The sequence below is a fragment of the Verrucomicrobiia bacterium genome (genome assembly GCA_036268055.1).
In the GTDB taxonomy this organism is placed as follows: domain Bacteria; phylum Verrucomicrobiota; class Verrucomicrobiia; order Limisphaerales; family Pedosphaeraceae; genus DATAUW01.
In genome coordinates this window covers 1-57671 of sequence record DATAUW010000024.1, presented here as the reverse complement: position 1 = coordinate 57671, position 57671 = coordinate 1, and the positions used below count along the sequence as shown (strand labels likewise).

The 57671-nt window shown below is 54.9% G+C and carries 33 protein-coding genes (1 of these 33 running past the window's edge); 23 read left to right on the top strand and 10 right to left on the bottom strand.

Going from position 1 to position 57671, the window contains the following annotated elements; all coding sequences use genetic code 11:
- Positions 1 to 657: the 3' portion of a response regulator transcription factor gene (locus VH413_15380; GenBank protein HEX3800075.1), read on the top strand. 57 nt of this gene lie to the left of the window's left edge; only the last 657 of its 714 coding nucleotides appear in the window; the start codon falls outside the window, past its left edge; it ends in the stop codon at positions 655 to 657.
- Positions 658 to 843: 186 nt separating this feature from the next.
- A complete protein-coding gene (locus VH413_15375; GenBank protein HEX3800074.1) occupies positions 844 to 3789 on the top strand; it encodes a family 78 glycoside hydrolase catalytic domain in 2946 nt (981 codons plus the stop codon).
- 39 nt (positions 3790 to 3828) lie between these two features.
- Here VH413_15375 and VH413_15370 read toward each other — a convergent pair whose 3' ends face one another.
- On the bottom strand, positions 3829 to 9006 hold the full coding sequence (locus VH413_15370; protein HEX3800073.1) for a family 78 glycoside hydrolase catalytic domain: 5178 nt from the start codon (positions 9004 to 9006) through the stop codon (positions 3829 to 3831).
- A 415-nt stretch (positions 9007 to 9421) separates the two neighbouring features.
- Between VH413_15370 and VH413_15365 the strand changes: the two genes are divergently transcribed.
- From VH413_15365 to VH413_15325, 9 genes are all read left to right on the top strand, one after another.
- The gene (locus VH413_15365; GenBank protein ID HEX3800072.1) at positions 9422 to 12760 is read left to right on the top strand and encodes an ATP-binding protein; all 3339 of its coding nucleotides are present in this window, start codon (positions 9422 to 9424) and stop codon (positions 12758 to 12760) included.
- Between the two features lie 7 nt (positions 12761 to 12767).
- Positions 12768 to 13391, top strand: a complete 624-nt coding sequence (locus tag VH413_15360) for a response regulator transcription factor (protein HEX3800071.1) — start codon at positions 12768 to 12770, stop codon at positions 13389 to 13391.
- 230 nt (positions 13392 to 13621) lie between these two features.
- Complete coding sequence (locus tag VH413_15355; GenBank protein ID HEX3800070.1) at positions 13622 to 14401, top strand: prepilin-type N-terminal cleavage/methylation domain-containing protein; 780 nt, start codon at positions 13622 to 13624, stop codon at positions 14399 to 14401.
- A 42-nt stretch (positions 14402 to 14443) separates the two neighbouring features.
- On the top strand, positions 14444 to 14845 hold the full coding sequence (locus VH413_15350) for a hypothetical protein (GenBank protein ID HEX3800069.1): 402 nt from the start codon (positions 14444 to 14446) through the stop codon (positions 14843 to 14845).
- A gap of 50 nt (positions 14846 to 14895) precedes the next feature.
- Positions 14896 to 15726, top strand: a complete 831-nt coding sequence (locus VH413_15345; protein HEX3800068.1) for a hypothetical protein — start codon at positions 14896 to 14898, stop codon at positions 15724 to 15726.
- A gap of 37 nt (positions 15727 to 15763) precedes the next feature.
- Entirely contained in the window at positions 15764 to 20965 is a 5202-nt protein-coding gene (locus tag VH413_15340) for an immunoglobulin domain-containing protein (protein HEX3800067.1), read from the top strand.
- Between the two features lie 81 nt (positions 20966 to 21046).
- Positions 21047 to 25378 (top strand): glycoside hydrolase N-terminal domain-containing protein, encoded by a 4332-nt coding sequence (locus tag VH413_15335; GenBank protein ID HEX3800066.1) that lies wholly within the window; start codon positions 21047 to 21049, stop codon positions 25376 to 25378.
- A gap of 44 nt (positions 25379 to 25422) precedes the next feature.
- Positions 25423 to 26850 (top strand): Gfo/Idh/MocA family oxidoreductase, encoded by a 1428-nt coding sequence (locus VH413_15330; protein HEX3800065.1) that lies wholly within the window; start codon positions 25423 to 25425, stop codon positions 26848 to 26850.
- A gap of 199 nt (positions 26851 to 27049) precedes the next feature.
- The gene (locus tag VH413_15325) at positions 27050 to 31201 is read left to right on the top strand and encodes an Ig-like domain-containing protein (GenBank protein HEX3800064.1); all 4152 of its coding nucleotides are present in this window, start codon (positions 27050 to 27052) and stop codon (positions 31199 to 31201) included.
- Between the two features lie 70 nt (positions 31202 to 31271).
- Here VH413_15325 and VH413_15320 read toward each other — a convergent pair whose 3' ends face one another.
- From VH413_15320 to VH413_15310, 3 genes are all read right to left on the bottom strand, one after another.
- Positions 31272 to 31697: a response regulator gene (locus VH413_15320; GenBank protein HEX3800063.1), complete on the bottom strand. Its 426-nt coding sequence runs from the start codon at positions 31695 to 31697 to the stop codon at positions 31272 to 31274.
- 38 nt (positions 31698 to 31735) lie between these two features.
- The gene (locus tag VH413_15315; protein ID HEX3800062.1) at positions 31736 to 33088 is read right to left on the bottom strand and encodes a sigma-54 dependent transcriptional regulator; all 1353 of its coding nucleotides are present in this window, start codon (positions 33086 to 33088) and stop codon (positions 31736 to 31738) included.
- A 72-nt stretch (positions 33089 to 33160) separates the two neighbouring features.
- Positions 33161 to 33457 carry a DUF883 family protein gene (locus tag VH413_15310; protein ID HEX3800061.1) on the bottom strand — a complete coding sequence of 99 codons (297 nt, stop codon included), beginning with the start codon at positions 33455 to 33457 and terminating at the stop codon, positions 33161 to 33163.
- A 471-nt stretch (positions 33458 to 33928) separates the two neighbouring features.
- Between VH413_15310 and VH413_15305 the strand changes: the two genes are divergently transcribed.
- Entirely contained in the window at positions 33929 to 36019 is a 2091-nt protein-coding gene (locus tag VH413_15305; protein ID HEX3800060.1) for a hypothetical protein, read from the top strand.
- Positions 36020 to 36114: 95 nt separating this feature from the next.
- Here VH413_15305 and VH413_15300 read toward each other — a convergent pair whose 3' ends face one another.
- The 4 genes from VH413_15300 to VH413_15285 all read right to left on the bottom strand — a co-directional run bounded on the left by VH413_15300 (position 36115) and on the right by VH413_15285 (position 41111).
- Complete coding sequence (locus tag VH413_15300; GenBank protein HEX3800059.1) at positions 36115 to 37140, bottom strand: serine hydrolase domain-containing protein; 1026 nt, start codon at positions 37138 to 37140, stop codon at positions 36115 to 36117.
- A gap of 214 nt (positions 37141 to 37354) precedes the next feature.
- Complete coding sequence (locus tag VH413_15295; protein HEX3800058.1) at positions 37355 to 37783, bottom strand: response regulator; 429 nt, start codon at positions 37781 to 37783, stop codon at positions 37355 to 37357.
- A gap of 68 nt (positions 37784 to 37851) precedes the next feature.
- Positions 37852 to 38964, bottom strand: coding sequence for a hybrid sensor histidine kinase/response regulator (locus VH413_15290; protein ID HEX3800057.1), 1113 nt, complete (start codon positions 38962 to 38964; stop codon positions 37852 to 37854).
- Positions 38961 to 41111, bottom strand: coding sequence for an ATP-binding protein (locus tag VH413_15285; protein HEX3800056.1), 2151 nt, complete (start codon positions 41109 to 41111; stop codon positions 38961 to 38963). The genes VH413_15290 and VH413_15285 overlap by 4 nt, the downstream gene beginning before the upstream one ends.
- Before the next feature lie 521 nt (positions 41112 to 41632).
- Between VH413_15285 and VH413_15280 the strand changes: the two genes are divergently transcribed.
- The 6 genes from VH413_15280 to VH413_15255 all read left to right on the top strand — a co-directional run bounded on the left by VH413_15280 (position 41633) and on the right by VH413_15255 (position 45535).
- Positions 41633 to 42109, top strand: coding sequence for a glycogen-binding domain-containing protein (locus tag VH413_15280; GenBank protein HEX3800055.1), 477 nt, complete (start codon positions 41633 to 41635; stop codon positions 42107 to 42109).
- A gap of 249 nt (positions 42110 to 42358) precedes the next feature.
- Positions 42359 to 43741: a PAS domain S-box protein gene (locus VH413_15275; GenBank protein ID HEX3800054.1), complete on the top strand. Its 1383-nt coding sequence runs from the start codon at positions 42359 to 42361 to the stop codon at positions 43739 to 43741.
- A gap of 217 nt (positions 43742 to 43958) precedes the next feature.
- Positions 43959 to 44162 carry a hypothetical protein gene (locus VH413_15270; GenBank protein ID HEX3800053.1) on the top strand — a complete coding sequence of 68 codons (204 nt, stop codon included), beginning with the start codon at positions 43959 to 43961 and terminating at the stop codon, positions 44160 to 44162.
- A gap of 30 nt (positions 44163 to 44192) precedes the next feature.
- On the top strand, positions 44193 to 44354 hold the full coding sequence (locus tag VH413_15265; protein ID HEX3800052.1) for a DUF1328 domain-containing protein: 162 nt from the start codon (positions 44193 to 44195) through the stop codon (positions 44352 to 44354).
- An 83-nt stretch (positions 44355 to 44437) separates the two neighbouring features.
- Positions 44438 to 44860 (top strand): hypothetical protein, encoded by a 423-nt coding sequence (locus VH413_15260; protein HEX3800051.1) that lies wholly within the window; start codon positions 44438 to 44440, stop codon positions 44858 to 44860.
- Positions 44861 to 45166: 306 nt separating this feature from the next.
- The gene (locus tag VH413_15255) at positions 45167 to 45535 is read left to right on the top strand and encodes a hypothetical protein (protein HEX3800050.1); all 369 of its coding nucleotides are present in this window, start codon (positions 45167 to 45169) and stop codon (positions 45533 to 45535) included.
- 318 nt (positions 45536 to 45853) lie between these two features.
- Here the strand turns inward: VH413_15255 and VH413_15250 are convergent, their stop codons facing one another.
- Complete coding sequence (locus VH413_15250) at positions 45854 to 46150, bottom strand: hypothetical protein (protein HEX3800049.1); 297 nt, start codon at positions 46148 to 46150, stop codon at positions 45854 to 45856.
- 109 nt (positions 46151 to 46259) lie between these two features.
- Between VH413_15250 and VH413_15245 the strand changes: the two genes are divergently transcribed.
- The 3 genes from VH413_15245 (at position 46260) to VH413_15235 (ending at position 54563) form a co-directional block, all read left to right on the top strand.
- Positions 46260 to 52664, top strand: coding sequence for a HAMP domain-containing protein (locus VH413_15245; GenBank protein HEX3800048.1), 6405 nt, complete (start codon positions 46260 to 46262; stop codon positions 52662 to 52664).
- An 11-nt stretch (positions 52665 to 52675) separates the two neighbouring features.
- Positions 52676 to 54067 carry an ATP-binding protein gene (locus VH413_15240; protein ID HEX3800047.1) on the top strand — a complete coding sequence of 464 codons (1392 nt, stop codon included), beginning with the start codon at positions 52676 to 52678 and terminating at the stop codon, positions 54065 to 54067.
- A 70-nt stretch (positions 54068 to 54137) separates the two neighbouring features.
- Positions 54138 to 54563, top strand: a complete 426-nt coding sequence (locus VH413_15235; GenBank protein HEX3800046.1) for a response regulator — start codon at positions 54138 to 54140, stop codon at positions 54561 to 54563.
- 8 nt (positions 54564 to 54571) lie between these two features.
- Here the strand turns inward: VH413_15235 and VH413_15230 are convergent, their stop codons facing one another.
- The gene (locus VH413_15230) at positions 54572 to 55030 is read right to left on the bottom strand and encodes a response regulator (protein ID HEX3800045.1); all 459 of its coding nucleotides are present in this window, start codon (positions 55028 to 55030) and stop codon (positions 54572 to 54574) included.
- Positions 55031 to 55337: 307 nt separating this feature from the next.
- On the opposite strand from VH413_15230, the gene VH413_15225 reads away from it, so the two are divergent.
- Together VH413_15225 and VH413_15220 are read left to right on the top strand one after the other, a co-directional pair.
- Positions 55338 to 56141: a hypothetical protein gene (locus tag VH413_15225; protein ID HEX3800044.1), complete on the top strand. Its 804-nt coding sequence runs from the start codon at positions 55338 to 55340 to the stop codon at positions 56139 to 56141.
- A 142-nt stretch (positions 56142 to 56283) separates the two neighbouring features.
- Positions 56284 to 57366 (top strand): sugar kinase, encoded by a 1083-nt coding sequence (locus VH413_15220; GenBank protein HEX3800043.1) that lies wholly within the window; start codon positions 56284 to 56286, stop codon positions 57364 to 57366.
- Positions 57367 to 57671 lie beyond the last annotated feature (305 nt).

Genomic DNA, 57671 nt, shown 5'->3' with positions numbered 1-57671 from the left:
GCGCCGATCAAAGTCGCGTTGATCGAGGACCAGCCGCAGGTGCGCGAGAGTTGGATGCGGTTGCTGAATTCGTTTCCCGATTTCGTGTGCGTCTGTGACTGCACGAGTGGGGAGGAGGCTTTGCGCATGATTCCCGAAGCGCATCCCGACGTGATCCTGATGGATATTTTTTTGCCGCGCATGTCGGGGATCGAATGCACAGCGCGGCTGAAAACTTTGCTGCCCGAAATACAAATCATCATCCTCACGGCGATGGATGATCAGGAGTTGGTTTTTTTGGCGCTCGAAGCGGGAGCGGATGGTTATCTGTTAAAGCGAACCAAGCCGTCGGACTTGCGGGCCGCGTTGTTGGAAGTGATCGGCGGTGGCGCGCCGATGACGGGGCAAATCGCGCGGCGAGTGATCGAGTCGTTCCGGCGGAAAGCCAAGACGCGCGAGGAGACGATCCGGCTTTCGGTGCGCGAAGAACAGATTTTGGTTTTGCTCTCGCAGGGTTATCCGAACAAGTTGATCGCGGATAAATTGGAGTTGAGCATTGATACGGTTTGCAGCCATTTGAAACATGTGTTTTACAAGCTGCATGTGAGTTCGCGAACGGAGGCGGTGGTTCGTTACATGGCTTCAAAAGCGCAGCAGCATAAACCATCGGATTCGTGAGGGGTTGAAGTGAGGCCGGGAAAAAAATCCGCGGAATGAAAATAAATTGGGTCACCTGTTTCGGTGGTAGGCGGCTCACCGGGTCTGGGTATAGATGCGGTTTAACCGGCGCGGGTAAACTGCCGAGGTGATTATAAAATGCCCTTTGAGTCTTCGAGTTATCTCAAACTTTCCAAGCTATTCTAAATGAAACGATTTCTGTTTATACTTTTGTGCGCGGCGATCCTTCCGCAAATCCGATTTGCCAGCGCGGCCGAAGTAACTCATTTGCGCTGCGAGTATCTCACCGATCCGTTGGGGCTGGGGACGTTGAGCCCGCGCTTGAGTTGGCTGATTACTTCGAGCTTGCGCGGTGAAAAACAGACGGCGTATCAAATTCTCGTCGCGTCGTCTTTGAAATTATTGCAAAGCGATCAAGGCGATTTGTGGGACAGCGGGAAGGTGGCGTCCGGCGAGACTTCGCAAATTAGTTATGCTGGAACGGCGCTGGGATCGCGTCAAAATTGTTTCTGGAAGGTGCGTGCGTGGGATCGTAGCGGGAATGCGTGCGATTGGAGCGCGGTGGCGCATTGGCAGATGGGACTTTTGTCGGCGGCGGACTGGAGCGCGAAATGGATTTCGGCGGGGACACCGCCGGTGCCGATGGTGTCGTCGTTGACAATCCGCCGCGCGATCTATGAAACTGTGGAAAGGAATAGAGGCGCGGATGTCACCACTGCCGTATCGGCGCTCGTGAAACAGAATCATCTCACGATGACGGTAAATAATAAATCGCTGGGCGTTGATCCCGCGCCCAATGTGGTGAAGAGACTCTACATCGAATATGATTTGGACGGAGCGCCTTTCACGAATGAAGTTCAGGAAAATCAGATGCTGACGATTCCGCGGCAGTCACCGGGAGTGCCGTATTTGCGGAAAGCGTTTGAATTAAATTCGCAAGTGGAGCACGCCACTTTATACGCCAGCGCCCTTGGGCTTTATGAGGTTGATATCAACGACCAGCGCGTCGGCGATCATGTGCTCGCTCCGGATTGGACCGACTATCGCAAGCGCGTGCGGTATCAGGCGTTCGATGTCACGCAGTTGGTGAAGCAAGGTCAAAATGCAGTGGGAGCGATACTGGCCAACGGCTGGTACAGCGGTCACATCGGCAACGGCGGCAATCATTTTTTTGGAACCGAGCCCGCCTTTCTCGCGCAGTTGGAAGTCACATTCAAGGATGGCCGCAGTGAACGCATCGCGACCGATGATTCCTGGAAGTCACACGCCAGTCCCATTCTCGACACGGATTTCATGATGGGTGAAGACTACGATGCTCGGCGGGAATTAAGAGGATGGGATGAACCGGGCTTGAACGAGAGCGAATGGATTCCAGTTCATACGCGTGTGGAATCGCAACTTGCGATCGAGTCGCAGGTGATGGAACCTGTCCGCGAAATTTGCGAACTCAAATCCAAAACTGTGACTGAGCCCAAACCCGATTCGTGGGTATTCGATCTTGGGCAGAACATGGTGGGTGTCGTTCGTCTAAAAATTTCGGCTCCGGCGGGCACGGAGATAACGCTGCGTCATGCGGAAATGCTCAATCCCAACGGCACGGTTTATACGGCGAATCTTCGCGGCGCGCCGTCCATTGATCATTACATCTGCAAGGGCGGTGGAACCGAAGTGTGGCAGCCGTGTTTTACGTTTCACGGTTTTCGTTATGTGGAACTCACCGGTCTCGCCAGCAAACCGGAAGCAGATGCGGTCACGGGCATCGTCATTGCTTCCGATAATCCGCGCACGGGAGAATTTTCCTGCTCCGATCCGCGCGTTAATCAACTTCAATCGAACATTCAATGGGGCCAGCGCGGAAATTATCTCAGCGTGCCGACTGATTGTCCGCAACGCGATGAACGTCTTGGCTGGATGGGCGATGCGCAAGTGTTCATCCGCACGGCCACCTACAATGCCGACGTCGCTTCTTTTTTCACCAAGTGGCTGGTGGACGTTGACGACGGCCAATCGTCCAGCGGCTCGTTCAGCGATGTGAATCCTAATACGATGGGCGGCGGCGGCGTGCCCGCGTGGGGCGACGCCGGCGTGATTTGTCCATGGACGATTTATGAGATGTATGGCGACAAGCGAATTTTGGAACAGCATCTTCCGGCGATGACCAAGTGGGTCGAGTATCTTCATCGGCACAGCCGGAATCTGATTCGTGAACGTGATCGTGGCAATGATTATGGCGACTGGCTTTCCATCGGCGCGGACACTCCCAAAGACTTGATCGGGACTGCTTATTTCGCGTACTCGACTTCCCTGCTGGCACGTTCGTATCGCGCCGTGGGCCGCGACGACAACGCGCGGAAATACGAACAATTATTTCAAGATATTAAATCCGCTTTCGACCAGCGTTATGTCGCTAAGGATGGCCGCATCCGTGGCAACACTCAATGCGCTTATGCGATGGCGCTCAAGTTCGACCTGCTGCCGGATGAATTACGCCCCGTCGCCGCCCAATATCTCGAGGACGACATCAAATCCAAAAACGAACATCTCTCGACGGGTTTCGTTGGCGTGAGTTATTTGCTGCCCGTGCTGACGCAGTGGGGCAAATCCAGCACGGCCTATCGGTTATTATTGCAAGACACATTTCCTTCGTGGTTGTTCTCGGTAAAACACGGTGCCACCACCATCTGGGAACGCTGGGATGGATGGACGCCGGAGAAGGGTTTCCAAGACGCGGGCATGAATTCCTTCAATCATTATTCGCTTGGGTCTTGCGGCGAATATTTATTTGGCGGTGTCGGTGGCATCCGTCCCGCAAGTCCGGGATTTAAGACTATTCTGATTCATCCGATCATCGGCGAAGGTTTGAGCTGGGCGAAAACGAGCTTTGATTCCATCAACGGGCGCATCGCAACTTCGTGGAAGCGCGACGGAAATAAACTTGTCCTCGATGTCATTGTTCCGCCGAACACGACCGCGACCGTTTGGGTTCCGTCCACTGACACGGCGAACATTCGTGAGAGCGGTCAAACAGCAACGCAGGTTGAAGGAGTGAAACTTCTTCGCCGGGAAGCGGGTTGTTCACTGTTTGAAGTCGGTTCGGGCACTTACAAATTTACATCCGAGATGACATTGTAAAAAATGCAGGCTCGCCATTTTCCGTGATGCCGGCCGATTTCACGGCGTGGAGATTCGATAAAACTGCTGCGTGTTCGTGGCGGGCAAGTTAGTAAATGCAAACCTGCCGCTGGCATCCGACATATTGGTTAGCAGGGGAATCCACACCGTCGGAGGAATCAGATTTGAGGCTTGGGTCAGCACATAAGGTTGCGAAGCTTTGCCAAAACCTCCCAGAAAAAGCGTTCCCGAATTTAAACTCACGGACTGGATCACGGGCGCAAAATTCGTCACCGTCACGGCTACAGTGGTCGAATCGGAGGTGTTCGTGCCGTTGAAAATGACGCGCGCGATCAAGTTGTAAACTGCCGCCCCGACATTGGTCCACGTGAATGAATAAGGAGCATTGGTGATCTGGGCGATGAGGTTGTTCGTGTTGGAGATGAATTGAACGCCCGCAACAAAGTTACTATTGGCGATCACGGTTGCCGAAAGGTTGATAGTGCCCGGCGCAACCAAGCTGGTGTTATTGACTGGACTGGTAAAAGTCACGCGAGGATTAACCGGAGGAATGGGCGGGACAAAGTTTATGTTGTCAATGAAGACCGTGTTGTCGCCCGTCGCCAAATCGGTTCCCACGAATGACAAGGTATGTATCTTCGCCGTCGCCGTGAAACGGGCGGTATAATTGGAGTAACTCGTCGCGGTCGGCCCGGGGTTGTAGTTAGTGATGACCGTGTTATCAATCATCAAATTCCACGACTCGCCGCCATGTTGATTCGCGCCGGATCGCTGCGCTGCCGCAAAGGTGATGGTGTAGGTTGTCCCCGGAGAAAACCCGGGCAAAATTTGTGAGATGCTGCCGTGGCTTTGCACGAACGCGGCCTGAACGCCTTCGGGCGCATCAGGGTTTCCGAAAGCGCTGCCATTGGCGAGAATGCCCGAACCATCTGGGCTGGCTCCAGTAAAAGTCCAAATGGCATTCGCGGGATTGTATTCGTATCCGCCAGCGTTCGGAGTTTCAAAGCCAAAATTTACATTGAGAACCGGCGTGGCGGTTACTTCCGCCGAGTTACTACTCTCACCGTTCGCGCTGATGGCGGAGACGACATAGTAATAAATCCCGCCATTCGTGACGGACATGTCCGTATAGGAGCTGAAATTTCCATTTATCAAGGTGGTGTAGGGCCCGCCCGATTTGGGCGCGCGCTTGACGTTGTAACTCGTCACGCCCGGCACGGCGTTCCACAACAACTTCACTTGCTGATTGCCAACCGAAGCAGCCAGACCGCGCGGCGCTTGAGCAACCACCTGCCACGAGAATTGGTAACTTCCCGACGCAACCGTCCATGCTAAATAATCCTGCGGCGAAGTGCCTTCGTAATGACTGAACGCGACGCCCGGATCATTCGAGGTCGCCGCGCCGTTTTGCGAGATTGTCTTTCCCGATTCGAGGATAGTGACGTTAGTAATTGCAGTGCCGAGCAGGGGAAGATAAACGAGGCCGGTGGCATTGGGCGGAATGGTTAGATTCATCGTCACCGATTTCCCGTTGATCTGCCACGCGTTCGAGATCATGCCGTACGGCGAGTCGTGCGTGGCTTGCGCGGACGCAAGTGCGTTCATTACCTCCGGTTTGATAATGACAGTTTGATAGCCGGGAGCGCCGGGCCGAATACCGGCTACGTATTCAATAAACCAGGCAGAGACATCGCCGAACATGATATGATTGAGTGAATCCTGGCCGCCACTGCCACTCCAGGTTTCCCATAGAGTCGTTGCGCCCGCCAATATCTGATAACCCCAACTTGGATAATTCGTTTGCACCACAAGCGCCCAGGCGGTATCGGAATGGCCATCGTCACACAGTGCTCGCAATAGATATTTGGAACCGAGAATTCCGGTATCAATTTTATTGCCATTTTGTTGAACCGCGACCGCAAGCGCATTTGCAACCGCGGGAATCTGATTGGACGCAGTCAGCCCCTGATAGAGCGCGCACGATTGCGCAGTCTGCGTGCCGCCGGAATATTCATGGGTATTCGTGTCCAGAAAAGATTGGTTGAACGATAGCTTGATTTGAGCGGCGAGGTTGCTGTATTGGAGGGCATCTACTGAGTTACCCATCATCGAAGCCGTTTGCGCGACGATCAAAGCGTCTTCATAATAATAACCCGTGTCCGTCACCGACGCCGGTGTTACTGTGCCCGCAGGTTCCCAATCGCCGAGTCCATAGGAAACAATATTTCCGGAAGCGACGCTCGTGGCGTAATCTACATACGCCTTCATGCCGCCATAATTCGTCATCAGGATTCGCACATCGCCGCAGTGCTGATAGACAAACCAGGGGACCAGCAGATAGGCGGATTCCCACGCCGGACCTTCGCCGTAACCCCAGTTCGCATTGGGGAAGACACCAGAAAGTTCGCCGTTGGAAAGTTGGGCTGGGCCGAATTCCCTGATCCACCGCGTGTAAGCCGCCTCGCTATGGAAATGGATCAAACCCATCTCACAGGCGAGTTGAGCGTCGCCGGTCCAGCCATTTTTTTCGCGCGTCGGGCAATCGGTCGGGATGCCGACAAAGTTTCCCATGTAAGACCAAATAGTATTCGTCTCAATGCGATTGAGCAGATCGTTGGAACAAAGAAAACTTCCGGCGGGATCGAAGGCCGTTCGCACGACACGCGCGAGGAGCGTGTTGGTGGTGGGCGCGTCGGGTAAGCCCGTAACCTGGGCATAACGAAAACCGTGATAAGTGAAACTAGGCTCCCAGGTTTCAGCGCCGCCGCCTTTGAGAGTATAGCTCTCGGTTTGAAAATATTGCTGAAGTGAAACGAGGTAGTTGATATTGCTCTGGTCCACCGAACCGTCGCTGTTGGTTTTTTCGCCATAGACCATTCGCACGGTTGTTCCCGCCGGGCCAGTGACATTCAGCCTGCCCCAACCGGCGAGATTTTGTCCGAAATCAAAAGTATAAACGCCCGGCTGGCCGGATACGGGAATAATTTTTTTGGGAGCTACCAACTGCATCGCTTTGACGGGTTCGGCATCCGGGGCAAAAAGCGAACCGGCAATTCCTTCGCGCAAAATGGCATTGGTCCAGCTCGAATCGTTGTACGATCCGGTGGACCAACCCGATTTTTCGAGGCGCGCGTCATAGGTTTCGCCCAGCCGGGTTGCATCCAAAAGAATCGGACCTGTCGAGGCTTTCCACGACGCGTCGCTGATGATGGTGTTCGCAGTGCCGTCGCTGTATTGGACGACCAGTTGCAGAATCATTTGCGGAAGCGCGCGCCAGGGAGCGGTCGCGGTGTTCCACGCGTCGCTGCTCCACTGATTGTAAAAGCCATTGGCTAATTGCACACCGACGGCGTTGGTTCCTGAGATGAGATTAGTGGTGACATCATAAGTCACGTAATACGCGTGATAATCATAACGCGTCCAGGAAGGATCCATGATGTGATCGCCTACTTTCGCGCCATTGAGTTGAAGTTCATAATATCCCAGGCCGCAGATATAAGCGGTAGCGCGAGTCACGGTTTTGTTGATCGCAAAAGTTTTTCGCAACATGGGGCTCGGCGCGGCGGGCGTGAGATTGGGATCGGTTGTCATGCCAATCCATTTCGCTGTCCAGTCCGATGGATTGAGCAACCCCATGCTCCATGTCGCGGGCGCGCTCCAATCCGATGGATTACCGCTGGCATCCCATATCCGCACTTGCCAATAATAGACTTGGCCCGAAGCCAGCGGCTGCCCGGCATATTCCACGAGTACCGATTGGCTGGACGGAACTTTGCCGCTATTCCAGACATCGCCTTGGCCTTGCGTGAGATTTGTCAACGAACTGGCAACTAATACTTGATAGGCAGTTTGAAGATCTCCGCGTTGCGACGAATTCATGATCCAACTCAAGCGAGGTTTGGTGACATCAATGCCCAGCGGGTTTGCCAGATGTTCGCAGCGCAAATTCGTGACGGTCGTGGCAGAAGTAATTGTATTAGTACCGTTGATGGTCAGAGGAATCGCGGAACTTGTTGTCGTGCCGTTTGCGTCTGTCACTCGCACACGGAAGTTCATAGTGAAGCCTCCAAGCGTGGAGGTATTGAGCACAAAATTTGAACCGGTGGCTCCCGATATATCTGAATAGCTGGATGGACTGCTGCCATTATCGGTTTGCCATTGATATTGAAGCGGGATGGTGCCAGATGCTGTTTCAGAAAAAGTCACCGATGTGCCCGCAGCGACTGGAGACAAAGGCGAACTGGTGGGCGGATTGGCGACGGGTGGAGCGCCAGTCGGCGAACCGAAGACATCAATCTCTGAATATCCGCAGAATCCATTTTCCGGAGCGGGAGAAGTAAAATCAAATTTCAAGGCCGCGACGTTTTGAACAAACGCCGCACCTGACGAAGATGAAAAAGTAACTCGCGTCGCGGACTGAATGCCGTTGGGATTCGATGGGTTGTAACTCACGCTGGTCAGCGGAATAAAAGTAGTGGGATTGGCAACCGTGGAATAATAAATCGTGTAAGCCTGTTCGTCGCGCCCCGCATCCCCCCATCCGCCATAGACAATGATGTTAGTCAGATCATATCCGGTGGGCGAACCAGCGAGAGTATAAGTAACAAACTGTCCCGCGCCGCTGCCGCAAGTTACTTCCGTACTGCTGCCGCCCACGTTTGGCCAATAATTTAACGAACCGAACGCGCCGTCGGTCAGCGAGGAAACCATGCCCGCGCCGTATTGGCTGAAATTACCCGTTCCGACGCTGTTGGGCGATTGTCGGGCGATAAGACTGTTGGCCGGGACAATCCAGGTGGGAATAAAATTCGTGTTCGCCGCGCCGGGACCGGTCTGGCTGGCGAAGGAGGTAACTATATTTTTCGCGGGAGCCGGCGCGGGATTGATCGTAAGCGCGCTGGCAGCGCTGAAGGTGATTCCCGAACTGTTCGATGCCTGAAGGCGATACGAGGCGGTGTCGGTGAGTTGCAGGTTTGCAAGCGTGAGCGTCGTATTGGTAGCGCCGGGAATATTATTTGTGGCGCCAGCACGAATCACCTGCCACTGGAAGGCGGCTGCGTTTGCATTGGTCAAGGCAACCGTAAAAGTGACACTGCTGCCGACGACGTCCGAGGCGCTCGAAGGAAGCGTGTTGGTAGTGATCACCGGGCCGCCGAAAGCGGAGCCTGCACCCGCCAAAATAAAAAGCAGGCAATTTATAAAACGGCAAATTTTCATTCTGCAAAAAAGTCCGGGATTTGGATGGATGCTCCGCCGAAAACGAATGGGTTGAGGTGGCGCAATGGGCTTTTCTTAATTTATGTTTAAAAATCTTAAACCGAACACAGCGGTTTTCACATCCCCTAAGCTGGTAATGAAAGCATCACCAGAATAGGTGATGCTAAAAGCCTCCTGAAATGCCTAATGATGAACGAGTTTTTACGCAGTTTCCCCCACGTCGCTTTCAACAAAACCGAGCGGGTTCCTGCAATGAACTTTTTCCGGCCTATTTCAAAATCCTGTGGACATTCAAATTGAACTTCACTAAACCTCCATCATGAACACTCCTGACTTCATCCGCGGGCTCCGTGAATGGTGGAGTGAGAGGGCTTCTAAAAATCGAAGCCAGTCCATTGCCTTTTTGGCATGCTTGGTGTCTCTATTCATCGCTTCAATCGCGAACGCCGAACCCGAAACTGTTCCAGCCGCCACGCTGCTGACCGACGCCGTTCAACTCCGCCAACTCGCCGCGCGCGAGGAAATTTCAGGCTGCTCGGTGCGCCTTGAAGGCACTGTGTTGTGGGTAAGTTCTGCGGGCGACCAAATCGTTTTTCAGGACAGTGCGGGTTGCATCATCTTGAAAATATCCGGGCATGGGCAGGCATTATTGCAGCCGGGGCGGCATGTTTTGATCGAAGGTAGTTGCGAGGCTGGACGCGGCGAGGCGGGCTCCATCGCTCTCGTTGATAACGACGGCAATCACATGGTCTTTGAAGGCACTGGTCAAACATTTTTGTCCGCCGGTCTTCACCCCGTGCGGGTTGAATGGTTCAACAACACCGGGGATTTCGCGCTTGAAGTGGATGTCGAAGGGCCTGGCTTGCCGCGACAGCCGGTGCCGAGCGATGAACTTTTTCGCGCTCCGCCCAATCACGATGACACCACCAAACTGAGTCACGGTGTGGATTATCAATGCTACGAAGGCCAATGGGAATCGTTACCCCCTTTCGCGCGATTGTCCGCGGTTAAAAGCGGAGTGGCGACTAATTTCGATATTGGCGTTCGCACGCGGGATCCAGGTGTTGGATTGGTGTTCACCGGTTATTTTTCCGCGCCGCGAGCCGGGCTTTATCGCTTCTGGTCGAAGTCCGATGATGGTTCGCGGCTATTCATCGAGGACGTGCCCTTGCATATCACGATTCTCGGAGATGCGCCCGTGTCCGCACCCGGTCAATTTTTTTCCGGCCAGTTATCCCATGAAGCACAGGAAGGACAGTGGGTTGAGATCGAGGGCGCGGTTTCGCATGTTCGCGGGCAGAGCCGGTCGCCGTGGATTGAACTTTCTTCCGCTGCCGGGCCCGTTTATGTGCGGGTGATGGAGGACCGCGCGCTGCCGTGGAATCTGCTCTCGCATAGCCGGATCAAGTGCGTAGGGCTATATCAAAGCGCGCATGCGGTGGATGGCAAAATGGTCGCGTCATTCGTCGTTCCCGGCGCGGACCAAATTTCCATTCTTGAAATGGACCCCGCGCATTGGAATGAACATCCCGTCGAAAATATCGCAGCCATCCTCAGCACGAACGAAGTCGAAAATTCCGGCGCCATTGTTCATCTCAGCGGAACGGTGGCAACCAATTCGGCAGAAAATATTTTTACGCTCACCGATAGCTCCGGCAAGGTCGAGATAGAATCTTCGCAGCCCAAGCCTTCATCCGGCGATCAGATTGAAGTTCTCGGCTGGCTGGACCGCGCGAATGCCCGGGCGATTATTCATTCGAGTTTTTATCGCAAAATAGTTCCGAGCGTGGACGCCCAGGGCGAAGGTTTGCCGTTGCTCACCACCGCCGTCCAGGTGATGCGCCTGAGCCGCAAGGAAGCTCAACGCGGCTATCCGGTGAAAATCCGCGGCATCATCACCGCGCGAGTCGGCGGGGATTTTTTCATTCAGGACTCAACCTCGTCCATTTACGTTTCTTACGTTGGACCAACGGCATCAGGATTTCCACGGATTGGTGATTACTGGGAAATTGAAGGTATTTCGCACGCCGATTTTGCGCCCGATGTCCAAATCCACCACGCGAGTTATCTCGGTCCGGGCATTCTGCCTGAACCGGTCCGCCCGACATGGGATGAACTTATCAACGGCGCCGTCGCCACCAAATACGTCGAGATTCCCGGCATCGTCATATCGCCACAGACGGACAACATCGTGCTCCTGACGCGCGGTGGAAAAGTGAACATCCAATATCACGATATCGAAGACAATGCTTTCAAGTCAGTCGAAGGCGCATTGGTGCGCGTCCGCGGTGTGAGCAGTCCCGATCGCGATAAAAATCAAATGCTCCTGCCGCGTCTGCGGCTTTTCAACACCACCTTCACCGTGGATGAATTGCCACCTGCGCAGCCTTTCGCGCTCCCGCTCAAGCACGCCTATGATTTGCGTTTGTTCGATGCGCGGGCGGATGCCTTGCGCCGCGTGCGTATTAGCGGACTCGTCTTAGGCGAGCAACACGGCGAATTTTTCGTTATGGACGGCACGAATGGTTTTCACTTCAGGCCGCAAAAATCGGCTGATCTCCGGCCGGGCGATCAGGTTGAAGTCGTCGGTTTTCCGGACATGAACGGCGCGTCTCCCGTGTTGCGCGAGGCGCTTGCGCAAACTATCGGCCAGGCTGATTTGCCGGAACCGCGGCAACTGGCGGGCAACGCCATGCTCAATGGGCTCTTCGATTCAACGCTCGTGTCCGTGACTTCTCGTCTGCTGAATATCAGCGCCGACCGCAATGAACAAATTTTAGAGTTGCAAACGGGCAATCGCAGTTTCGTCGCGCGGCTGGAAAAGCGAAACGGCGTGCTGCCGGATATTTTGCCGGGCAGCCTGCTTGGCTTGACGGGCGTTTATGTGGGGCAGGGCGGCGACCGTTCGGCAAATCGTGAAATTGATTCGTTCGAGCTTTTGCTAAATTCGCCGGCGAGCATCCGCGTGCTGGCGCGGCCTTCATGGTGGACGATGCGCCATGCGCTCACAGTGATGGGCGCGTTATTGCTCGGATTGCTGGCGGCGATGGTGTGGATCACGCTTTTGCGGCGGCAAGTCGAGGAGCGTTCGCAACAACTCACGTCTGAAATCAAAAGCCGCGAACGCGCCGAACGCCAGCATGCGCTCGAGGAAGAGCGCACGCGCATCGCGCGGGATTTGCACGACGACCTTGGCGCAACGCTTACGGAAATCCGTTTTCTCAGCGCCGTGAAAAGCCACGACTCACTGGTGCCGGAAAATACGCGCTATCAGTTGAGCGAAGTCTCCGAGAAATCGCGGCAGTTAGTTTCGTCGCTCGACGAAATCGTATGGGCGGTGAATCCCGCGAATGATTCGTTGCCAAGCCTGGCGTCGTACCTGCGACATGTGGCCGAGGAATTTTTCCGCAACACTTCCGTGCGCTGCCGTCTCGATGTGGAGGAGACCTTGCCCGAAGTGCCGCTGACTTCCGAGGTGCGCCACAACCTTTATCTGGTCATTCGCGAAGCGCTCAACAACATCGCAAAACACGCGCAAGCTTCCGAAGTGTGGCTGCGGATTCGCTGGGCTGAACACACTTTAAGCATCGTGCTCGAAGACAACGGTTGCGGCTTCGCGAACGCCGCCGTCCTCGCGCCGGGCGACGGTTTATTGAACATGCGGAAGCGCTTGGAAAAAATCGGTGGACGTTTTGAATGCGAAAGCCAGCTGGGGTCGGGAACCGCCTGCCGCATTTGGCTGCCGATTTCATAATCCAATTATGCCTATCAACATTGCCATTGTGGAAGACAATCGCAGCTTTCGCACGAAGCTCGCGAACTACTTGAACGAAGCGCCCGGTTATGCCTGCACTTCACTTTGTGATTCCGCGGAAGACGCGTTGAAAATCATCCCGAAACTTCTGCCCGACGTCGTGCTCATGGACATCCATTTGCCAAGCATGTCCGGCGTGGATTGCACGCGGCGGCTAAAGGATATTTGCCCATCGGTGCGCATCCTAATCCTTACGGTATATGAGGATAACGACCGGATTTTTGGCGCGTTGAAAGCGGGGGCGAGCGGGTATTTGTTAAAGCGCGCCGAGCCGGCGGACATCCTTCGCGCGATCCAGGAAGTCAAGGCGGGCGGCGCGCCGATGAGCAGCCAGATCGCGTGCCGCGTGGTGCAATCGTTCCGCGAGCCCGTGCGCGATCCGCTCAAGGACGAAAAACTTTCGCAGCGTGAAATGGAAATTTTGCAGGAGCTTTCCAAGGGTTATTCCAGCAAGGAAATCGCGGAAAACTTTTCCATCAGCGTCACCACCGTGAACACGCATCTCAAGCACATCTACGAAAAACTTCATGTCCGTTCGCGCACCGAGGCAGTGCTGAAATTTTTGAAATAATTTTCGCCGGCCTCCTTCCTCGATCTTTCGTTTTCCCGCGCTGATAGGGAATTCAAAGTCATTCCGCGGCCTAGTTCGATAAATCATTAGAACTGAGGATGCGTTTGAGCCGCGCAACTTCGTAAGCTTCTTTCATCAGCACACCCATGTCTCACAACAACGTGACTCAAAGCAGCCCAGTCACCAGGCGACGCGCCACCAGCATGTCGTCAGCCGGCGATTTCAATTTTATGGTTTCTCATTCTCAAAAAAATTTAGTTCGCCCTTCGCGCGTTCGGGCCACTCGGGCATTCACGCTCATTGAACTTTTGGTAGTCATTGCCATCATCGCCATTCTGGCTGGATTGTTATTGCCGGCACTGGCGCGCGCCAAAGCCAAGGCGGCGCAAATCCAATGTCTCAACAATCTCAAGCAGCTTGGCCTCGGTATGCAACTTTACGCCGACAGCAACGGTGATGTTTATCCCGCCTGCGCTTCGGGGGCTGAATTCGGTTTCAGTATTGATGATTGGATTTATTGGCGTACCAGCTTGGCGGCGTATCCAGTCAGCAAGAGCCCCATTGGAAGTTACATCGGCGGAGTGAACAGCAATTTATTCCGTTGCCCGCTGGACAAATACGACACCGAGCGGCTTCAGCAAACCACTCCCTACCTTTACAGTTACACACTGACCAGCTACAGCCCGGAGAACGGCACCAGTGTTGGCATCGCCTCGATCCACGGCACGTCTCCGTTCATTCCGTTCAAGTCCACCAACATTCGGAATCCCTCGGGCAAGATTGAATTTGGCGAAGAGCAAACCTCAAGCCTCGCAAGCCATCTCGGCGTGGAATGTTCCGAGGTCGGCGGCACGATCGTGAACGACGGACGTTTTGAAGCGGGTTCGGGTGACGTTCTCACCAGCCGCCACAACAAAAAGGGCGATGTCACCTTCGCGGACGATCACGTGCAAGCGGTTCCCTGGACCTTTGCCACCAATTTGAGCAACTCGCGTCCAGACGATTATTGAGCCGATTTTTTCATGCGCGCTAACGAAAAAATAAAATCCCTCATGCTATCCAATCTGGCGCTATTGATTTGTGTCTTGGCGGCGTTGCTGGTTGCGGGCTGTCATAAAGCTGGAACCTCAGCCCAGGCGCCGCAACCGCCGGACGATGCCACCGCTATCACGCCCACAGACGCTTCTTCACCCGCCGCTGCTGCGGCAAATGCGCCGCTGGTTCCAGGTGTTGCCGCTCGCGCGGACAATGCCGTGCATGACTCGGTCAATGGCGAAGTAAATCCGTTTCTCACCCGGCAACTTCGTATTTTTGTGCAACAGACAGGACGGTTGCCCTCGAGTTTCAACGAATTGGCCCGCACACGTCTCGACAGTATTCCGCGCCCGCCCGGCGGTAAAAAATGGGCGATTGATGCCACCACCGGCGAAGTCAAAGCGATGGATTCTCAATAAATTTCATCTCACCCAACGCACGACCAAAAACCCAAGCCTCCAACAACCCTATGAAAACAAAACACCTGTTTAACGCCGGTCTGCTCATCGGTTCCGCGCTGCTGGCGCAACCAGCCTCGGCCCAGTTTCAGTTGATGGATAATTTTAGCACTTACACCGACGGGCCGTTGGCAGGGCAGGGCGGCTGGCAAAGCCCTACCGGAAATGGCGTCACCGTTTCCAGCGGTACGGCAGTTATCGGCGATCCGGGACTGGTCAATCCGACTTACGACGCATTGCCGGTGGCGATTCCGCACAGCAGCACGGCGGCGACGTTTTTCATGCAGTTTAGTTTGAGCGGCGTTACCACGACCGGCAACGGCAACAATTTTAATTTTGAATTGACCCAGCAATCCGCGCCGACTGATTTGTCGGGCAGCGCACAAGTGCAATTTAATTACGATTCCACCAGTTCGCGCCTGCCGGCATTGCGCAACGGCGGCAGCTTCGCGCAGATTTCGATCAACGGCACAAGCGTTTACACTCCGCTGGCGGACGCGATCTACAGTCTGTGGTTCGTCGTCAACAACAGTGCGGGAACGTATCAGGCGTATCTCCAGGGAGGCGACGTGACGACGCAAACGCTTTTGCAATCCACGACCGGAGTGAGCACGTTCACATTCCGCACCGCGACGGCTAATCCGCTGGTCGCATTCAACATGGGCGAGGGTGGAACCGTGGGCAACACCGACCCGCAAACGCTCTATGATCTTTTTGAAGATCCGAATGGCGCGAACCTCACGGATCCTGGTCTCCCAACGCCGGAGCCGGGGACGTTCGCGCTGCTGGTTTTGTCGGTATTGCTGCCCGCTTACAAACTTGGCCGTCGCTTCATCAAATAGAAAATATTCACGCAGTTTCCAATCCGTTTTTTATCGTATGAAAACCAAACTCCTTCGCTTCGCTGTCCTTGCACTCGGACTTGCCGGCCTGGTTCAATCCGCCTCGGCGCAGTTCATCAAGATAGACGACTTCGTGAATTCAACCGTCGGCAATCTCGCCAGCCAAACTTCCGATGGCCCTTCAAATGGCATCTGGCACGCCGTGGGTTCGCTATCCACGATCATCGTTTCCAATTCGCCATCGCTCGGCGTCGGACAGCCGGGTTCCGGCACGCCACTCACGACGAATTCCGCGGTGGCCACTTCGGTTGACGGCGCGGCGTATGTGGCGCTGCCGGTGGCAATCGCCAGCACCAACACCACCGCCACCTTCTTCATGCAGTTTGACATGGGCGACAATCTCGCCACGAACAACGTGAATTGGGATTTGGCGAACGTCGTCAGTGGCGATGCTGGGGGCGCGAATCAGATGATCGAACTGAATGCCAACGCGCCGAATCGCGCGGGCCTCACCATCCGCAACAGCGGCGCATTCGTGGAGATGTCCGCCGATGGCGTGAATGTTTTCACGCCGCTGACGAACACCGTTTATAACATCTGGTTCGTCATCAATAATTCCGCCAAGAGCTTCGTCATCTACATGCAGGACGCCAATACCAACGGCGCCGATCTGCCGAATCTCACGCGCATGCAAATCGCCACCGCCAGTGGAAACACCCCGACGAGTTTCACGACCAATGCGATCGGTTTCCGCAACACTTCTGGCGCGGCATTGACGCAATTCGTGTTCGGCACCGGTGGCGGCGGGAACACCAGCCAATACGTCTATTCGCTTTACGAAGATCCGAATTTCCTGGACCTGACGAATCCCGTGACGGGAGTGGCTCCGGCCACCTTGTCGCCGCCGATCATTTTGGCTGAGCCGCAGCCGCAGCAACTTTTTCCGGGCGCGACCGCGGTCTTCAACGTCGGCGCATCGGGTGGCAATCTGCATTATAAATGGTTATTCAACGGAACACCGTTAACCGATGGCGGCAATATTTCCGGTTCGGGTACGAGTATGCTGACCATTTCAAACATCTCCTCGGCCAGCGTGGCGAATTATTCCTGCGTCATCACGAACGTAAATCCCGGTGCGTATGAATCCACGAACACCTTGCCCGTCGCGCTGTCGCTGGTCACGCCGAGTGGCGCATTTCAGACCGCCGCGGCTACCGATCATCCGCTGCATTATTATGCCTTTGACGATACGGGCGATACATCCGTGGGAACCGAAATTGCACTGGACTACGCTGGTGGTGATAATGGCGTCTATGGCCCGCAGGCACAAAACGGAGCCAATGGCATCAATGGGCCGCGCCCGGTTCCCGATGGCTTGACGGGATTTTCGGCGTCGAATTTTGCGGCAGAGTTTTTCGCGTTCATCGGTGCGTCACATGTCACGGTGAATTCGCCTTGGAACCTGAATACCAATACCGTGACACTCACCGCGTGGATCTTTCCGACGTCATCGCAGGATAATCAATCGGGAATCATCTTCAATCGCGGCAGCGGCAGCGATGTGAATGGATTGAACATCAGCACCAGCGGCAACTCAACGCTGGGCTATACCTGGAACAACGATGCGGGGACGACGAGTTGGGATTCAGGTTTGCAACCGCCGGTGAGTCAGTGGTCGCTCGTTGCGCTCGTGGTTACGCCGACGAACGCGACCATCAGCATGTTCAACACCAGCGGCATTCTTTCGAGTACGCATGTTTTCAATCATGTGGTGGTTCCGTTCTCGGGCACGACGTTGATCGGTGACGACAGCGGCGGGGCAAATGGCGCGCGCGCGTTCATCGGCGCGATTGACGAAGTGGCGGTATTCAACCAGGCGCTTACGTCCGCACAACTGCAAGGGTTGTTCAACGGCGCGGCGGGAACGCTTAGCTTTCCGCCGACAAACAGTGTCGCGCTGATAACGCCTTCGCCAATTTATCCCGGTCAATCGGCACAATTCAGTTCGATTGTTGGCGGATCGGACCCCATCACTTACACATGGCAGATTAATGGAGCGAATGTGACCGACGGGCAAAACAGCATCGGATTTATTTCCGGTTCGACGACACCGGACTTGACGATTTCCAATCTCGCGGTCGCCGATGCCGGACAAACTTACAATGTGACTCTGGTCACTCACAGCGGCGGCATGTCCTATACGAGCGCGGTGCCAGCGATGTTGTCAGTTACCATGCCGAATCCGGCGCAGACCATTTTTACACTTGGTTTTGAAGCGTCCGGCACGGATTGGAATACCGCAACAAATTGGAGCGATAATAATCCCGCTTCGCTCTCGGCGTTTTCCGAGCCGGGCAGCACCTACGAAATTGCGCCGGGAACTTTGGAGCGCACCCCGGCCAGCACGAATGCGGTGTTTCCGGGCAATGTGCTGGTTATCGAAGGCGATGGCGTTTTGATTGACGGCAACCTCGCGGCGTTTGCGACGAATGCGACTACGGGCGAACTTCGCCTGAAACAATCGGGCGCGACGATGATGACAAATCTTGGCCTGGCTTATGTCGAAGGCGGCAGCGTGACGTTCCCGGATTTGCAACTGAACGGCGGACAGCTCGACAACGGCACGTCCAGCAAGGTCACGCTTAATGGCAAGATTGAAGTGCTCGCCAACTCGGCGATCTACGCGGACAGCGGCGCCAATGGGGCAGTGCGCAGCATCCAAATCAACGCCCAACTTACCGGCGCTGGCACGATCACTTACGGGTATCTCTCGACACAAAATGTTTCGAGCAATGACCTCATCGTGTCCGGTGCGAGCAATACATTTTCCGGCCAATGGAATGTTTTGCAGGGAACATTGCTCGGGAATACGCCCGGTTCGCTCGGCACGAACACCATTACGGTCGCTTCATCCGGCGCGCTGGAGACGACTTACAATATCAACAATCCCAAAGGCACGCTGGCGCTCAGTGGGCAAATGTATCTTTATACTGACGACACATTTTTGGCCGCCAGCATTAATGGGCTGAATGTTCCGGCAGGTGTTTATACATTCGCACAGCTGAGGAGTTTGTATCCGACGAATTTCCCGGCAAACTGGACGTTGCAACTCGGTTCAACGACGGGCACGAATACCGGCACGGGCAGTTTGACCATTCTCACAACTCTGCTGCCGCAATTCACGCAACAGCCAACTCCCGCCAGCCTCTCGCTTTACCCAGGCCAGTCGGCGCAATTTACCACTGCGGTGGTGGGCGCGACTTCGTATCAATGGTGGTTCACGAACATGAGTGGAGTCGCGGCGATGCTCAACGACAACAGCACCTTCAGCGGAACAAAAACTACTTCACTCACCATTTCAAGCGTGAGTGCAGGGAACGCGGGAACTTACGCGTTGGTGGCGGAAAATCTGGCCGGCTCAACGGCGAGTGCGGGAGCAACGCTGAGTTTGCTCGCGCCGAGTTCAGCGACGACGATCACGATGTCGGTGGTCGAAACGGCGGGGCAGGATTGGGAAACGGGCGTGAATTGGAGCGACGGCAACCCGGCGTCGGTTTCAGAATTTGCCGAACCCGGCAGCACGTATGAAATTCTTGCGGGCGCGACGTTGCGCACACCGGCGGTCTCCGCGAACACATCATTCCCCGGCAACCAACTTATCGTGGATTCAGGCGCGAGCTTGCTGCTCGAGCATATCGGTGCGCGAAGTATTGCGTTCGCTGATCTTCAACTCAACGGCGCATCGCTCGACAATGGGGCAGACGGCCTGGCGACGATTACGGGACAGATGGATGTCACGGGCGATGTCACGATTTATACGGATACGAATTCGCCGCCGGGTTTGGTGTTGAACTTCGATGTGCCGGGCGGCATCGGCGGAACCAATTACGCGGGTCTCGGCGCATTTCCCGATTCGCCGAACAACACAAATTGGAATCCGATCGTTCAAACTTCCGGCAACGGCACGACTGATCTGGCGACGAATTCGGATGGCGTGACGACGTCGTCGGTCACGCTCAGCTTGAACACTGGTCTCTATCAGGAAGGAAATGTTTATGGGGGTTACGGGCCGTTCGATAATTCCGCGCGCTCAACGCCGAACACACCTGACGCACTCGAAGGCAACTATTTATTCATTGATAACACTTCGGTGCCGGACACGGTGATCAACACGATCACGAGCACGTTGAATAATGTTCCCGCCGGGACTTACAACTTGTATCTCTACGGCAATAACGGAGGCGGCGCGGGCGGCGACGTCGGCCAGCAAAACGATTGGGGAACGATCTTCACCGTGTCGAGTGATTTGACCGCGACGATGACCTTGAGCACGAGCAATCGCGCGGCATCGTTCACGTCGAACGAGTTCATTCTCGGAGCGGATTATGTCGTGTTCTCGAACATCGTCGTTGGTGGCGGCGGCACGATCACGTTCACCTTCACCGCCAATACGAATGCGACCTCGCCGGATTATGCGGGGCCGAATTCGCAAGGCGCGTTCAACGGCTTGCAACTCGTGACCGCGGTGAGTGCCGCGCCGGGACCGCGGCCGTTCGAGGTTGATTCCAAGCTCACGGGCGGCGGGGTCATCACTTACAACGAAGGCGATACTAACTTTATGAGCGCGCTGAAGATCGGCGGCGCGGCGAACACTTACACCGGCCAATGGAATGTGCAACAGGGCGCGTTGCTCGGCGGCGGCGCGAATTCGCTTGGCACCAATTCGATCACGGTCGGGCCAACGGGCGCATTGGAGACGAGTTACAATATCAATGATACGTCGGCGGGATTGGTGCTGAACGGCGCGATGTTCCTGCATCAGAACGACACGTTCCATACCTTGACAGTGAACGGCGTGAATGTTTCACCGGGCACTTATTCGTTTGCCCAGTTGAATCATTCGTTCCCGGCGAGCTTCCCAGCGACGTGGCCGTTGCAAACCGGTTCCAGCATCAACACCGGTTCGGGCGGCATCACCGTGCTCACGGGACCGGCAGCCACGGCGCAGTCCGCGCGCATCACAGGCTCGGTGTTGAGCGGAAATCAACTCACGCTCTCCGGCAACAGTGGCGTGCCGACGGGCAGTTATCATGTGTTGACCTCGACGAACATCACCCTGCCGCAAATGAATTGGTCCGTGGTGACCAACAGCGCGTTCGACGCGAGCGGCAACTTCAACATCGTCGTGCCTTACAGCAGCAGTGATAGACAGCGGTTCTACTCAATCACTTCGCCGTAATTTTTAGTGAAGATGGAGCAGGGGCGCCGGCTTGGCGGCTGGCGCCCCGTTTTTTCGATTGAGTAACCAAATATTAGAAAGATGAATTCGAACCTGCGCGCCGCAGTTTTTTTAGCCGGCCTGGCTATTGTCGTTCCAGCAGCGTGGAGCGCAAATCTGACCACCACAACGGTCGAGGCGTCGGGACAGAATTGGAGTACACCGGCCATCTGGCAGACAAATATTGCCGGAGTGATTTCGGGGCCGATGCTTGCTCCGGTCGCGGGAAATAATTATGCCATGATCGCGAATGGCGTTGGGCTTGGCAACGCGGCGAACAACACGCGCGTGCGAAATCCGTCCGGCGCGTCGTCTACTTTTCCCGGTGATTCGCTTACGCTGGATGTGAATTGCGAGTTGCGCGAAAAGAGCGGCAACAGTGGCGCTGTATTGAATTTTCCCGGCGTGAATGGCAATCCGGGGTTGATTCTCAACGGCGGCCTTATCAACGCAGGCGAGAGCGAACCTTTGCCGTTCGTCATCAATGGGACGATCCTGGTTACGCACCAATCGTATATTTCAGACGCGGCAGGCGGCGCGGGCGGGGGATTCCAGACGGACTCGGGAAACCGGCAATGGAATATCGCCGGGATATTGAGTGGTTCGGCGAACCTGGTTTTGATCAATGACGAAATCTCGACGCCGCAGATCATTTCCAACTCGTCGAATACTTTTTCCGGGCAATGGATTATTCAATGCGGATGGTTGCAAGGCGCGGCGCCGGGTTCGCTGGGAACAAACAGCGTCATCGTGGATCCCGGTTATACGGGTTACACGAATGACATGCCGCAAGCGACCTCGCCGGTTCCCGGCGCGACGACGGCACAAACGGCATTTCCCAATCTAGCGGGCGCAATTTTAGAACCGGGTTATGACTTGAATAGCGCGGGGACACTTACGCTCACCAATGGCGGTGTAATGATGCTGCATCAAAATTGTATTTTCACGGCGGTGAATATCGACGGCGTTCTGCTGAATGCGGGAACGCATAATTATTCCGAATTATTGGTGAGTTTCCCGAGCAATTTTATGGCGGGCGGTTCGGGGACGATCACGGTGCAGCCGTTTGGCCCGCCGCCTTTGCTGGGGCCGGGCATTAATCAGCAACCGGTTTCGCAAAGTTTGAACGTGGGAAGCGCGGCGCAATTAACGGCGGTGGTTTCAGGTGCGCTTCCACTGGTTTATCAATGGCAGAAGGGAACGAACGGAACATTCGCGAACCTGACTGACGTCGGTAATATCTCGGGTTCGCAAACGAACATTTTAAATATTGCGTCGCTCTCCGTGGCTGACGCGGCGGATTATCGGTTGATCGTGACGAATGCGCTTGGCTCCGCGACAAGCCAAGTCGCGACGATCACCGTCGGTGTGGCGTCGGACTTTAATCCGCAACGAACCGGCCTTTCTTACATTTATCCGCTCACGTATAGCGACTGGCGCAATGCCATGCTCTCGGGCAATGGACAAATGGGCATCATGGTTTTTGGCAATCCGCTTAGTGACGCGATTATTTTTGAAGACCGCGGATTTTGCCTGGCGGCGAGTACGAACAGTTTACTTCGTTCGTTTTTGCAAGTCAGCGCGGCGAACCTGGCGACGATCAAAAGCGATTGTGTCGCCGGGGATTATTCGGACGCGGACAATCTTGCGCAATCCGCGCCGAAAGCGATGGCTGGCGGCGAAAATAATCGGCATCCGGGTTTCGAATTGCTGATCAATATTCCGACGAACGGCGTGGTGAGCAATTATTCGCGCAGTTGCAATTTTGAAACCGGTGAAGTGTCGGTGAATTGGAGCGATGCGGGCGGTGACTGGTTGCGGCGGAGTTTCGTTTCGCGGCCCGATAATGTCGTTGTGCAATATCTCACGGCGCCGACCACGGGCACGCTGACATGCTCGCTGCAACTTGCGACCGATCCGGGCATGCACCTGCCGTCAGGAATGGTTTTCACAAATCTCGCGAGCACCGGCTTTCTCAATATGCGCGTGCTCTATCCGGCAAACACTGGCGGGGCAGGGTATGAAGGTGTGATGCGTGTGGTCGTTTCCGGTGGCGAGGCGTCGGTCAATGGAACGGTTTTGAACGTCAGCAATGCGAACTCCGTTTTGCTGCTTTCGCGCACCGCAAAATATTATACCAACGCGGTGCTTCAATGGAGCCAGCAACTTTTGCAAAATCAACTGGCCGCGCTGCCTTCAGATTATAATTCGCTCCTGTCGAATCATGTCGCGGTGCATCAAGCCATTTTTGATCGCGTCAAAATCAACCTGAACGCGGCCACCGCCGACCGCGCGCGCGCGAATGAAACTTTACTGGCGATGCAGACGAATTCATCCACGGCGGTCAAGGCGCTTTGGGAACGAGTGTTTGATGCGGGCCGTTATTATTACCTCGCGAGCAGCAGTTCAAATACACCGCCGGATTTGTACGGCATTTGGACTGGGGACGTGAACGACACGGGATTTTTCGCCTACAACATGGATGCGAATTTGAACCTGCAAATCGGCGGCGGCAATATTGGCGATCTGCCGGAAGCGATGGCCGGTTATTTTGCGATCAATGAAGATTGGGCGAATGATTTCAAGACGAATGCGGCGAAACTTTTGGGCTGCCGAGGCCTGATTTCTTCGGGCAATACACCCGGCACAAATGGGCTCAAGGGTTCCATCAGCACATTTTATCCGTATCAATATGCGACCGGCGAAGTGCCGTGGCTGCTATATCCATTTTGGGAACATTATCTCGTCACCGGTGACACCAATTTTCTTGCGAACACACTTTACCCGCTGTTGCAACCGATGGGGAATTTTTACGAGGATTTTCTCACGCTGACGGATACGAATGGAAATTATATTTTTGCGGGTTCAGTTTCGCCGGAGAACCAGCCGGCGGGATTGGGCATTTCGCTGGTGAACAATTCCACGTTTGATATTTCAGGCGCGAAGTTCGCTTTGTCCGCGTTGATTCAGACCTGCAATTTGCTGGGACTCGAACAAGGCACGGGGCAGGGTGTGGAGCGATGGTCGGCCATCCTGGATAAAATTCCGCCGTACCTAATCAACTCCGATGGCGCGTTGCAGGAATGGGACTGGCCGGGACTCGCGGATAATTATAATCACCGGCATTCGAGCCACCTGCTCACGGTGTGGCCTTACGCCGAAATCACGCCCGAAAAAACACCGGCCTGGTTCAAAGCGGCGGTGATCACGCTGGCGAAAAAAGATGCGTTCAATTATGAGAACGCGGGCCACGGCTGGATTCATAGCGCGCTGATCGCGGCGGGGTTGAAGGACGCGCTGGCGGTGAATCGCAAAATTCTTTTCCTGCTGCAACAGGGTTTTTATTTCAACACGCTGGCGACCTCGCATTACACGAGCCACGGCGCGCCGTTTTGCACGGACACTTGCAATACCATGCCGGATATTATGATGGAAATGCTCATCGCATCGAGCCCGGGCGTTCTTGAGTTATTACCCGCGTTGCCACAAACCCTTGATCAAGGTGCGATCTCCGGCGTGAAAGGGCGCAATCGCGTGACGGTGCAAAACCTCGCCTGGAATATGAATGCCGGCACGGTGAATTGCACGCTGCTATCGGACATTGACCAAAGCCTCACGCTGATTGAACGCAGCGGGATTGGTTCGATGAGCGTCAGCGGCGGCGCGATTGATTCATCGCCGCTGGGACCGGAAGCGCGAGTGATTCAACTGAACGCAGGCGTGAGCACGAGCATTGCGATTACTTTGGGGCAGACGAATTTTGCGTTGAATCAGCCCGTGACCGTTTCGTCAGCGGGCGGAGGCGGCGCGGGCAGCAATGCGGTGGATGGTGTTCGCGGCACGGCGTGGACTTCCGCGAAAACGGCGAATGAATGGATTTATGTTGACCTGGGGACGGTGCAAAATCTGACGGGAGTGAAATTGGTTTGGGGGACGACTTACGGGCAATCGTATAATATCCAGATTTCCGGCGACGCGATGAATTGGACGAATGTTTATGAAACGTCGAGCGGTTTGGGCGGCACGGATCATATCACACTCGCGACGGCGGGGCGTTATGTGCGGATGCAAGGAATACAGAGCGGCGGCGGCACGGGATATACGCTCGCGGAATTCGAGGTTTATGGCAATCCGGCGGCGCCGCCGACGCTGCCGTTGAAGTTGATTCCCACGCCGGGCGCGAATGGAACGATCAATCTGGCGTGGCCGACACCAGACGCCGCATTCATCATGGAGTCCACTACGAATCTAACGCCACCCGTCGTTTGGACACCGATAACGAATACGGTCGTCAATCAAAACAGCACGAATCAAACGACGATCACTCCGGCGGGAAATAATCTCTTCTTTCATTTGAAATTAAAACAACCGTGAGTGAAGCAATAAATTTTCTGAAACCAAATTAAAATAAAAGCCACATGAAAAATTCTCTTAACCGGCGTTCGTTCATCAAACACGCGGCGGTTGCCGCAACGGCAGTTTCCACCGCGCGATTTCTTCCACGCGTGAATGCGCAAGCTTCATCGCATCTGGATAAATTAAATTGCGTGCAGATCGGTTGTGGCGGGCGTGGGACGGCGCACATCGAGGAAGTGATTGGGCGCAAGCATCAGGTTCCCTATGCGTTCGTGGACCCGGACGAACGGCAGCATCGGCTGGTAAAGTTGTGGTTGAAGAAAAACAATCTCGACCCGGAGAAGTCGCAGTTCTTTACCGACTATCGCGAGATGTTCGATAAGATTGGCAAGAATGTGGATGCGGTTTTTATCACCGCGCCCAATCATCATCATGCGACCGCCACAACCATCGCGCTTCAAACTGGCAAAAATGTTTATTGCGAAAAACCATTGTGCCATGACATCGCGGATGCGCGCAGACTTCGCCTGCTTGCGAAAGATAATCCCAAGCTGGCCACGCAGATGGGCAATCAGGGGCATTGCATGGAGGGTTATCGCCGTTTGTGCGAATACATTTGGTCGGGAGCCATCGGACAAGTGACCGAGACGCATAGCTGGACGGACCGCGCGAACGGCGGGGTGGGGCCGCGACCACCAATCTTGCCGGTGCCGGCGGGGATGCACTGGGACGCATGGATCGGGCCGGCGCCGTACCGGGATTTTCATTCCGACTTGCATCCGCATGAGTGGCACGGGTGGTACGATTTCGGGAACGGCTCCATTGGCAACATGGGTTGCCATATATTGGATGGCGTTTTTTGGGCGTTAAAATTGGAGCATCCGCTGAGCATCGAAATGGAGGAGGTGCGCGGCGGAAGCGATGAGCGTTATCCGCTGGGCAGCCGCATCCGGTGGGATTGCCCGGCGCGCGGCGACATGGCGGCGGTGAAAGTTTATTGGTATGAAGGGCTGAACCAGACGACCACGGCGATGCCGCAGGGCTCGAACAAAGCCGCGAAGGGAAGCGCGCGAAATATTCCGCCGCTGCTGGCTGAATTGCAGAAGCAATATCCCGATGAGCAATTCGATACGGACGGGACATTGTACGTTGGCGAGAAGGGGGTCATTTATACAGGGCCGTACGGCGACCGGATGCACATCGTCCCGATGGAAAAAATGCAGTCCGCCGCAGCGGTGGCAAAAACCTTGCCGCGACCCAAGGATATTTTTTCAGACTTCATCAACACATGCCTGGCAGGACGCGCGGACACTTCGGCGCCTTTTGAATATGGCGCGCGGCTGACGGAGTTTTCGCTTTTGGGAAATCTGGCGCAGCACGCGGGACGCGGTCGCAAAGTAGAGTGGGACGCCGCGAACATGAAGGTGGCGAATATTCCCGAGTTGAACGCATGGATTGGACGGGCCATCCGGCAGGGGTGGCGGGTGTAAAAAGAGTTGGCGGAGCAGGGTTAATTTATGGGAGGCGGGTCAGATAAATGCCGCCGGATGGTTTATATAACTGTCCGGCGGATTTTTTATTACTTTGCGAAAACCAAGGGGGCAATCCGATGCGTCTTGATTTTGGGGACGGACGTATATATCTGTGATGAACTTATTTGGCAGGCGATCAACAGGAAATCCTAATTCTATGAACCATTTTATCTATTGCTCGGGTAAGACTTGGGCTGGCTGGAGCAGGCGGGTTGCGCGAGTGTCGGCGCTGGCGATGTTTTTTTGGCTACCGCTGGCTCGGGCGCAGGTGACGAATACGTTTCAGGATGGAGTGAATGGTTATACGAATACATCGGAGGTAGGGATTTCTACGCAGGACGCGGTGGATACGGGCGGCAATGGTTCGACGGAATATCATGATGCGTTCAGTGACGGGGAGTTGTTGATCATATCGCCGTATGTCGTCGGCGATCCGCAACTGGATCATGATTATGAGACGCGGGTGTTATTGCGGTTCGATAGTTTGAATTTGCCGCCGGGCGCGAGTGTGCAGTCGGCGACGTTGCAGATGACGTTCGAGAATTATTCCACGGTGCCGTCGTTGAATGGGTATTACGTGCTGGCGCCTTGGAGCGCGGCATCGGCAGGTTTGCAGAATGGAGTTGGATTTGTGCATCGGGATACGAATGCGGATTGGGCGGTGCCGGGGGCGTTTGGAATGGGAACGGATATTGTGGCGGGAAAAAGTTTTACGCTGACTAATTTCGCGGGCAACGGCGCGGACGTGATGACGGTCGCGCTGGACCCGGCGGTGGTGCAAACGTGGGCGGTGAGCGCGGCGTCGGATCAAGGCGTGCTGCTGGTGAATGAAAATACGAATGTGTACGTGCGGATGTTCGCATCTTGGTACACGAATAATCCGGCGTACCGGCCGAAGTTGACGATTTCGTATGTGCCGGGAGTGCCGCCGGGAATTGCAACGGCGGCTTCGGCCACGCCTAATCCGGTGGCGAGCGGCGTTTCAAATAATCTTTCGGTGTTGGGAAGCGATTCGCATGGCGAAACGAATTTGACTTACACGTGGTCGGCGGCTTCGGAACCGGCGGTCGCGGCATCGCCGACATTTTTGCCGAATGGAAATAACGCGGCGAAGAATTCGACGGCGGTTTATAGCGCGGCGGGAAATTATACGTTGCAGGTGGTGGCGCAGAATGCGGTGGGATTGACGGCGACGAGTTCGGTCGCGGTGGTGGTGAACGGAGTTTATTCGCAAGTCGCAGTTTCGCCGGCGTCGGCCAAAGTGGTGACCAACACGACGCGACAATTTACAGCGGTGGAGGAAGATCAATTTGGGAATGCTTTGGCATCGCAACAGACCATCGCGTGGTCGGTGACAGGCGGCGGGACGATAGATGCGACGGGATTATTTTCGGCGGGCACGACGGCGGGCGGGCCGTTTCAAGTGCGGGCGCAGGCGGGAGCGATTACTGGAACGGCAACGGTGAACGTGGGTTTGCCGAACCAGTTGCCGACGGTGAATTTGACGTCGCCGGGTGCCGGACAAATTTTTGCGCAAGCGGCGGAGGTGACCGTGGCGGCATTGGCAGGCGATTCGGATGGCACGGTGGTGAGTGTGGAATTTTTTGCGGATGGTGGATTGATTGGCGAAGCGGATAATGAGCCTTACTCAGTCTCGGTGACGAATCTTGCGGTTGGTTCGCATACGTTGACGGCTGTGGCGACGGACAATGATGGGGGAAGTTCCACCTCAGCGCCGGTGACGATCATGGTGACGGCACCCGTTCCGCCGAGCCAGTTTACAGATGGACTGACCGGTTCGGGCGGAACGACGCCGACGGAATTTATTACGCCGGTGGTGAGCGATGCGCAGGCGAGTCCGGGCGCGTTGACGCCGTTGTTCAGCGTGGGTGTGCCGAATGCGCAAGTGCCGCGGCTGATGAATTTTGTGCAACCGGCGATTGCGATTCCGTACAACTCGAACATTCGCGAGATCGAAGCTTATTGGAATGGGACGCCGTTGCCGCTGATTGATCCGAGCGGAACGGGGTTGGCGGAGGAGGCGCATGCGTATGGGTCGCCGATTCCGTTTTTCAAGCCGATGTTTTCGGTGGCGGCCATTCCGGCGGGGAGCGGCACGCTGGAGATTCGCGCTTTTGATGGCAGCCATGTGCCGGTGACGAATATTTCCATTCCGAATCTGAGCGTTGTGAAACCGCCAACGCCGGTGGCGGCGAGCACGATTGCAGCGATGCCGCATCCCCGGATTTATTTAAGCCCAGCGCGGTTGGCGACGATTCAAGCCCGGCCCTCGACGGATTTTGCGCGGCAGCGTTATGAGGCGGGTTTGAATTTTTTCCTGGCGGGACTTCAGGAATTTCCCGATGTGCTTTCGGTGGAGTTCGAGGACCAGGTTTATAATCCCGAAGGTTATATCCCGACGCTCGCGCTGGCGTATCAGTTGCACAAAGTAGATGACCCGGCGATGGCGGCGATGGCGGCGGGCGCGGCGCATACGCTGACGACGAACATGGCGATGGGTTATGCGAACGGGTTGCGCAACTTCGACGGGGACGACGGTTATAACATCCGTTACGACCTTGCGGAAATGATGCTGGCGTATGATTGGATGTATGACCAATTCACACCAGCGGAGCGTTCATTGCTCGTGAACGTGGCGACGAATTGGCTGAACTGGTACAACACACCGGGCTTTCCCGACAATGTGACGAACGGAAGTCCGGGGCCGGGATTCGATGTCTCCACGCCGACGGATAATTATTACAGCGGAAATTTGCAGGGACTGACGCTGACGGCGCTGGCGACGGCGGGGGACAATCCGACGGACGATTATCTGCTTGGGATATTGCGCGCGAAATTAACCAACGAAGTGCCGGTGCTCAATGATCGCACGGCAGGCGGCGACTGGCCGGAAGGGGGAAATTACGGGCCTTATACAGTGCTGGAAGAATCGCTGGTCAATACTGCGCTTCGCGAAGTGGGTGAAGATTGGGGAGCGGATTTCGATTGGCTGCAATCACTCCCGCGCGGGATGCTTTATATGACCGCGCCGGATTATAGCCAAACACGTTCGTATGGCGCGTTCACGAGCGATTATGATCACAAAACTTCGCCTTCGATGCTGGCGGTGCTTTCGACGACCACCACCCAAGGGGCGTTTGCCTCGCTGATCTACTCGAACATGAACGCGAATCCGACGCAGGATTTCGGAGCGGAGCAAAATCATTCGAGCGATGCGTTTTACGAAATGATTTTTGCGACGAACGCGACGCCTCCGGCACTGGGCGCGTTGCCGCTTTCGTATTTCAACACGGGCACGGGAAGATTTTTTTCGCGTTCGTCGCTCACAGACCCACAGGGGTATTTTGTTTCGACGGAGAACATGAGTTACGCGGGAGATCATTACGGAGCGGACGACGGTGATGTGCGGCTGTATCACGGGACGAATGTGCTGGTGGCTCCGGCGGCATACGCCGCGCCGGATAATTTTAATGACGACGGTGAATTGGGGACGCCGGCGTTTTCAACTTACCTGGTGAATGGATTGGGCCAGGAACCGGCATTGAGCCGCAATAACCAAAATACTTTCCTGGGCGACAATGGAATTTATTCGGCGATGGTGATGCGTTTTGAATCTTCGTGGCCGACTAACCGGTATGACGATGGCATCGTAGACCCGGCGAATCCGCTGGATTATCTCATCCGCGAAGTGGTGCATCTGCGGCCCGGGACTTTAATTGTGCGCGATCTGCATCGCCGCCGGCATGACACGGACGCGTTGAGCGCGCAATTTCATATCGGGTTGACGAACGCGGTGCAGAACACCACTTACGGGAACCAGATTGGGGCGTTGCATATTTCGACGTTGTATCCAGCGGGAGTGAATGTTTCGTACGGTGAAGATCATGACTTGGGCGGCGACTTGATCGGGACGCTGATGCAATTACAGTTTGCGAGTTCGACCGCGCCAATGGAATTGGTGACGGTTTTTTCGGAGACGGTTTCGGGGATGAGTTACACGAATGGCGTGTTGAAATTGAGCGATGGGACGAGCGTGAGTTTTGGGAGCGATGGCACGCCGACGGTGTCGGGCGTGGCGGCGCCGACGCTTTCGGTCACACGAGTTGGAAATTCACTGAATATCACGTGGCCGGTGGCGTTCAGCGGCTGGCAATTACAGGAGAATTTGGATTTAACGCCCGGGCAATGGGTGAATGTCGTCGGGACCATTCCGAATGATGGGGTGGTGTTTCGCGCGACGGTGCTGATAACACGAGGAACAAGTTTCTTTTATCGGTTGGTGCATTGATAGAAAACGAAGTTGTGAGGGCTATTTAAATTGGGCTCGCGAGTACGCTTCGCCCTCCCCTCGAAAAGAATTAGGGGACGATGTTCAGGCAGAGCCAGTATTTGAGGATGACGCGGACGCCCATGATGAGTTCGACGGGGTCGCCGGTCTTGAGGAGGTAGGAGGTGACGCCGAGTTCGTAGGCGCGGTGAATGTCCTTGGGATGATCGGAGTTGGTGAGCATGATCACGGGCAGGCTCTGAAAGCTGGGTTGCTGGCGCACCCATTCGAGCACTTCATGTCCACCGACGCGGGGCATACGGATGTCGAGGAAGATGAGGTCGGGCAAACGATGTTTGAGGCGGTCGCCGTAATCGCCCTTGCCGGAAAGATATTCAATGGCCTCGGCGCCGTCCGTGAGGTGAACAAGTTCATGGGGAATCTCGGCGCTTTGGCAAGCCTTCTCCATCATGAAGGCATCGTCCGGACTGTCTTCTACGAGAAGGACGGTTTTCATTCAAATAATTCTTGGCGGTGAAATCAATTTGAGTGGAATCAACCCAAGCCCATTTTTTTGCGCTTGCGATAGATCGTGGCCTGGTCAATTCCCAAAACGTGCGCGGCTTCGGTGACGGTGGACGTGCGCTCGAGAACGCGGCGGACGTGGAGTTCCTCGAGTTGTTCGAGAGAAACCAGCGCGCCGGGCTGCAAAGTTTCTTCGCCGTTGTGCGAGGTGCCGTTGAGATCGCCAGGCAGATCTTCGGCGTCCACTTTATTATCCTTGGCGAGAATGACGGCGCGTTCGATGGCGTTGCGCAATTCGCGGAGGTTGCCGGGCCAGGAATAACCGAGCATGCGGCTAGTGGCGGCTTCGGAGAACTCGGGCACGGGACGTCCGCATTGGGCGGAGAAATGTTTGAGATAATGATTGGCGAGGCGGAGCAAATCTCCGTGGCGGGCGCGGAGCGGCGGCATGTCCACCATGATCACGTTAAGGCGAAAATAAAGGTCTTCGCGAAAAAGTCCCTCGGCCATGCGTTTTTTCAAATCGCGATTCGTCGCAGCGATGATGCGGAGGTCGGCCTGGCGGGTGACGTTTTCACCGAGGCGCTCGTATTCCCGTTCCTGGAGGAGGCGCAAAAGTTTTGGTTGGATTTCCAAGGGCAGGTCGCCGATTTCGTCGAGGAACAGCGTTCCGCCGGCGGCGGCTTTCACCTTGCCCCAATGATCCTTGATAGCGCCGGTGAAGGAGCCTTTGACGTGGCCGAAAAGTTCACTCTCGAGAAGTTCCTTGGAAAGGCTCGGACAACTCACGGTGACGAAAGGTTTGTCGGCAAGGTGGCTTTGCTCATGAACGGCGCGGGCGAGGACGCTTTTGCCCGTGCCGCTTTCGCCGGTGATGAGGATGGACGCGGGGGTTTTCGCGGCGCGGACCAGGACGCCCATGATGTCCCGCATGACGGGCGTGGCAAAGTCGAGCAGCAGTTCGGGATTTTGCGAGCGCGTTTCCTTCACTTCCTGTTCGAGGCGCTCGATGTTCTGGCTCATCTGGTTGAAGCGCTGCAAGCGGGCGAGGACGGTGTGCATCTGCTCGCGAGTGAAAGGCTTCTCCAAAAAGTCCATGGCCCCGCGGCGCATGGCTTCGACGGCGGTCTTGACGGTCCCTTGCGCGGTGAACATGACCACGGGAAGGTTCGGATACTGCTTGAGGATTTGATCGAGGACGTCGAGACCTTTCTCGCGGCCAAGATTCACATCAAGCAGCACGGCGTCAAATTTGTCTTCTTTCAGGTTGGCCAGACCAGCTTCGCCGGTGGCGGAGGGCTGGGCGTAATGACCTTCCTCCTCAATGAGAAGGCAGGTGGCGTCGCGAAAAGTTTTGTCGTCGTCTATTACCAGAAAGTCCATAATTATTTACTGGGCGAGGTTGTTTGCCGGAATGATTCACCGGGCGGCTGGCCCGATGAATCGCGAGATTGATTATTTGCTGTTGCGACGGGCGATGAGATAGCCGACCAACGCACCCAGGCCAAAGGCAATACCCATGGCTTGATAGGGTTTTTCGTGGATGGCTTTGTCGGTGGCCTTGGCCGTCTTGATGGCCTTCTTTTGGACGACCATGTACGTGTCCTTGGCGGCGTCGAGCGCGGCGAGGAGGCGATTGCGGGCCTCGACAACTTTTTCTTCGGCGACATCGGCGGTGGCGGCGAGAAGTTCGCGGGTATCGTCGGCGATATTTTGGGTGGCTTCCTTGATGCCGTTGGTATCTTTGCTCATTTTAATATCCTCTATTCTTTGGTTAAACTTTTTCGGTTGCACCAGCCTCGCACCGGGTCAGCACGACGACTGGCATGGACTGAATTTGTCATTGCTGGAATCGTGCCACTGTAAAAGTGCCACTGGCAGAGGTTTTTGAAGAGTTTACAGCCGCATTATGCAAGAATCAAATAGAAGGTGTTGCAAAATGCGAGACTGACTTTTTTGCCACGGATTGAACATAGGGAAAGGAGGATGATTCCGGCGGGAAACCGCTGAAGCGGTTGTGGCGGTGAGGATGTGTTGGGTTCCGTCAACTAAAGATGAGGGTTAATGAGAAGTGGTGGGATGTTTGGATGCTTGGGAACGGGGCTTAAGTTGGAGGAATTTTGTTACAAAGAGCAGGTTGCTTGAAATTGAGCCCCTCAACTGAAATCATTGAAGAAAATGAAATCCGCATTGCTTCGGAGAATAATTTGTTTTAGCTGCGTATTGGTTTGGTTGCCAGCCATGCTTTGTCACGGCAAGAGTGCATTGCCGGCTGGCGTGCCGCTTCTCGACGAGATGGCTGGCAATTGGCTGCTCATGAAGGACGTGGCCAATCCGCCGGACGTGAATAATTTTCATGATATGCTGTTGGTCAACCGAGACCTGACTTCATTTTCCTGCAATCCTGAAGATTGGTTGTGGGCAGGTGGGGATGAAAAATTTCACCTTGGCTATCCGCCGATCACACTGACCGTTGCGGGCAGGGAATATCCGGCGACGGAATGTCGCTGGTATCCCTATTGCGCCTTGCGCCGCAATACGAATTGCGCGGGTCTTGTCGTACAAACGGACACGCGAATGATCAACGAGCAGCGGGCCGTACTAGGTCACATTCAAATCGCCAATCCGGCCACGGCCAAAACGACTGTGGAACTTGTATTGTCGGTTTCAGGAAGTTTGCAGGCCGATGGAATATCCGTGCTTAATACGAGCCAGCGACCGGGCTTCGTGACAGTCATCTATCCCGCGGTCAAACCCGACGCAGTGACGAATGACCACGGCATTATTCACTGGTGCTGGAACATGTCGCTGCCGGCGGGAGGCAGGAAAGAAATTGAATTTGTCGCGGGCGACGGGCACGCCGCCGATGCGCGAAAAGTTCAGGCAGATATGATGCGCTGGAAGGCGGGTTTTTCCGAAGAATTTGATGGATTCAAGCAATGCTGGGAGAAACGCTGGGCTGACGCCTTCACGCCGGGCAATCATCATTTCTCCGGCAGCTTGCCGGTGCTGGTCACGGACAACGCCGCGCTGAAGCGGAATTATTACACGGGCATCCTTACCATGCTGGAATTGGAGCGCACCCAGTTTCCGGTGTCCCCGCGCTCCTTCATCACAAGCGGCGAACGCGCGCCGGGCACGCAGTTTTATTGGGACGCCTCGATGGGAAGCACCGTATGGGCGCTGCTTGAACCCGTGGGCATGAAGGCAACCTTACGCCGCTGGCTGATCCAAAATGTGCGGAATGGCACCACCATTAATCTTTTGCAGACCAACGGCTTCGACTCGACAACATATAGCCACATCAATGGTTACGCCTTCAACGCGTGCAACATTTTTCAAACAACACTCGATTATTTGCGGATCACGGGCGACTTTGGCTTCCTGAACGAAAAACTGGAGAACGGCAAAACCGTGCTTCAGTGCATGGATGAAATGGCCACGGACTGGAAAACTCTCGTCCACACGGACAGCCCTTTGGCGGACTATGGAGAAAACCGGAACCTGCTTGAATGCGCGCCCGCCTATATCGGCCGCGTCGCCTCCTGTAACGCGCAAAATGTCTGGATGATGCGTCAGGATGCCGCCCTGCAGGAACTGAAAGGCAATACCGCCCGTGCCGGGGAACTGCGCGACGATGCGGAAAGACTTTTGCCCGCCGTGCTATCGCTTTACAAACCCGGCGACGGCGTCTGGTATGGTTTGCACAACGACGGACGGCGTGTCGAACTGCGGCATTGCGTTGATTACATCTATGTTGGCAACGCACTTTCCGGCGACCTTGCGCCGGGCATGCGCCGTGAAATGACGGGTTTTGTCGAGCGCGAGCTTCTCATGCGCGATTGGATGCGCGCGATGAGCCTGAAAGACGCCGCCGCCGCCGTTTCCGACCGACCCGACCATGGCCCGATGGGTGCTTATGATGGCTGGCCGGCACTCACGGTGGGGACGATGTGGCGGCTCGGTTTTTCGGGCAACGCATTTGATTTTTATTGCCGTACGGCAGAGGTGACCAAAGAAGGGCCGTTCGCGCAGGCGCGGGAATTTTACGGGCCGCGGCGCGACCAATATGATGCGCCGGTACGAATTGCCGAGCGCGATGGCTGCATGAAGGAGTGCATCAGCGGCGCCGCCTTTGGCGATATTGTCATCAGCACTTTTTTCGGTTTCGCACCGTCAGTGAACGGAAAAACCATTCTGGCTGATCCGCAGACGCCAAGACCGTTTACTGGCAGGTTGCTTCAGGTTTCGTTTCGCGGGGAAAGATTCACTATCAATGCTAATGAAAAGGGCGCTTTGGCCCTCAAGGAATAATTTGGAAAAAGCAACCTTTGAATAAATTGATGAAAATATACGGACCAACTGTCACCACTAGCGTTCAAAAATGCCGCGGACACTCTTGTAAGGTCTTAATGGAATTCATTGATGACAACCTTTAAAATCGAGTTCAGCGCTTTGGGATCGGCATTCGCATTAATCATAATCACCACGCCTTTTCCGGTTTCGACACTGGCCACCAGGACAGCATCAAATCCGGCGTTCCGTCCGGAATGAAGGAATTGTAATGTGTTGCCATTTCCAACGATTGTCGGCCCCAAGCCAAACCTCGCAGCCTGGGGAGTGAGCATCTCGCGGGCAATTTTGAGGGAAAGTATAGAATCAGATTGGGCGGTGAATGATTGCTGGACGCCTATAACAAAGCGGGCGAGATCGGATGGGGTGGTCCAAAGCCCGGCAGCCGCCATTTCGGGATAAAGATGTGCGCCACCAAGAATTGGTTTTCCGCTTTGAGAATGGCCCGTCGCGGCATTTGATAAAAGGGATGGGTGCAACGGCTGATCGAAGGTGCTGGATGACATACCCAGCGGGTGCAAAACCAATGATTGCATCAATTCAGGAAAGGGCCGGTCGAGAACATCCATGAGAAGCTGTTGCAGCACGACGTAGCCACCGCCGGAATATCGGGGATTTGCGCCGGGAATGGCGTCAACGCGGATCGCAGGATTATTGGCGGGTGGCGTGCCGTTGAAAATCTGCTCGAGTGTGGGAATTGGCAGGCCAGCAACATAACCTGAAAAACCGTGGACGGTAATGCCGGCATTGTGGCAAAGCAACCGGCGTAACGTGACCTGCTCCTGTTTGAGGAACTGGTTGGCTGGGATTTTCCATGACTGTAATTTGGAATTCACATCCGCGTCCAGGGAGAGTTGCCCTTGATCCACTAACCGCAACGCCGCCAAAGCGGCGAGACATTTACTGACCGAAGCGGCCTGGAACAACGTAGAGGCGGATACCGGTGATTTTCCGGTTTGATCTGTGAATCCAAAACATAGAGTTTGGGCGATTTTGCCTTCGCCGACGACGGCGAGAGACAGCCCTGAAATAGGGTGCTTTTGCATTTGAGCAGCCACGAAATCTTCCAGGTGATTAGGCATGCCGGGATTTTATCATTTCGGAATTCATCGCGAAAGAACTCAAACGTCTCAAAATTGCAAAATTATCAACTTGTTTAAGCGTCCTAATCAACAACTTTCCTTTCCATTTGCTCTTAGCACAAGACGTGGCAACACCTTGCGGCACGATTACCTATGACCGTGTTCGATCGGTGGCTAAAATCGGGCAGAGTGAAGACGTTGCGCGAGGACGGGCTTAGGTGAGGGCGATGTTCAGCTCAAGCCAGTATTTGAGGATGACGCGGACGCCCTGGCCGAATTCGGCGGGGCCGACGAGTTTGCGCAGGTAGGAGGTGACGCCGAGTTGATAGGCGCGATTGACATCGGACATGTCCAAAGAACTGGTAAGCATGACGACGGGGAGATTTTTCATGCCGGGCTGGGCGCGAATCCATTCGAGGACTTCGTGGCCGTTTTTCTTGGGAAGCTTGATGTCGAGAAAAACCAGATTGGGCAGGGGATGTTTGATGCGGTCTGCGTAAATGCCGTCGCCCGCGAGGTAATGGATGGCGGCATCGCCGTCGTTCACAATCTGAAGAGAATGGGGGATTCCAGTACGTTGGCACGCCATTTTCATGAAAAAAACATCGTCTTCATTATCTTCGACGAGCAGAACGGATTTCATCGCGAGTGGTTATACATTAAAAAATTTTATACTCAACCGATAAATGATTGGCACAGATGAATATAATCTCATCCGGCGTGGGGCAATCGCAAGATGAAAACGGCGCCGTGATCGGGAGCGTTGTTGCAGGTGAGTTCGCCGCCCATGCCGCGAACGAGCTTTTGGGCGATGCTGAGGCCGAGGCCGGTCGAGGGCTCGCCGCCGGTGGGACGCGCGGAGAGGCGGGCGTAGCGGTGAAACATCCGCACTTGATCTTCGGGAGTAAAGCCGGGGCCGTGATCGCGGACTTCGCATTCCACGATGTGCGCGTTCCGGCGGACGGATATGGTGATTTCTTTTTCCGGCGGGGAAAATTTGATGGCGTTGGAGATTAAATTGTCGAGCACTTGGTCGAGCGCGGCGGCGTCGGCGCGGGCGGAAGCGTTTTCGGCGCAGGGTTGGGCGATTAATTTGATGTTTTTGGCCTTGGCGGCATCGGCGTAACGTGCGACGGCACGCGAGGCGGAGGCGGATAGGTTGACGTTTTCCAACTTTAAATGCAAGCCGTGGTCAGCGGCGGCATTGGCCAAGAATGATTTGACGAACGCGCGCATCTGCATACTCGAACTGCGGATGTTTTCCGCCATCAAAAGAATCTTCGAGTCGGAATGGCTTTGGGCGCGGTCGAGCAGGAGTTGGGCACTCATGTTCATGCCAGCCAAGTGGTTCTGAAGATGATGCGAGATCATCCCGATCATTTCTTCCTTGTCCTGCGCGAGCTGTTTCAAATGCTGGCGCGTGGTTTGCAACATCAAGTGCGTGCGAATGCGCGAGATTAACTCGAGTTTGTTGAACGGTTTGGTGATGTAATCCACGCCGCCGCTTTCAAGGGCGCGCACGACAAGATTCTTGTCATCGGAAGCGGAGAGAAAGATTACCGGGATTTCCGCCCAATCGGGATTTTCCTGGATGCGTTTGCAGACTTGAAATCCGTCGAGGCCCGGCATGATGAGATCGAGCAGAATCAAATCGGGCCGGCGGGCGTTGAGGCGTTTGATGGCTTCGTCGGCATTGGTGGCGGGAAGGATTTCAAAACCCATTTTGCCAAGCAAGGAGCCAAGCAACTGGATATTGGCTTCCTGATCGTCAATGACCAGCAGGCAATCGGTCGCGGTCGTATCGGTGATGTCGCGCAGGGTCATTGCAGGCACTCTCTTTGTTCGATCGGCGCGATGAGCAAGGGAAATTCCGCCAGCGTGCGTTCCAAATCTTTTATGGCGTACGTCTCGGCTTCGATGGCCAGCCGGTCGGCGTAGGTTATCAATGGTTGCAACTGCATGGTTTGTCCAATGTGTCTTATTTTTTGCGCAAAAGCGAGTGTTTCATTTATCGCCAACGTGTCGCGCAATCGCGGCCATTTTTCACGGTGCAAGGCCAGCAATTCAGCGGCGGCATCGCGACTATCGGCGCTGGTGACTTGAGCGGAGGGTAATGGCGCTGGCGGCGGTGCGGCGGTTGACGGAGCAAGTTTCGGCTGCCGGGGTGAGCGCGGCAAAAAACGGGCGAGTTGCTGATAGAGCGCCTGCCGTGAAAATGGTTTACGCATGAAGCCGTTGAAGCGCGCGGCCAGATGGGCGTCGTCATCGGCGTGCGTGGACGCGCTGACGGCAATGACCGGGAGCGATGCAAGCTCGGGACGTTTGCGGATGTCCGCCAGCGTCGCGCGGCCGTCAAGCACCGGCATGCGAATGTCCAGGAGGACGAGGTCAGGCCGTTCTTCGGCGATCAGCGCGAGAGCTTCCTGGCCATTTGCCGCGAAGTGCAAACGATGAAGGGAATCGGCAAACAAACCGGAGATGAGTTCGCGGTTCGTTTTGTTATCATCCGCCACGAGAATTTTTGCGGGAGAAAAATCGTTGAAATCAACCTGTGTGCCGGTGGCCAGAACATCCGTTATGGGCACGCGCGAGGAGACGGCAACCTCCGCGAAGCAAAGGCGGAAAATCGCGCCTTCGCCCGGACTGCTTTGCAGCGTGACGTTGCCGCCCATCGCGAGCGTGAGGCGTTTGACGATGCTCAGGCCAAGACCGGTTCCCTGGCTTTGTTGCTGGGTGGCGGCCTGAACGAATGGTTTGAAAACTTCGTTATGTTTTTCGGGCGGGATGCCGATGCCGGTGTCTTCGACTTCAATGTTCAAAGTGCCGCGGCTGCGGTCTTCGGCCAGCGGTTCCCAGCGCGCCCGCAATGCGACGTGGCCCTTGGCGGTGAATTTGATCGCGTTGCCGACCAGGTTGACGAGCACTTGGCGCAGACGCAGGCGATCGAGCAGCAACGCCCGAGGCAAGCCGTCCACCGCGATCCTGAGTTCCAAAGATTTCGCGGCGGCTTGTTGGGCAAACATTGTGCGGATGAACTCGCCGACTTCCCGCAGGTCGGCAGGTTCGAGATGCAATTCCAATTTTCCGGCTTCGAGTTTTGAAAGATCCAGCACATCGTTAATCAACTGCAACAATCCGCTGCCGCTGGAACGAATGGCGTGGACATATTGCGCCTGGCGCGGGGTCAGCTTTTCGCCCTGCAATAATTCGCCGAAGCCGAGGATGGCATTCATCGGCGTGCGCAACTCGTGGCTCAAGTCCGCAAGGTAGGCGGTTTTCTCAGTGGCAATTTTTTCCGCGCGCAATTTTTCCTCCAGCAATCTCCACCGGGCGCGCTCCTGGACAAAACTCACGCGCACAAGATAAAGCGCGAAGATGCCCGCTCCCAAGCCAAGAAAACCGACTGCCTGGCCGATGCGCTGGAGGAGTTCAAGATTTTGGCGGGTGTTGGCCCAGGCGCTGGAGAAAATGTTCTGACGCCGCTCGCGCATCCGCCACATGACTTTGCGGATTTTTTCCGAAGACTCGCGGCCCTTGCCCGCGTTGACTTCAGTAAGAGCCTCTTTCAATCCTTTGTCGTGGCGCAATTTGATCGTCTCATCCAGTTCCGCCATTTTGAGATTCACCAAATCACGCAATGCGGCCAGATCTTTTTCCAAACTGGCGTCCTGATGCGCGGTGTCGGCGAGTTTTTTGAAATCGGCGGAGAGGTTCGCTTTGGTGTCATTGAAAGGTTCGAGGTAACCTTCATTTCCCGTGAGCAGATAACCACGTTGGCTGTCGTCGGCATCCTGCAATGCGCTAGTGAGTTCGCTTAAGGCGTCTTCGAGATAGGTGGCATCCCCCGAAGCATCGAGGCTGCGGGAAAGGCGTTTCCAAACCACCACGCGCACGGCGATTCCCGAAATCGTGAGTAGCAGCCATAGAATGACAACCGGAATGACAATGCGATGCCGAAAACGATGCAGCATAGTGCGTCAGCAAAAACGCGCGCGGCGCGGCCAACGGTAAGGCGAAGTATAGCCGCGAGCGGCAAGTTGTCTAGTGAGTGAGAACTGTCGCGGCGGTTTGTGACCGTCGAATCCTTTGTGACCGCGGGTCCGTGACCCGCAGCAACTGGCGTGAAGATTGCCGTTTTCGATTGGGCAAATGTGTATGGAAATCCCAATTTTGATACGCCGGAAAATTGAGTGTTGTGGTGGATGGAGTCGTGAGCGACTTGGACCGTGTAAACCTTGGCTGCGGGTCATAGACCCGCGGTCCGTCAGGATGAAGTTTTTCCCCGATGGGGTTCGTTTGCAAAACGCAAAAAAAGCAAGGTCATTTTTGCGATTTGCGGCAGGTAAGTTCGCACCTTGCGGTACGAAAAACTTCAATTCGCGAAGGAAAATGAAAATCTCCCATGTGGCACCTTTCCTGCAAAGTCGAAAGCGGCTCTGAATTATTCCGATTCGCAGCCGTTAACATTTATTAATCAACTAATAGTATTTTTATGAATCCGCAAACGATCACGACTCGCGCAAATGCCGAACACTTCGGCCAAACTTCCGCTAACCGCGGTGTCACACCGAAATCTTCCAAAGGTAAATCGGCGGCTGGCAAGCCGGCATCGGACTCCAAGAGCCTCCAAGCTGAAAATAAAATCTCCGGGGGAACGGCGAAGGACGGCGCGAAGGCTGAGGCGCTGGCACAACACGAACAGTCAACCGCCGAACGGGAAATTCAATTTCGTCTTGAAGCTCCAACAGCGCAGGAAGTTTTGCTTGCTGCAGATTTCACGAATTGGGACAAGCAACCCATCAAGTTGATGAAAGGTGGCGGAGGCGTATGGCACGCAAAACTTTCGGTGCCGCCCGGGCGGCATCAATATCGGTTTGTGGTGGATGGCGTCTGGCAGGATGATCCGCATCGCGCCGAGCGCGAACCCAATCCCTACGGCTCGGTAAATTCCGTATTGGAAGTTCATTGAAAAGTAAATTTTTTCGCACAGCTACTGCAGCGGCGCTCTATGAACGCCGTCGCAGTGTTTTTGTAATGAGGCCACGCATTTGAACGGGCGCATTTGACGAATCGAATATCCGGAGTATTTTCAAATCGTAATCGCTGGCCTGTCCGGAAGTGGTGAGAGGAGAGTGATTGTGACCGCGTTAATTTTTTGCATTTTGAATGCGTGGCAAATGTGTACCGTCAGAAAATGTGTAACTGAAAGAAAAATGTTATGAGTAAACGCCTGCAGGTCCTGATTATCGAAGACTCGGAAGATGATACGTTGTTCCTGCTGCGTGAACTCAAACGTGGAGGATTCACTCCTGAGTATGAGCGGGTCGAAACCTTGCCACGGCTTACCGCCGCGCTCGATCGCCAGAATTGGGACCTTATCATTTCCGACCATTCGCTCAACGGTTTCAACAGTCTGCACGCGCTGGAATTGGTGAGCCAGCAGAAGCTCGATATTCCTTTCATCATCGTCTCCGGAATCATCGGCGAGGAAGTGGCCGTCAGGGCGATGAAAGCGGGCGCGCATGACTATGTGATGAAGAATCAGCTCGCGCGGCTTGTGCCATCCATCGAGCGCGAATTGCGTGAAGCGCAGAGCCGCCGCGCGCAACGCAAGGCCGAGGAGGCGCTCCGCCGCAGCGAACAGGAGTTGAATGATTTTTTCGAGCGTGCTTCCGTGGGGCTACAGTGGCTCGGCCCGGATGGCGCGATTTTGCGCGTGAACCAGGCGGAGTTGGACTTGCTCGGTTATGAGCACGAGGAATATGCCGGTCATCTGATCACCGAATTTTACGTGGACACTTATCTGGCGAACGATTTGTTGAAGCGTTTGCACGATGGCGAAGTGTTGAACAATTTTGAAGTGCGCGTTCGCTGCAAAAATGGCGATATCAAACACGTGCTAATCAATGCAAATGTGCTGCGCGAAGACGGCAAGTTCATCCACGCGCGTTGTTTCATGCGTGACATCACCGATCGCAAAGCAGCAGCAGCAGCGGTCTCGTATCTCGCGGCGATCGTGGAAAATTCCGAGGACGCCATCATTGGCACTTCGCTGGTCGGCGAGATACTCACCTGGAATCGCGGCGCGGAATTGATGTACGGTTATACTGCGGAAGAAGTAAAGGGTTGTTCCATTTCAATTCTGGCGCCGCTCTCGCGCCCGGAACATTGGCCACAAATTTATGATCGCATCCGCCACGGCGAAAAGATCGAGCATTTGGAAACCATCCGGCATCGCAAGAATGGCAGTGCTGTCGAAGTCTCACTGACATTTTCGTTGATCAAGGACGGCCGCGGCAATGTGATTGGCATCTCGGCCATCGAACGTGACATCACCTTGCGCAAACGCGAAGAGGAAGAGCGCTCGAAGCTTATTGCGGAATTGACCGATGCTCTCGGCAAAATAAAAACGCTGCGGGGCTTGCTCCCGATTTGCGCCGCGTGCAAAAAAATCCGCGATGACGGCGGTTACTGGCAGAAAATCGAGGCCTATATTTGTGAGCATACCGAGGCGGAATTCACTCACGGTATTTGCCCGGATTGCCTGGTGAAACTCTACCCGCAGTATCCGATAGCGAGCAAATTTCTTCCAGTTACCTGATCTCGCATTTTGCGAATTGTCGGGAGATTTTTTCCCGACAATTTGCGGTAAAAATGCGGTTTACGGTGAGGGTTTTTCTTCTGGGACTTACTCAAATTGCTGGTCTTCAATAAGTTAATTCTTTAATCCCAAAGCTGGCACCATTCCCGCTAATTCTATTTTTGTCAGAAGAGTCAGGTGATGTGAATTGATGTAAATCAAAGTCAGAAGGGCAACTATGAAAAATAATCAGCCAGCGCAAAAGGGGAATCGCAAAGGGTCGCGCAAGATTGGATGCTTCGATTGGCAAGTGGACGAGCTGGCAAAAATAGCGATTCACAAATCGCCGGAAGACCGGGTCATCGTGCATCTGCGGAACGACCACGGGTTCGTGCCCGTCCCGCGCAGGACATTCATGAAACAATTTTTACTTTCGCGTTAATCATCTCAAACCATCAACCAAAGGAAATATATGTTAAGCTGGACCATCACCTTCCTGATCGTGGCGCTGATCGCCGCGCTCTTGGGATTCACAGGCATCGCGGGCACGGCTGCGAGCATCGCGCAAATCCTGTTCGTCGTGTTCCTCGTCATGTTCCTGGTTTCGCTCATAGCGGGACGCCGCCGGGTGTAACGTGCGGAGTTTCTAATAACCCGTGCTGGTTCAAGTCCAGGCGGGTCGTGGAGGAGGGATTAAACCAAAACGAATTTCAAATTATGAAGCTCAACCATTTGATAGCGTTAGTTGCTGCAACGGCCATGTTTGCGGGTTGCAAACCGTCTGAGCCGCCGACGCCTGACGTGAAGACCCAGGTTTCCGACGCGGCCAGCAATGCGAAGGATTCAATGATCCAGACGAAGGATGATTTCGTTGCCGCGTCGCAGAAAAAAATTCACGAGTTGGATGCAAAGATTGATGAACTGTCTGCGAGATCCGCGAATTTAAAAGACGATTCAAAGGTAAAAGAAGAACAGGCGCTGGCGGATCTCAGAGTCCAGCGGGAAAAATTAAACTCCAAGTTCGACGATTTGAAGATGTCCACGCAGGACGGCTGGGACAAAACCAAAACCGCATTTTCCGATGCCTGGGATAAAGTGGAAAAAGCTTACGACGACGCAAAAGCGAAGATCACGCAATAATACAATTTTGTGGTAAAACCGTCTAAGACGCTAGCCTCAAAAATCCCAAGCCCCACACCCCCATTTGGAGCTTGGGACTCTTTTTAAAGCACGACTTTAAATCTGTTCAGTGTGGCGACCAGCTACAGAAACGACATTTATGAAATTTTTTAATATGAATGCAAATTGCGACTGGCGAGCAATTAAAGCCGTCGCAATATGTATTGAAATCCTAAATGCCGCGACTATTGTCACGCAAAAGCTGCTCCTGACTAGAATGTTATAAATGAGATGCCCTGTGGCACATTTCCAGCAATAAACTGAGATATGACAACGTCAAAAAATATCAAGACAGTCATTGGAATCGCCGCAGCGACATCATTGCTGGCCACCGGCTGCGTCATTCGTGAACGCACCTATGTTCCAGGACCGCCGCCTCCGCCGCCGGGAGAGGTATCCATCGGCGGGGAAGTGGACGTGAGTGGCCCTCCGCCAGCGCCATTAGTCGAAGTGCAACCAGTTGCGCCTGATCCGGCATTTATTTGGATTGGCGGCGTTTGGGTTTGGGGTGGGGGCGGTTGGCACTGGGAACACGGTCGTTGGGCAAGACCTCCGCATCGCGGCGCGGTCTGGGTGCAACCGCGTTATGCATACCGGGGTGGCCGCCATGTGTGGGTGCGCGGTGGATGGCGTTGAAAAAGTAACGGAGACTGATCACATGAAAAACAAAATTATATTATTCGTATTATTACTGGTAGGCGGCTTCGCTGCGGGCTGCGAAAGCAGCGAACAACGCGCGTCTTCAGTGGATCGCCAATTCCCGCCAGCCCCGGTCACGCCATTGAATGCTCCAGATAATAATGCCTCAGGAATTCATCAGTAGGATGGTTCGTCAAAGTAGCGTTCGGTAGATACAAACCGGACGCTAAATTAAATAATCAAAGTTAATAATAATAATTAGAATTACTGATTATTATTGCAAATTGCAATCTGCGATTGAGGTTTTTTCGCATATTACGAATAATGTTTTTGCAAATTTCCAAGGAATTCGCATTTTTCCAGATGGCATAATTCTAGCATTGTGTTTTGGGCGATGAACCGTCGGATTCCCGAACGGAGTCTTGATTCGTGTCCGGCAAAGCCGGGACGAACGACGGCGTGGCATAAACATGATGCGTGCGGTAAGTCTTGATTGCCGCCGCTGACGACGAAAGTAGGAAGATTGACGTTTCCTATCAAAATGTCGGCCTGTGCGACCAGCGGTGTTTGGGCATTTCTGCCAGCCAAGGCGGTGTCTCTTCCTTTTTGCATTTCAAATCATCATTGGGTTTCAGCATCATTCGCACTCGCAGGCGGCTCACGGATTGAACTCTTCGCTCGAATCCGCTGTCTTAATTTCTCTTTCTCATTTCCATAACCTATGAAAACCACCAGCAAAACCTTAACGAACGGCAAGACGCATTCAAATGGGAACGCTAATGGCAACGGCAAAGTGGTGAAGAAAAGCGCCACGACTGGCCGCACGCGCCAGGAAGCGGTGGTATCGCTACTGCAACCGCCGATCATCAACGCCGAATTGGATGTGCGGGAATTGGTGACGGCGCTCATCGCCCTCAAGAAAGGGGATTTTTCGGTGCGGCTGCCGCTCGACTGGATTGGAACGGCGGGCAAGATCGCTGATGCCTTCAACGACGTCGTCGAGCGCAACGAAAAGATGGCCAGCGAACTCGAACGCATCAGCCTCGTCGTCGGCAAAGAGGGGAAGATCGGCCAGCGCGCGTCCATCGGCGAAGTCAGCGGCGCCTGGGCCGAGTCCATCGCCTCAGTAAATACCTTGATTTCCGACCTCGTGCATCCGACCAGCGAAACCGCCCGCGTGATCGGCGCTGTGGCCAAAGGCGACCTGGCGCAGACGATGGCCCTCGACATTGAAGGCCGTCCGCTGGAAGGCGAATTTCTTCGCACCGCCAAAACGGTCAATACGATGGTGAATCAGTTGAGTTCATTCGCCTCCGAAGTGACACGTGTGGCCCGCGAAGTGGGAACCGAAGGCAAGCTCGGTGGCCAGGCGAAAGTCAAAGGCGTCGCCGGCACTTGGAAAGACTTGACCGACTCAGTGAATTCGATGGCCGGTAACCTCACCGGCCAGGTGCGTAACATCGCGGCGGTGACGACGGCGGTGGCGAACGGCGACTTGTCCAAGAAGATCACGGTGGACGTCAAAGGCGAAATTCTCGAATTGAAAGACACCATTAATACGATGGTGGATCAGCTTCGCTCGTTTGCTTCGGAAGTGACCCGCGTGGCTCGTGAAGTCGGCACCGAAGGAAAACTCGGCGGTCAGGCCGAAGTGAAAGGTGTCGCTGGAACGTGGAAAGATTTGACGGATAATGTGAATTCGATGGCGCGCAACCTCACCGGCCAGGTGCGTAACATCGCGGCAGTGACGACGGCGGTGGCGAACGGCGATTTGTCCAAGAAGATCACGGTGGATGTGAAGGGCGAAATCCTCGAATTGAAAAACACCATCAATACGATGGTGGATCAACTTTCCTCCTTTGCTTCTGAAGTGACGCGTGTGGCCCGCGAAGTGGGAACTGAAGGAAAACTCGGTGGCCAGGCGGATGTGCGTGGCGTCGCTGGCACATGGAAAGATTTGACGGACTCGGTGAATTCAATGGCCGGTAATTTGACCGGCCAGGTGCGCAATATCGCCGCGGTGACGACGGCAGTCGCGAACGGTGACTTGTCCAAGAAGATTACGGTGGACGTGCGCGGGGAAATTCTCGAATTGAAAGACACCATTAACACGATGGTGGATCAGCTTCGCTCGTTCGCCTCGGAAGTGACGCGTGTAGCCCGCGAAGTCGGCACCGAAGGAAAACTCGGCGGCCAGGCCGATGTGCAAGGCGTCGCCGGCACGTGGAAAGATTTGACGGATAACGTGAACCTCATGGCCGGCAATCTCACTGCGCAAGTGCGCAATATCGCGACCGTGACGACCGCCATTGCGAACGGTGATTTGTCCAAGAAGATCACGGTGGATGTGAAGGGCGAAATCCTGGAAATGAAAAACACGATCAACACTCTGGTTGATCAGCTTTCGTCATTCGCTTCAGAAGTGACCCGCGTGGCGCGCGAAGTCGGTACTGAAGGAAAACTCGGTGGCCAGGCGGAAGTGAAAGGCGTCGCCGGAACGTGGAAGGACTTGACCGACTCGGTGAATTCAATGGCCGGCAATCTAACGGCGCAAGTGCGCAACATCGCCAACGTGACGACGGCGGTGGCGAACGGCGATTTGTCCAAGAAGATCACGGTGGATGTGAAGGGCGAAATCCTCGAATTGAAAAACACCATCAATACGATGGTGGATCAGCTTTCCTCTTTTGCCGCTGAAGTGACCCGTGTGGCACGCGAAGTGGGAACCGAAGGCGAACTCGGTGGCCAGGCGGAAGTGAAAGGCGTCGCCGGAACGTGGAAGGACTTGACCGACTCGGTGAATTCGATGGCCGGCAATCTCACGGCGCAGGTGCGCAACATCGCGGCGGTGACGACGGCGGTGGCGAACGGCGACTTGTCCAAGAAAATCACGGTGGATGTGCGCGGGGAAATTCTCGAATTGAAAGACACCATTAATACGATGGTGGACCAGCTTAACTCTTTCGCCTCGGAAGTGACGCGCGTGGCCCGCGAAGTCGGCACCGAAGGAAAACTCGGTGGCCAGGCTGAGGTGAAAGGTGTCGGCGGCACGTGGAAGGATTTAACGGATAATGTGAATTTCATGGCCGGTAATTTGACTTCGCAAGTGCGCAATATCGCGGCGGTCACGACTGCCGTGGCAAAGGGCGACTTGTCCAAGAAAATCACGGTGGACGTGAAAGGCGAAATTCTCGAATTGAAAAACACCATCAATACGATGGTGGACCAACTTTCCTCCTTCGCCGCCGAAGTGACGCGTGTGGCGCGTGAGGTGGGCACGGAAGGAAAACTCGGCGGTCAGGCGGAAGTGAAAGGCGTCGGCGGCACGTGGAAGGATTTAACGGATAATGTGAATTTCATGGCCGGTAATCTGACTTCGCAAGTGCGCAACATCGCGGCGGTGACGACGGCAGTGGCAAACGGCGATTTGTCTAAGAAGATCACTGTGGATGTGAAAGGCGAAATTCTCGAATTGAAAAACACCATTAACACGATGGTGGATCAACTTTCGTCGTTCGCCTCGGAAGTGACTCGCGTGGCCCGCGAAGTCGGCACAGAAGGAAAACTGGGCGGACAGGCGGAAGTGCGCGGCGTCGCCGGCACGTGGAAAGACCTGACGGACAATGTGAATTTCATGGCCGGTAATTTGACCTCGCAAGTGCGCAACATCGCGGCGGTGACGACGGCGGTGGCGAACGGCGATCTGTCCAAGAAGATCACTGTGGATGTGAAAGGCGAAATTCTCGAATTGAAAGACACCATTAATACAATGGTGGATCAGCTTCGTTCGTTCGCCTCAGAAGTGACTCGCGTGGCCCGCGAAGTCGGCACAGAAGGAAAACTCGGCGGTCAGGCTGACGTGCAAGGCGTCGCCGGCACGTGGAAAGATCTGACGGATAACGTAAATCTGATGGCTGGCAATCTGACGAACCAGGTGCGTGGCATCGCGATTGTCGTGACCGCCGTGGCCAACGGCAACTTGAAACGCAAACTGACGGTTGAAGCGAAAGGCGAAATCGCCGCGCTCGCGGACACGATCAACAACATGACCGATACGCTCGCGACCTTCGCCGATCAGGTGACCTCCGTGGCGCGCGAAGTGGGCGTCGAAGGAAAACTCGGCGGCCAGGCGAGTGTGCCGGGCGCTGCGGGCACATGGAAAGATTTGACGGATAACGTGAATCAGTTGGCCGCGAATTTGACCACGCAAGTGCGCGCGATCGCGGAAGTCGCGACGGCGGTGACGAAAGGCGACCTGACGCGTTCAATCACGGTGGAAGCGCTGGGTGAAGTTGCCGCACTTAAGGAAAACCTGAACGAGATGATCCGCAACCTTAAGGACACCACGCTCAAGAATTCCGAACAGGACTGGCTCAAAACGAACCTCGCAAAATTCTCCCGCATGTTGCAAGGCCAAAAAGATTTGATGACGGTCGGCCGCATGATTCTCTCCGAACTGGCGCCGGTCGTTTCCGCGCAACAGGGCGTTTTCTACACGATGGACATGGCCAAGGAAACCGAGCCCTATCTCAAACTCCTCGCGAGCTACGCGCATCGCGAACGCAAGAACGTGGATAACCGTTTTAAACTCGGCGAAGGTCTCGTCGGCCAATGCGCATTGGAAAAAATCAAGATCCTGCTCACCAATGTGCCGCGCGATTACACCGCGATCGGCTCAGGACTGGGTGAGGCCAATCCGCTCAACGTGCTCGTGTTGCCGGTCGTATTTGAAGGGCAAGTCAAGGCGGTCATTGAACTCGCATCGTTCGACCGGTTCAGCCCGACACATCAAGCGTTCCTTGACCAGTTGACGGAAAGTATCGGCATCGTGCTCAACACGATTGAAGCGAATACGCGAACTGAAGATTTGCTCAAGCAATCCCAGTCGCTGGCGAAAGAGTTGCAAAGCCAGCAACAGGAATTGCAACAAACCAACCAGCAGCTTGGCGAAAAAGCGAAACTGCTGGCCGACCAGAACGTCGAGGTGGAACGCAAGAACGCGGAAGTCGAACAAGCCCGCCAGGCGCTGGAAGAAAAAGCCGAACAGCTTGCGCTCACTTCCAAATACAAATCCGAGTTCCTCGCGAATATGTCCCACGAATTACGCACGCCGCTCAACAGCTTGCTCATCCTGTCCGACGAACTCTCGAAAAACAAAGACCAAAACCTTACGCCCAAACAGGTCGAGTTCTCCAAGACGATTCACGCTTCCGGCAACGACCTGCTGGCGCTCATCAACGACATTCTCGACCTTTCCAAGATCGAGTCCGGCACGGTCATCGTGGACGTCGGCGATGTCGCGTTGCGCGATTTGCAGGATTACGTCGAGCGCACGTTCCGCCACGTGGCCGATGCGCGCAAACTCGAATTCGACCTCGAGCGCGGAAGCGGTTTGCCCAAGTCATTCCAAACCGACGCGAAACGCTTGCAACAGATTCTCAAGAACCTGTTGTCGAACGCGTTCAAGTTCACCGAAAAGGGAAAAGTCTCGCTCTTCATCAATCAAGCTCGCAGCGGCTGGAATTCGGAGAACGAAACGCTCAACCAAGCCAAGTCGGTCATTGCGTTTTCCGTCAGCGACACCGGCATCGGCATTTCGCCAGACAAGCAGCAAATCATCTTCGAGGCATTTCAGCAGGCGGACGGCAGCACGAGCCGCAAATATGGCGGCACCGGCCTCGGCTTAGCCATCAGCCGCGAAATCGCACGCCTGCTCGGCGGCGAAATTCGGTTGGTCAGCGCGCCGGGACAAGGCAGCACGTTCACCTTGTTCCTGCCGCAAAATTACGTACCGGTCCGCACCGCGAAACGCCAATCTTCGAGTGTCGTGGCCCCGACGCAGGACGTTATTACTGTGCCGACGGAGTTAAACTTCATTGCCGACGCACCCAGCAACGATTCCGATCAGTCAATGCAACTGGATGACGATCGGGATAATATTCAAGCGGGCGACAAAGTCCTGTTGATCATCGAGAACGACACCGGTTTCGCGCAATTCCTTTTGGAAACCGCGCGCGAAAATGGTTTCAAGGGATTGATCTCACCGCGCGGCGCAGAAGCGCTGGCCATCGTCGGCCAGCGGCGCATTGATGCGATCACGCTCGACATCAATTTGCACGACATGGACGGCTGGCGCGTGCTGGCTCGTTTGAAAGACGATGCGCATAGCCGGCACATCCCCGTCTATATCATTACGACCGAGGAAGAGCGCGAGCGCGGTTTGCGCATGGGTGCGATTGGTGCGTTGAACAAGCCGCTCAAGTCCAAGGAAGAATTGAAGGAAGTCATCCGCCGCGTGCAAAGCGTCATCGAACCTCACACACGGAAATTACTGGCTGTCAGCAAGGACAAGGAGCAGCGCGACCTGATCATTGAACTTATCAGCGGCGAAGATATTCAGGTCACCTGCGTCGAAACCGGCCAGGAGGCTTTGAACAAATTGCGTGACGATCATTTCGGCGCGGCTGTGATGAATATGGATTTGCCTGACATGACGGGTTTCCAGTTGATCGAGGAAATCAAAAAAGATACGCATCTCCATGAAGTGCCACTGATCGTTCATGTGAACAAAGACCTTTCCAAAAAGGAAGAGGGCAACTTGAAGCGCCTGAGCCAGACAATGAACCTTAAGGAGGTGCGTTCGCCCGAGCGTCTACTCGATGAGGCGGCGTTGTTCCTGCATTGCGACATCGGCAAATTGCCCGAGGCCAAACGTAAAGCGATCCAAAAGTTGCACGAAACCGAAACCGTGCTAAAAGATAAGAAAATATTGATCGTGGATGACGACATCCGGAATATTTTTGCGATGACCAGTTTGCTCGAGCGTTATGAGATGCAAATTCTTTCCGCTGAAACCGGCAAGACCGCGCTGGAAAGATTGCTGGCCACGCCGGACATTGACGTCGTTCTCATGGACATTATGATGCCTGACATGGATGGCTATGATACGATGCGGGCGATCCGAAAATTCGGCAAGTTCCGTGCGCTGCCGGTCATCGCGCTCACTGCGAAAGCGATGAAGGGCGACCGCGAGAAGTGCATTGATGCCGGCGCGTCCGACTACATCGCAAAACCCGTGGAAAGCAATGAACTGCTCTCGATGCTCCGGCTGTGGTTGTACCGGTAAAAAATAAAATCGTGCTAACCGATCATCTAACACCCGAGACGGCGACGAACGGCAGCCTGTCCGACGGCGAGTTCCATTCGCCGCCATCGCTCGTTTCGACCCGCGCGAATATCCTCATCGTGGACGATCGCGATGATAAGCGCATGGCGATGGAAGCCATCGTCGCCGGGCTTGGAGAAAATATCATTATGGCAACGTCGGGCAAGGAAGCCTTGCGCTGCTTGTTGAATTACGATTTTGCGGTGATTCTGCTGGATGTGAACATGCCCGGAATGGACGGCTTTGAAACCGCCCATCTCATTCGCCAAAGAAAAAGTTCCGAACTGACGCCGATCATTTTCGTGACCGGCATCAGCGATACGGAGACACACGTCTCCCGCGGTTATTCGCTGGGCGCGGTGGATTATATTTTGACGCCGGTCTTGCCCGAAGTTTTGCGCACGAAAGTCGTTGTGTTTGTGGAGTTGTTCAAGCGCGGCGTGCAACTGCAACGGCAGGCGGAGCGTTTGCGCATCGCCCACGATGAACTTGAAACCCGCGTTGAAGAGCGCACTCGCCAACTTGCGGCGGCGAATGAATCGTTGCTCGCGGAAGTCGGCGAACGCCAAAGAGTCGAAGAGCAGATCCGCAAGATGAACGCCGAACTTGAACAACGCGTGCTTGATCGGACGGCGGAATTGGCTGAGGCGAACCAGGAATTGGAGGCGTTCACTTATTCCGTCGCGCACGACCTTCAGGCGCCGCTGCGCAACATCCAAAGTTACGCACAAATGCTCGAGGAGGATTACGGCGCGAACATGCCGTCCGACGCGGTGGCGTACTTGCAACGCATCGGCGCACGGGGAAAATACATGGCGCAACTCGTCGCTGATTTGCTGAATCTGTCGCGCATCGCCAAGCAGGATTTGAATCGCCAGGACACCGATCTGCGCGCGCTGGTGGATGAGGGTGTTGCAACTGCGAAAGCTGAAGTGAAAAGTGGTCGCGTGATCGAATGGCAGATTGGCGAATTGCCCGCGGTCGCCTGCGATCCCGGTTTGTTGAAGCAGGTATTTGCCAACCTGCTTTCCAATGCCGTGAAGTACACACAATTTCGTCCAAAAGCCACGATTGAAATCGGCCGCATCCACAAGGACGGGGATTCGCTGATTTACGTGCGCGATAACGGCGTGGGCTTCGACATGCGTTACGCGGACAAGCTGTTCGGGGTTTTCCAGCGGTTGCATCCGCCGGGAGATTTTGAAGGCACCGGCGTCGGGCTGGCGACCGTAGCGCGCATCGTGCGCAAACACGGTGGCACGATCTGGGCGGAAAGCGAGCAGAACAAGGGCGCGACGTTTTATTTTACCCTTGGCAGTCCCATCGTCAAAGAGCGGGTTGAACAGTTGACGAACGTGGAATAAGTGGGCAGGGAACCGGGCCGTTTGCCGCAGGGCAAGGCGAGCTATCCAATGGAAGGGATTTCCGGGAATAATGAAGAAAAAATATTCTGTGTTATTGGTGGATGACTCGGATGACGACCGGCTGTTCATGCGCCGGGTGCTGGACGAGAACCCCAGGTTTGTCATCATTGGCGAAGTGGTTGACGGCGAGGAGGCGATTGAATATTTGCGCGGCGAGAATCGTTTTTGCGACCGCGAAAAATATCCTTTTCCGGATGTGGTATTGCTGGATTTGAAAATGCCGCGTGTCACCGGTCACGAAGTTCTCGGCTGGCTGCAGACGCAAACCTTCGACGACCTTTTCGTGGCCGTCGTCTCGGGCTCATACTTGCCGAACGACATCGAAAAAAGCCTCGAACTGGGCGCGCATGTGCACTACGAAAAAACGGCGCTGCAGGATGAGCAGGAGGGAATGGTTCGCGCGCTGGAACAACTGCTGGGGAAAAAATCGCGTTGACCATAATTTCACAGGTAACGGCCAGGCCGATTGGCTTCGAGTTCGGCCTGAAGTTTTTTTACGACCTCCGCGAGGCCGCGCGTATCAATCGCCTTTGGATAAAAATGCTGAAGCCCAAGTTCGCGCGCCTTGGGACCATACTCGACGCTTGATGAATCAGCGAGCATCGCCACTTTAAGCGCGGGAAAATTTTGCGTCGTGAGCCATTCCAAAACCTGGATGCCGCTCATTCGTGGCATGCGAACATCCATGATCAGCAAGTCGGGCAGGGGATGAATTGTGCGATCGGCATATTCACCGTAACCCCAAAGATAGGAAATCACATCCTCGCCATCTGCCACTTCACCGACGACCTGAAGATTGGGCGCATGCCTCCGAATCGCTTCACGAAGAAAAAGCCGGTCAGCCTCCTGATCATCGGCGATGAGGACGGAAAATTTCCGCAGTCCGGGAGACGTGTTAATCATGGGTACTTAAATGTTTATTGTTCAATGCAGATTGTTCCCGGTCAATCTGCAGTCCAAAAAATCGAACTTGATTTAATGGAGCTTGAAGAATGCCAGCTTCGACCCAAACCACAAATGCTTGCCTCAGAATTAATTGAGATGAAATTCGTTTTTAAGGCTGTCATAATTATTATTACTTTGACCGCGAATTGCGAAAAATGTTGCAGGATGCGGATGAAATCTCGTAGAAAAACTCAAACCTCTCCCGCTGAATTGAAGACATTTTAGGATTCACAATCCCGCGCCGAATAGATATACAGGAATCACGATGAAACCATGCTTGGCCCAACTTCCGCCCTCTTGGAAAGCTTGTTCGGCGATTCTGTTTTCGCTGCTGCTTGCGTTTCGTGCCTCGGCGCAGGACACCTCGCTCACCAATGTGATGGCCGAAGCCGAGGCGCATGAGAAAAAGGGCGAAACGGAATTGGCGCTCAAGGGATATTTGGACGCCGACCGTTTGTCTCCGACCAACTCCGAAATCAACTGCCGCCTCGCGAAGATGTATTGCGATTCGATGATCGGCAAAGACCGCGCGGGCATGAAAGCGATGGCCGAGAAAGCGCTTGAGTCTGCCCTCAACGCTGAGAAGGCGGACCCGAACAGCCCCAAGGCGCACGTGTGCGTGGCGGTATGCTACGCGAAAAATTTTCCCTTCAGCGACAATCAGACCAAGGTGAATTATTCGCGCTCGATCAAGGACGAGGCGGAGAAAGCCATCGCCGCAGATCCGAAATTCGATCTCGCGTATCACATGCTCGGCCGATGGAATTTTGAAGTCTCCAACATGAATTTCTTCGTCAAGAGTCTCGTGCGCATCGCCTATGGCGGATTGCCCAAGGCGAGCAAGGCGATGGCCATTGATAATTTCAAGAAAGCCGTGGAATTGATGCCGGGCCGCGTCGTCAATCATCTCCAGCTTGCGCGCCTCTATCACGTGACCGACAAGGAAACTCTGGTGCCCGACGAATTGAAAAAATGCGTCGCGCTCGACCCGATTGACATGGACGACCGAAACGCCCAGGACGTTGCCCGGAAAATCCTGGCGGGCGGCAAATGGCCCGAGGATTTTTGAGACCGTCCGGCTCTCGGCAAATTCATGACCATCCCAGCGGATTCTCTGAATCAAAGCGATTTCCCCGGCAGTTTTTGTTTCCTTTTTCATAATGTTTCAACCTCAATCACCAACTAACGCAAATTAATTAGAAAGAACTAGCATGAGTCATGGTCTGAAAATTCCGCACGAAGGCGCATTGGATTTTGTATCGCTGGGCGCGATGGTTCATCGCCTCGATCCCGGCATCATCCCGTTTCGCAAAGCGACCGAGTGCCAAATCCATGTCAGCGGCGGAGAATTTAACGTGGCCGCGAACCTGTCCGATTGCTTCCGCCTGAAAACCGGCGTCGCCAGCGCCATGGTGGATTATCCCATCGGCGATTTGATTGCCGAACGCGCGCGCGCGATGGGCGTGAAACCTTTCTACAAACATTTCAAGCATGACGGCGTCAATGGGCCGAACATGGCCACGGTCTATAGTGATCGCGGTCAGGGCCTGCGCGCGCCCGTGGTTTTTTATAATCGCTGCAACGAAGCCGCGGCCCAGCTCAAGCCGGGAGATTTTAATTGGAAACAAATTTTTGCCGGCGGCCTGCGCTGGTTTCACAGTGGCGGAATTTTCGCGGCGCTTTCGCCCACCACCGCCGAACTGATCGTCGAAGCCATGCAAGCCGCCAAGGCCGCCGGCGCGGTCACGTCCTTCGACCTGAATTATCGCGCGAAACTTTGGAATATTTCCGGCGGTCACGACCGCGCGGTCGCCGTGCTCGATCGCATCGTGAAGCACGTGGATGTCATCGTCGGCAACGAGGAAGATTTGCAGTTGGGCCTCGGCATTCCCGGCCCTGAAGTCGCGGCCACCTCCAAGCTCGATCCAAGCGCGTTCATCGGCATGATTGACAAGGTCGTCAAAAAGCATCCGCAAGTGAAAGTCGTGGCCACGACCCTGCGCGAAGTGCATTCCACCAACCGCCACAGTTGGGGTGCGGTGGCATGGGTCAATGGAAAGATCCATCAATCGCCGACCTGCGAATTGGATGTCGTGGACCGCGTAGGCGGCGGCGATGGTTATGCCGCCGGTTTTTTCTATGGCCTCCTCGCGGGCGAAACGCCGGCGGAAGCCGTAAAACTCGGCTGGGCGCACGGCGCGCTGCTGACCACCTTCCCCGGCGATACCACCATGGCCACCGTCGAGCAAGTTCGCGCCTTTGCGCAAGGCGGCTCCGCGCGAATCCAGCGCTAAGTTTAACTGGAGCGGCGGGTCCAAGGCCGCAGTAAACGAAACGCCTTCCGCCGCTCCACCCCTTCCTATAACCTGGCAGGGCTGCGCTGCCGCGCAGCCGTCCCAAGTCCCGCAGGGACGGCAGATCTTAGCCCAGCAATTCATTGCTGGGTTTACCTCCGTCGCAAACCAAGTCCCTTCAGGGACGAAAGAAATCATAGATTCACCAAGTAACTTCCTTCGCCCATCGCCATCGCCCACCCACCGCACTCCATCCCTCTCTCCCCGCGACCGCGCGGGGAGAGAGCCGGAGAGAGGGGCTCCCC

Excerpts from the sequence above, each read along its gene's own strand:
- VH413_15375 (HEX3800074.1), top strand. The coding sequence starts at position 844 with ATGAAACGATTTCTGTTTATACTTTTGTGCGCGGCGATCCTTCCGCAA.
- VH413_15285 (HEX3800056.1), bottom strand. The coding sequence starts at position 41,111 with ATGCTGCATCGTTTTCGGCATCGCATTGTCATTCCGGTTGTCATTCTA.
- VH413_15310 (HEX3800061.1), bottom strand. The coding sequence starts at position 33,457 with ATGAGCAAAGATACCAACGGCATCAAGGAAGCCACCCAAAATATCGCC.
- VH413_15225 (HEX3800044.1), top strand. The coding sequence starts at position 55,338 with ATGAAACCATGCTTGGCCCAACTTCCGCCCTCTTGGAAAGCTTGTTCG.
- VH413_15275 (HEX3800054.1), top strand. The coding sequence starts at position 42,359 with ATGAGTAAACGCCTGCAGGTCCTGATTATCGAAGACTCGGAAGATGAT.
- VH413_15295 (HEX3800058.1), bottom strand. The coding sequence starts at position 37,783 with ATGAAATCCGTTCTGCTCGTCGAAGATAATGAAGACGATGTTTTTTTC.
- VH413_15360 (HEX3800071.1), top strand. The coding sequence starts at position 12,768 with ATGCCTATCAACATTGCCATTGTGGAAGACAATCGCAGCTTTCGCACG.
- VH413_15290 (HEX3800057.1), bottom strand. The coding sequence starts at position 38,964 with ATGACCCTGCGCGACATCACCGATACGACCGCGACCGATTGCCTGCTG.
- VH413_15280 (HEX3800055.1), top strand. The coding sequence starts at position 41,633 with ATGAATCCGCAAACGATCACGACTCGCGCAAATGCCGAACACTTCGGC.
- VH413_15350 (HEX3800069.1), top strand. The coding sequence starts at position 14,444 with ATGCTATCCAATCTGGCGCTATTGATTTGTGTCTTGGCGGCGTTGCTG.
- VH413_15220 (HEX3800043.1), top strand. The coding sequence starts at position 56,284 with ATGAGTCATGGTCTGAAAATTCCGCACGAAGGCGCATTGGATTTTGTA.
- VH413_15250 (HEX3800049.1), bottom strand. The coding sequence starts at position 46,150 with ATGCAAAAAGGAAGAGACACCGCCTTGGCTGGCAGAAATGCCCAAACA.
- VH413_15270 (HEX3800053.1), top strand. The coding sequence starts at position 43,959 with ATGAAAAATAATCAGCCAGCGCAAAAGGGGAATCGCAAAGGGTCGCGC.
- VH413_15340 (HEX3800067.1), top strand. The coding sequence starts at position 15,764 with ATGAAAACCAAACTCCTTCGCTTCGCTGTCCTTGCACTCGGACTTGCC.
- VH413_15325 (HEX3800064.1), top strand. The coding sequence starts at position 27,050 with ATGAACCATTTTATCTATTGCTCGGGTAAGACTTGGGCTGGCTGGAGC.
- VH413_15255 (HEX3800050.1), top strand. The coding sequence starts at position 45,167 with ATGACAACGTCAAAAAATATCAAGACAGTCATTGGAATCGCCGCAGCG.
- VH413_15300 (HEX3800059.1), bottom strand. The coding sequence starts at position 37,140 with ATGCCTAATCACCTGGAAGATTTCGTGGCTGCTCAAATGCAAAAGCAC.
- VH413_15230 (HEX3800045.1), bottom strand. The coding sequence starts at position 55,030 with ATGATTAACACGTCTCCCGGACTGCGGAAATTTTCCGTCCTCATCGCC.
- VH413_15345 (HEX3800068.1), top strand. The coding sequence starts at position 14,896 with ATGAAAACAAAACACCTGTTTAACGCCGGTCTGCTCATCGGTTCCGCG.
- VH413_15335 (HEX3800066.1), top strand. The coding sequence starts at position 21,047 with ATGAATTCGAACCTGCGCGCCGCAGTTTTTTTAGCCGGCCTGGCTATT.
- VH413_15330 (HEX3800065.1), top strand. The coding sequence starts at position 25,423 with ATGAAAAATTCTCTTAACCGGCGTTCGTTCATCAAACACGCGGCGGTT.
- VH413_15260 (HEX3800051.1), top strand. The coding sequence starts at position 44,438 with ATGAAGCTCAACCATTTGATAGCGTTAGTTGCTGCAACGGCCATGTTT.
- VH413_15370 (HEX3800073.1), bottom strand. The coding sequence starts at position 9,006 with ATGAAAATTTGCCGTTTTATAAATTGCCTGCTTTTTATTTTGGCGGGT.
- VH413_15320 (HEX3800063.1), bottom strand. The coding sequence starts at position 31,697 with ATGAAAACCGTCCTTCTCGTAGAAGACAGTCCGGACGATGCCTTCATG.
- VH413_15245 (HEX3800048.1), top strand. The coding sequence starts at position 46,260 with ATGAAAACCACCAGCAAAACCTTAACGAACGGCAAGACGCATTCAAAT.
- VH413_15315 (HEX3800062.1), bottom strand. The coding sequence starts at position 33,088 with ATGGACTTTCTGGTAATAGACGACGACAAAACTTTTCGCGACGCCACC.
- VH413_15355 (HEX3800070.1), top strand. The coding sequence starts at position 13,622 with ATGGTTTCTCATTCTCAAAAAAATTTAGTTCGCCCTTCGCGCGTTCGG.
- VH413_15265 (HEX3800052.1), top strand. The coding sequence starts at position 44,193 with ATGTTAAGCTGGACCATCACCTTCCTGATCGTGGCGCTGATCGCCGCG.
- VH413_15235 (HEX3800046.1), top strand. The coding sequence starts at position 54,138 with ATGAAGAAAAAATATTCTGTGTTATTGGTGGATGACTCGGATGACGAC.